This is a genomic window from Christiangramia sabulilitoris (genome assembly GCF_007050985.1).
Taxonomy (GTDB): Bacteria; Bacteroidota; Bacteroidia; order Flavobacteriales; family Flavobacteriaceae; genus Christiangramia; species Christiangramia sabulilitoris.
In genome coordinates this window covers 115,343-171,717 of record NZ_VHSF01000003.1, presented here as the reverse complement: position 1 = coordinate 171,717, position 56,375 = coordinate 115,343, and the positions used below count along the sequence as shown (strand labels likewise).

Annotated in this window: 59 protein-coding genes and 2 tRNA genes (2 of these 61 running past the window's edge); 33 read left to right on the top strand and 28 right to left on the bottom strand. The window is 39.2% G+C overall.

Annotated features, from left to right (window positions below; genetic code table 11):
* The 5 genes in view from FGM01_RS11040 to FGM01_RS11020 are tightly spaced (at most 43 nt apart) and all read left to right on the top strand, a layout consistent with a single transcriptional unit that may run on beyond the window.
* Positions 1-168, top strand: partial view of an NADH:ubiquinone reductase (Na(+)-transporting) subunit D gene (locus FGM01_RS11040; RefSeq protein WP_143411232.1) — the final stretch only. The gene continues 579 nt to the left of window position 1, outside the view; the window shows 168 of its 747 coding nt (coding positions 580-747); its start codon lies beyond the left edge, outside the window; the stop codon is at positions 166-168.
* 27 nt (positions 169-195) lie between these two features.
* Complete coding sequence (gene nqrE / locus FGM01_RS11035) at positions 196-810, top strand: NADH:ubiquinone reductase (Na(+)-transporting) subunit E (protein ID WP_143411231.1); 615 nt, start codon at positions 196-198, stop codon at positions 808-810.
* Positions 811-825: 15 nt separating this feature from the next.
* A complete protein-coding gene (gene nqrF, locus FGM01_RS11030) occupies positions 826-2,112 on the top strand; it encodes an NADH:ubiquinone reductase (Na(+)-transporting) subunit F (RefSeq protein WP_143411230.1) in 1,287 nt (428 codons plus the stop codon).
* Between the two features lie 43 nt (positions 2,113-2,155).
* Positions 2,156-2,512, top strand: a complete 357-nt coding sequence (locus FGM01_RS11025) for a Na(+)-translocating NADH-quinone reductase subunit F (RefSeq protein WP_143411229.1) — start codon at positions 2,156-2,158, stop codon at positions 2,510-2,512.
* Between the two features lie 2 nt (positions 2,513-2,514).
* A complete protein-coding gene (locus FGM01_RS11020) occupies positions 2,515-3,528 on the top strand; it encodes an FAD:protein FMN transferase (protein WP_143411228.1) in 1,014 nt (337 codons plus the stop codon).
* Here FGM01_RS11020 and FGM01_RS11015 read toward each other — a convergent pair whose 3' ends face one another.
* From FGM01_RS11015 to gpmI, 6 genes are read right to left on the bottom strand one after another with little or no spacing between them, the layout of a single operon-like run.
* Positions 3,529-4,293 carry a class I SAM-dependent methyltransferase gene (locus FGM01_RS11015; protein ID WP_143411227.1) on the bottom strand — a complete coding sequence of 255 codons (765 nt, stop codon included), beginning with the start codon at positions 4,291-4,293 and terminating at the stop codon, positions 3,529-3,531. It lies immediately after the preceding gene.
* Positions 4,294-4,296: 3 nt separating this feature from the next.
* Entirely contained in the window at positions 4,297-4,860 is a 564-nt protein-coding gene (locus FGM01_RS11010) for an HNH endonuclease (RefSeq protein WP_143411226.1), read from the bottom strand.
* The gene (map, locus tag FGM01_RS11005) at positions 4,853-5,668 is read right to left on the bottom strand and encodes a type I methionyl aminopeptidase (RefSeq protein WP_143411225.1); all 816 of its coding nucleotides are present in this window, start codon (positions 5,666-5,668) and stop codon (positions 4,853-4,855) included. The genes FGM01_RS11010 and map overlap by 8 nt, the downstream gene beginning before the upstream one ends.
* Before the next feature lie 8 nt (positions 5,669-5,676).
* Positions 5,677-6,081: a BT0820 family HAD-type phosphatase gene (locus FGM01_RS11000; RefSeq protein ID WP_143411224.1), complete on the bottom strand. Its 405-nt coding sequence runs from the start codon at positions 6,079-6,081 to the stop codon at positions 5,677-5,679.
* Between the two features lie 52 nt (positions 6,082-6,133).
* Positions 6,134-6,691 (bottom strand): thioredoxin family protein, encoded by a 558-nt coding sequence (locus tag FGM01_RS10995; RefSeq protein WP_143411223.1) that lies wholly within the window; start codon positions 6,689-6,691, stop codon positions 6,134-6,136.
* Positions 6,692-6,697: 6 nt separating this feature from the next.
* Positions 6,698-8,215: a 2,3-bisphosphoglycerate-independent phosphoglycerate mutase gene (gene gpmI, locus FGM01_RS10990; protein ID WP_143411222.1), complete on the bottom strand. Its 1,518-nt coding sequence runs from the start codon at positions 8,213-8,215 to the stop codon at positions 6,698-6,700.
* A 414-nt stretch (positions 8,216-8,629) separates the two neighbouring features.
* Between gpmI and FGM01_RS10985 the strand changes: the two genes are divergently transcribed.
* Positions 8,630-9,367 (top strand): murein L,D-transpeptidase catalytic domain family protein, encoded by a 738-nt coding sequence (locus FGM01_RS10985; RefSeq protein ID WP_143411221.1) that lies wholly within the window; start codon positions 8,630-8,632, stop codon positions 9,365-9,367.
* A 1-nt stretch (position 9,368) separates the two neighbouring features.
* Here FGM01_RS10985 and FGM01_RS10980 read toward each other — a convergent pair whose 3' ends face one another.
* The 3 genes from FGM01_RS10980 to FGM01_RS10970 are packed head-to-tail and all read right to left on the bottom strand — an operon-like array spanning position 9,369 to position 11,886.
* The gene (locus FGM01_RS10980) at positions 9,369-11,018 is read right to left on the bottom strand and encodes a L,D-transpeptidase family protein (protein ID WP_143411220.1); all 1,650 of its coding nucleotides are present in this window, start codon (positions 11,016-11,018) and stop codon (positions 9,369-9,371) included.
* Positions 11,019-11,050: 32 nt separating this feature from the next.
* The gene (locus FGM01_RS10975) at positions 11,051-11,332 is read right to left on the bottom strand and encodes a GNAT family N-acetyltransferase (protein ID WP_143411219.1); all 282 of its coding nucleotides are present in this window, start codon (positions 11,330-11,332) and stop codon (positions 11,051-11,053) included.
* A 2-nt stretch (positions 11,333-11,334) separates the two neighbouring features.
* Positions 11,335-11,886, bottom strand: a complete 552-nt coding sequence (locus FGM01_RS10970; protein WP_143411218.1) for a ClpP family protease — start codon at positions 11,884-11,886, stop codon at positions 11,335-11,337.
* A 47-nt stretch (positions 11,887-11,933) separates the two neighbouring features.
* On the opposite strand from FGM01_RS10970, the gene FGM01_RS10965 reads away from it, so the two are divergent.
* Together FGM01_RS10965 and FGM01_RS10960 are read left to right on the top strand one after the other, a co-directional pair.
* The gene (locus FGM01_RS10965; protein ID WP_243735793.1) at positions 11,934-12,386 is read left to right on the top strand and encodes a GNAT family N-acetyltransferase; all 453 of its coding nucleotides are present in this window, start codon (positions 11,934-11,936) and stop codon (positions 12,384-12,386) included.
* 47 nt (positions 12,387-12,433) lie between these two features.
* A tRNA-Gly gene (locus FGM01_RS10960) sits at positions 12,434-12,506 on the top strand.
* Between the two features lie 148 nt (positions 12,507-12,654).
* Here the strand turns inward: FGM01_RS10960 and FGM01_RS10955 are convergent.
* Both FGM01_RS10955 and rho read right to left on the bottom strand, forming a co-directional pair.
* Positions 12,655-13,011, bottom strand: a complete 357-nt coding sequence (locus FGM01_RS10955; RefSeq protein WP_143411216.1) for a hypothetical protein — start codon at positions 13,009-13,011, stop codon at positions 12,655-12,657.
* A gap of 242 nt (positions 13,012-13,253) precedes the next feature.
* Entirely contained in the window at positions 13,254-14,969 is a 1,716-nt protein-coding gene (gene rho / locus FGM01_RS10950) for a transcription termination factor Rho (protein WP_143411215.1), read from the bottom strand.
* A gap of 192 nt (positions 14,970-15,161) precedes the next feature.
* Between rho and FGM01_RS10945 the strand changes: the two genes are divergently transcribed.
* A complete protein-coding gene (locus tag FGM01_RS10945; RefSeq protein ID WP_143411214.1) occupies positions 15,162-15,572 on the top strand; it encodes a DUF4293 domain-containing protein in 411 nt (136 codons plus the stop codon).
* Positions 15,573-15,662: 90 nt separating this feature from the next.
* Here FGM01_RS10945 and FGM01_RS10940 read toward each other — a convergent pair whose 3' ends face one another.
* On the bottom strand, positions 15,663-16,151 hold the full coding sequence (locus FGM01_RS10940) for a metallophosphoesterase family protein (RefSeq protein ID WP_143411213.1): 489 nt from the start codon (positions 16,149-16,151) through the stop codon (positions 15,663-15,665).
* A 110-nt stretch (positions 16,152-16,261) separates the two neighbouring features.
* Here FGM01_RS10940 and truA point away from each other — a divergent pair, with 110 nt between their 5' ends.
* Both truA and FGM01_RS10930 read left to right on the top strand, forming a co-directional pair.
* Positions 16,262-17,008, top strand: a complete 747-nt coding sequence (gene truA, locus FGM01_RS10935; protein WP_143411212.1) for a tRNA pseudouridine(38-40) synthase TruA — start codon at positions 16,262-16,264, stop codon at positions 17,006-17,008.
* Positions 17,009-18,775 (top strand): ABC transporter ATP-binding protein, encoded by a 1,767-nt coding sequence (locus tag FGM01_RS10930; protein ID WP_143411211.1) that lies wholly within the window; start codon positions 17,009-17,011, stop codon positions 18,773-18,775.
* A gap of 30 nt (positions 18,776-18,805) precedes the next feature.
* Here FGM01_RS10930 and cdaA read toward each other — a convergent pair whose 3' ends face one another.
* Together cdaA and folP are read right to left on the bottom strand one after the other, a co-directional pair.
* A complete protein-coding gene (gene cdaA, locus FGM01_RS10925; protein ID WP_143411210.1) occupies positions 18,806-19,579 on the bottom strand; it encodes a diadenylate cyclase CdaA in 774 nt (257 codons plus the stop codon).
* 37 nt (positions 19,580-19,616) lie between these two features.
* Positions 19,617-20,441 carry a dihydropteroate synthase gene (gene folP / locus FGM01_RS10920; RefSeq protein WP_143411209.1) on the bottom strand — a complete coding sequence of 275 codons (825 nt, stop codon included), beginning with the start codon at positions 20,439-20,441 and terminating at the stop codon, positions 19,617-19,619.
* An 86-nt stretch (positions 20,442-20,527) separates the two neighbouring features.
* Between folP and FGM01_RS10915 the strand changes: the two genes are divergently transcribed.
* The 7 genes from FGM01_RS10915 (at position 20,528) to FGM01_RS10885 (ending at position 25,407) form a co-directional block, all read left to right on the top strand.
* Positions 20,528-21,088, top strand: a complete 561-nt coding sequence (locus tag FGM01_RS10915; protein ID WP_143411208.1) for a DUF1599 domain-containing protein — start codon at positions 20,528-20,530, stop codon at positions 21,086-21,088.
* Between the two features lie 6 nt (positions 21,089-21,094).
* Positions 21,095-22,189, top strand: coding sequence for a BT_3928 family protein (locus FGM01_RS10910; protein ID WP_143411207.1), 1,095 nt, complete (start codon positions 21,095-21,097; stop codon positions 22,187-22,189).
* A 144-nt stretch (positions 22,190-22,333) separates the two neighbouring features.
* On the top strand, positions 22,334-23,086 hold the full coding sequence (gene tpiA / locus FGM01_RS10905) for a triose-phosphate isomerase (protein ID WP_143411206.1): 753 nt from the start codon (positions 22,334-22,336) through the stop codon (positions 23,084-23,086).
* Entirely contained in the window at positions 23,087-23,920 is an 834-nt protein-coding gene (gene prmA / locus FGM01_RS10900; RefSeq protein WP_143411205.1) for a 50S ribosomal protein L11 methyltransferase, read from the top strand.
* A gap of 54 nt (positions 23,921-23,974) precedes the next feature.
* Positions 23,975-24,250, top strand: coding sequence for an ATP-dependent Clp protease adaptor ClpS (locus FGM01_RS10895; RefSeq protein WP_143411204.1), 276 nt, complete (start codon positions 23,975-23,977; stop codon positions 24,248-24,250).
* Positions 24,251-24,358: 108 nt separating this feature from the next.
* On the top strand, positions 24,359-25,192 hold the full coding sequence (locus FGM01_RS10890) for a M57 family metalloprotease (RefSeq protein WP_143411203.1): 834 nt from the start codon (positions 24,359-24,361) through the stop codon (positions 25,190-25,192).
* Between the two features lie 141 nt (positions 25,193-25,333).
* Positions 25,334-25,407, top strand: a tRNA-Arg gene (locus FGM01_RS10885).
* A 290-nt stretch (positions 25,408-25,697) separates the two neighbouring features.
* Here FGM01_RS10885 and FGM01_RS10880 read toward each other — a convergent pair.
* The 3 genes from FGM01_RS10880 to FGM01_RS10870 form a co-directional block, all read right to left on the bottom strand.
* Positions 25,698-26,201, bottom strand: coding sequence for a RidA family protein (locus FGM01_RS10880; protein ID WP_143411202.1), 504 nt, complete (start codon positions 26,199-26,201; stop codon positions 25,698-25,700).
* Positions 26,202-26,235: 34 nt separating this feature from the next.
* Entirely contained in the window at positions 26,236-26,805 is a 570-nt protein-coding gene (locus FGM01_RS10875; RefSeq protein ID WP_143411201.1) for a DinB family protein, read from the bottom strand.
* Positions 26,806-26,923: 118 nt separating this feature from the next.
* Positions 26,924-30,124 (bottom strand): TonB-dependent receptor, encoded by a 3,201-nt coding sequence (locus FGM01_RS10870; protein ID WP_143411200.1) that lies wholly within the window; start codon positions 30,122-30,124, stop codon positions 26,924-26,926.
* A 742-nt stretch (positions 30,125-30,866) separates the two neighbouring features.
* Between FGM01_RS10870 and FGM01_RS10865 the strand changes: the two genes are divergently transcribed.
* On the top strand, positions 30,867-31,520 hold the full coding sequence (locus FGM01_RS10865) for a DUF2461 domain-containing protein (RefSeq protein WP_143411199.1): 654 nt from the start codon (positions 30,867-30,869) through the stop codon (positions 31,518-31,520).
* Between the two features lie 9 nt (positions 31,521-31,529).
* Complete coding sequence (locus tag FGM01_RS10860; RefSeq protein WP_143411198.1) at positions 31,530-32,045, top strand: adenine phosphoribosyltransferase; 516 nt, start codon at positions 31,530-31,532, stop codon at positions 32,043-32,045.
* On the opposite strand, the gene FGM01_RS10855 is transcribed toward FGM01_RS10860, so the two are convergent.
* The 4 genes from FGM01_RS10855 to FGM01_RS10845 form a co-directional block, all read right to left on the bottom strand.
* Positions 32,042-32,194: an SsrA-binding protein gene (locus tag FGM01_RS10855; RefSeq protein ID WP_143411197.1), complete on the bottom strand. Its 153-nt coding sequence runs from the start codon at positions 32,192-32,194 to the stop codon at positions 32,042-32,044. The two genes, FGM01_RS10860 and FGM01_RS10855, sit on opposite strands and share 4 nt — an antisense overlap.
* 95 nt (positions 32,195-32,289) lie before the next feature.
* Entirely contained in the window at positions 32,290-34,215 is a 1,926-nt protein-coding gene (locus tag FGM01_RS10850) for a M56 family metallopeptidase (protein ID WP_166435220.1), read from the bottom strand.
* Between the two features lie 129 nt (positions 34,216-34,344).
* Positions 34,345-34,521 carry a hypothetical protein gene (locus tag FGM01_RS14550; protein WP_166435219.1) on the bottom strand — a complete coding sequence of 59 codons (177 nt, stop codon included), beginning with the start codon at positions 34,519-34,521 and terminating at the stop codon, positions 34,345-34,347.
* Positions 34,521-34,883 carry a BlaI/MecI/CopY family transcriptional regulator gene (locus FGM01_RS10845; RefSeq protein WP_143411195.1) on the bottom strand — a complete coding sequence of 121 codons (363 nt, stop codon included), beginning with the start codon at positions 34,881-34,883 and terminating at the stop codon, positions 34,521-34,523. The genes FGM01_RS14550 and FGM01_RS10845 overlap by 1 nt, the downstream gene beginning before the upstream one ends.
* Positions 34,884-35,012: 129 nt before the next feature.
* On the opposite strand from FGM01_RS10845, the gene FGM01_RS10840 reads away from it, so the two are divergent.
* Positions 35,013-35,957, top strand: coding sequence for a calcium/sodium antiporter (locus tag FGM01_RS10840; RefSeq protein ID WP_143411194.1), 945 nt, complete (start codon positions 35,013-35,015; stop codon positions 35,955-35,957).
* A 51-nt stretch (positions 35,958-36,008) separates the two neighbouring features.
* On the opposite strand, the gene FGM01_RS10835 is transcribed toward FGM01_RS10840, so the two are convergent.
* Positions 36,009-37,034, bottom strand: a complete 1,026-nt coding sequence (locus FGM01_RS10835; RefSeq protein WP_143411193.1) for a glutamine synthetase beta-grasp domain-containing protein — start codon at positions 37,032-37,034, stop codon at positions 36,009-36,011.
* A gap of 288 nt (positions 37,035-37,322) precedes the next feature.
* Between FGM01_RS10835 and FGM01_RS10830 the strand changes: the two genes are divergently transcribed.
* From FGM01_RS10830 to FGM01_RS10800, 7 genes are all read left to right on the top strand, one after another.
* Positions 37,323-39,509 carry a glutamine synthetase III family protein gene (locus FGM01_RS10830; protein ID WP_143411192.1) on the top strand — a complete coding sequence of 729 codons (2,187 nt, stop codon included), beginning with the start codon at positions 37,323-37,325 and terminating at the stop codon, positions 39,507-39,509.
* Between the two features lie 127 nt (positions 39,510-39,636).
* Complete coding sequence (locus tag FGM01_RS10825) at positions 39,637-40,818, top strand: AIR synthase related protein (RefSeq protein WP_143411191.1); 1,182 nt, start codon at positions 39,637-39,639, stop codon at positions 40,816-40,818.
* 82 nt (positions 40,819-40,900) lie between these two features.
* Positions 40,901-41,599: a hypothetical protein gene (locus FGM01_RS10820; RefSeq protein ID WP_143411190.1), complete on the top strand. Its 699-nt coding sequence runs from the start codon at positions 40,901-40,903 to the stop codon at positions 41,597-41,599.
* 78 nt (positions 41,600-41,677) lie between these two features.
* A complete protein-coding gene (locus tag FGM01_RS10815) occupies positions 41,678-42,376 on the top strand; it encodes a lysoplasmalogenase family protein (RefSeq protein WP_341478034.1) in 699 nt (232 codons plus the stop codon).
* 63 nt (positions 42,377-42,439) lie between these two features.
* Positions 42,440-43,516, top strand: a complete 1,077-nt coding sequence (gene prfA, locus FGM01_RS10810; protein WP_143411188.1) for a peptide chain release factor 1 — start codon at positions 42,440-42,442, stop codon at positions 43,514-43,516.
* 106 nt (positions 43,517-43,622) lie between these two features.
* Positions 43,623-44,441, top strand: coding sequence for an orotidine-5'-phosphate decarboxylase (gene pyrF, locus FGM01_RS10805; RefSeq protein WP_143411187.1), 819 nt, complete (start codon positions 43,623-43,625; stop codon positions 44,439-44,441).
* A gap of 9 nt (positions 44,442-44,450) precedes the next feature.
* On the top strand, positions 44,451-45,224 hold the full coding sequence (locus FGM01_RS10800) for an ABC transporter substrate-binding protein (protein ID WP_143411186.1): 774 nt from the start codon (positions 44,451-44,453) through the stop codon (positions 45,222-45,224).
* Here the strand turns inward: FGM01_RS10800 and FGM01_RS10795 are convergent.
* From FGM01_RS10795 to purU, 3 genes are all read right to left on the bottom strand, one after another.
* Positions 45,205-45,402, bottom strand: a complete 198-nt coding sequence (locus FGM01_RS10795) for a Lacal_2735 family protein (RefSeq protein WP_143411185.1) — start codon at positions 45,400-45,402, stop codon at positions 45,205-45,207. The genes FGM01_RS10800 and FGM01_RS10795 overlap by 20 nt on opposite strands.
* Positions 45,403-45,558: 156 nt before the next feature.
* Positions 45,559-46,263, bottom strand: coding sequence for a DUF4197 domain-containing protein (locus FGM01_RS10790; protein WP_143411184.1), 705 nt, complete (start codon positions 46,261-46,263; stop codon positions 45,559-45,561).
* A 101-nt stretch (positions 46,264-46,364) separates the two neighbouring features.
* Positions 46,365-47,216 carry a formyltetrahydrofolate deformylase gene (gene purU / locus FGM01_RS10785; protein WP_143411183.1) on the bottom strand — a complete coding sequence of 284 codons (852 nt, stop codon included), beginning with the start codon at positions 47,214-47,216 and terminating at the stop codon, positions 46,365-46,367.
* A 143-nt stretch (positions 47,217-47,359) separates the two neighbouring features.
* Here purU and FGM01_RS10780 point away from each other — a divergent pair, with 143 nt between their 5' ends.
* The gene (locus tag FGM01_RS10780) at positions 47,360-50,812 is read left to right on the top strand and encodes a methylmalonyl-CoA mutase family protein (protein WP_143411182.1); all 3,453 of its coding nucleotides are present in this window, start codon (positions 47,360-47,362) and stop codon (positions 50,810-50,812) included.
* A gap of 240 nt (positions 50,813-51,052) precedes the next feature.
* Here FGM01_RS10780 and FGM01_RS10775 read toward each other — a convergent pair whose 3' ends face one another.
* Both FGM01_RS10775 and FGM01_RS10770 read right to left on the bottom strand, forming a co-directional pair.
* Entirely contained in the window at positions 51,053-51,532 is a 480-nt protein-coding gene (locus tag FGM01_RS10775; RefSeq protein WP_143411181.1) for a helix-turn-helix domain-containing protein, read from the bottom strand.
* 153 nt (positions 51,533-51,685) lie between these two features.
* Complete coding sequence (locus FGM01_RS10770) at positions 51,686-52,084, bottom strand: hypothetical protein (protein WP_143411180.1); 399 nt, start codon at positions 52,082-52,084, stop codon at positions 51,686-51,688.
* Positions 52,085-52,199: 115 nt separating this feature from the next.
* On the opposite strand from FGM01_RS10770, the gene FGM01_RS10765 reads away from it, so the two are divergent.
* The 3 genes from FGM01_RS10765 (at position 52,200) to FGM01_RS10755 (ending at position 54,556) form a co-directional block, all read left to right on the top strand.
* On the top strand, positions 52,200-52,640 hold the full coding sequence (locus tag FGM01_RS10765; RefSeq protein WP_143411179.1) for an Lrp/AsnC family transcriptional regulator: 441 nt from the start codon (positions 52,200-52,202) through the stop codon (positions 52,638-52,640).
* Positions 52,641-52,847: 207 nt separating this feature from the next.
* The gene (locus FGM01_RS10760; protein ID WP_143411178.1) at positions 52,848-53,045 is read left to right on the top strand and encodes a DUF1328 domain-containing protein; all 198 of its coding nucleotides are present in this window, start codon (positions 52,848-52,850) and stop codon (positions 53,043-53,045) included.
* A gap of 101 nt (positions 53,046-53,146) precedes the next feature.
* Positions 53,147-54,556, top strand: coding sequence for an alpha/beta hydrolase family protein (locus FGM01_RS10755; protein WP_143411177.1), 1,410 nt, complete (start codon positions 53,147-53,149; stop codon positions 54,554-54,556).
* Here FGM01_RS10755 and FGM01_RS10750 read toward each other — a convergent pair.
* Positions 54,546-55,766 (bottom strand): MFS transporter, encoded by a 1,221-nt coding sequence (locus FGM01_RS10750; protein ID WP_143411176.1) that lies wholly within the window; start codon positions 55,764-55,766, stop codon positions 54,546-54,548. The genes FGM01_RS10755 and FGM01_RS10750 overlap by 11 nt on opposite strands.
* Positions 55,767-55,844: 78 nt before the next feature.
* Here FGM01_RS10750 and FGM01_RS10745 point away from each other — a divergent pair, with 78 nt between their 5' ends.
* Positions 55,845-56,375, top strand: partial view of a DUF1684 domain-containing protein gene (locus tag FGM01_RS10745; RefSeq protein WP_143411175.1) — the 5' portion only. Its footprint extends 87 nt past the window's final position; the window shows 531 of its 618 coding nt (coding positions 1-531); the start codon lies at positions 55,845-55,847; its stop codon lies beyond the right edge, outside the window.

The following is a 56,375-nucleotide window of genomic DNA, read 5'->3' as shown; positions in this document are numbered from 1 at the left end:
GAAGTATTAGGTCATCAGGCCGCTACACTTTCTGAATCTACCGGTCTTTACGCCCTGGGCTATGAGAACAACGGTTTAATGTTATTATCCCCGATGGCTCTTATTGTAGTAGGGCTTATTATCTGGGTACAACGTGCCAGAAACCGTAAACTAATCGAAGAAAACTAATAGCTGAACAGCAAAAAAGTATAAGAAATGGACTTAGTTAATCTATTTGTAAGAAGTATTTTCATTGAAAATATGATATTCGCCTATTTCCTGGGAATGTGTTCCTACCTGGCGGTATCAAAAACTGTAAAAACAGCTGTTGGTTTAGGTGCTGCCGTAATCTTTGTATTACTGGTTACAGTACCAATTAACTTTTTGTTGGACAATTACCTGCTTAAACCTGGTGCTTTAACTTGGTTGGGTGCAGAATATGCTGAGGTAGATCTTAGTTTCCTGAGTTTTATCATGTTCATTGCGGTAATCGCATCTATGGTACAGCTGGTGGAAATGATCGTGGAAAAATTTGCTCCTGCACTTTATGGTGCTCTGGGGATTTTCCTTCCACTTATTGCAGTAAACTGTGCTATCCTTGGTGGGTCGCTTTTTATGCAACAAAAAGACTTTAGTGGGATTTCTGAAGCTGTTACCTACGGTTTAGGTAGTGGGATTGGATGGTTTCTTGCTATTCTGGCTATTGCCGCCATCAGAGAAAAAATTGCATACTCGAATGTTCCTGCACCATTAAAAGGCCTTGGTATCACCTTTATCATTACCGGCTTAATGGCACTTGGATTTATGAGTTTTATGGGAATTAAACTATAATCGTAAAGAAAGATTATGACAGTAATTATAGCAAGTATAGTAGTATTTTTAGTTCTGATTTTGTTGCTGGTTTCTATTTTATTGGGTGCCAAGGCAAAACTGACCCCTTCAGGTCCCGTAACTATCAATGTTAATAATGAAAAAGATATCGAGGTAGGTTCCGGAGGGACCTTACTTTCTACCCTTGGTGATAATAAACTTTTCCTTCCTTCGGCCTGTGGTGGAGGTGGAACCTGTATCCAGTGTAAATGTATAGTGGAAGAAGGTGGTGGAGCTATCCTTCCTACCGAAGAACCTCACTTTACCCGTAAAGAGATCGCAGATGGATGGAGACTTGGTTGCCAGGTGAAGGTGAAGCAGGATATGAAAATTACCATTCCTGAGGAAGTCTTCGGAATTAAGAAATGGGATGCGACCGTGGTTAGAAACTATAACGTGGCCTCATTTATTAAAGAGTTCGTGGTAGAGATTCCAGAGCCAATGGATTACAAAGCCGGTGGTTATATTCAAATTGAAATTCCTAAAACGGAAGTTAAGTTTGAAGATATGGATATCACCGCTCACCCTGAAGAGCATGAAACTCCAGACAAATTTAAAGCTGAGTGGGATAAGTTTAACTTATGGCCTTTAGTGATGAAAAACCCGGAGACTGTGGAAAGAGCTTATTCTATGGCTTCTTATCCGGCAGAAGGGCGTGAGATCATGCTTAACGTTCGTATTGCGACGCCACCATGGGACAGAGCAAAGGACGGATGGATGGATGTCAACCCAGGGGTTGCCTCATCTTATATCTTTAGTCTGAAAAAAGGAGATAAAGTAGTGATTTCAGGACCTTATGGTGAATTCTTTATCAACGAAAGTGATGCTGAAATGCTTTACGTTGGTGGTGGAGCCGGAATGGCGCCAATGAGATCTCACCTGTATCACCTGTTCAGAACATTGAAGACCGGTAGAAAAGTAACCTACTGGTATGGTGGTAGATCTAAACGTGAACTTTTCTATACTGAACACTTTAGAGCACTGGAAAGAGATTTCCCTAATTTCAAATTCTACCTGGCCCTTTCTGAGCCTATGGAAGAAGATAACTGGAAAGTTAAATCCAGTCTTGATGATGAAGGTGATGGTTTTGTAGGATTCATACACCAGGTGGTAATAGATAATTATTTATCTCATCACGAAGAGCCGGAAGAAATAGAATTATACTTCTGTGGACCGCCATTAATGAACAAAGCCGTTCAAAAAATGGGAGAGGACTTCGGAATTCCACCAGAGAATATCAGATTTGATGACTTTGGAGGATAATAAATACAATCCCGCTTCGGCGGGATTTTTTTATATTTAAGCTATGCCTAAATTAACCGAACAGGAACTGCATAACCTCGCGATGAATATCGTGGGAAAAGATCTTGAAGATAATGGATATGAATTTCTTGGCGTAAATAGTAAGCTGAAAAGAAACCCTCAATTCGTTGCTTTAAAAGAATCTAAACTTCATTTCGTCATTGTCAGGGCCATTGAGTATCCAGATGATCCCGCCGCCTTTGATCCTGCCTTTATGAAAGACATTAAGGAACATGCTGAAAAATTCAATGCCCGTACTTTTTACGCCGGTGTAGGATTGGCAAATTCCACCGATTATGAGAAACCAATAACCAGCGATGAGGATTATATTGTAAACTATTCGGGCTGGAAAGAATTTTAATTATGAAGAAAATTTCTCTTTTCCTTATTTCTTTTTTATTCCTTATCTCCTGTAAATCTGAGAAAACGACCGAAAGCCATCGTTATAACGGTGAAGCTTTGGGTACAACCTATAATATCAGGTATTTTTCAGACAGGGACCTTGATTTTGAAAAGTCCCTGGATAGCATAATTGAGGAGATCAATTCTTCTATGAGCACCTATCTTGTCAAATCTGATATTTCACGAATAAACCGCGGGGATACCACGGTAACAGTGGATAAGAATTTCGAGAAGGTATTCAACGCTTCCAATAAGATTTTTAAGGAGAGTGATGGCTTTTTTGATCCAACTGTTGGGGTCTTGGTCAATGCTTATGGATTTGGTCCCGCGAAACCTCTTAAATCAATTAGCGCTGATTCACTGGATTCTCTAAGAAATCTGGTTGGTTTTAATAAAGTGACGTTAACAGATAAGCTTACCATAAAGAAAGAGCATCCGGCAATTTACCTAGATTTTAATGCGATCGCCAAAGGATATGCTATAGATGTGATCGCGGAATATCTGGAATCTAAGGATGTGGAGAATTATCTTATAGAACTTGGCGGAGAACTGAGGGCTAAAGGAGAGAACCTGGGGAATAATGCTAATTGGGTAGTTGGTATCGACGATCCTGAACAGGTGGATGGAGAGCGAAGGTTACAGGCACGGGTAAAATTGCTTAATTCAGCGATGGCGACTTCTGGTAACTATAGAAAATACAGGGTAGATTCAATTACTGGTCAAAAATATGTACATACCATCAATCCAAAGACCGGTAAAGCTGAAAAGAGTAATGTACTAAGTGCATCTGTATTGGCAGAGAATTGCATGCTTGCCGATGGTTATGCTACGGCATTTATGGCGTTAGGTATTGAGAGGAGTACACAGCTTTTAAAAGAACTTGATGACGTGGAGGTGTATATTTTGTATTCTACACCAGCTGGTGATATGGACATATTCAGTACGCCCGGATTTAAGGAAAATATCCTGGATTAACTATTTGGTACAAACCGGGATGATCTCTCCCTGGGCAAGCCGGTATTTGTCCATCTCTTCCGGTGACAAGCTGGAGGTAAGATCTACCTCTTCCACCTTAAAACCGATATCTCTTAACTTATCAAAATAATCTCTGCCATAGACCCTCACATGATCATATTGCCCAAAAATCTTCGCTCTTTCTTTTGGGTCTGTGATGGAATCATCCTGAAATGTTTCTGCCCTTTCCATTTCCTGTGGAATTTGTAAAATAGCGGTTCCGCCCGGTTTCAGGATCCGGTAAAGCTCCTGCATGGCTTTGCGGTCATCTGGTATATGCTCCAGCACGTGGTTGCATAAAATAAAATCGAAACTATTATTATCAAATGGAAGATCGCAGATATCTGCTTTCACATCGGCCAGGGGTGATTCAAGATCTGTAGTGGTATAATCCAGATTTGGCAATTTTCTGAATCGCTTATAAAAAGCCTGTTCAGGAGCGAAATGCAGAACTTTATGCCGTCCGGTAAAAAAAGTGGTCTGTTCCTTTAAATAAAGCCATAAAAGCCTATGCCTCTCTAGGGAGAGGGTAGAGGGGGAAAGTACATTTTCCCGCTGGTTCTCGTAACCATAAGGTAAAAACTTCCTGAAACTGTTCCCGTCAATAGGGTCTGTATATCTCGTACCTTTAAGGTAAATCTTTAAAAACGGCCTTACCAGGTAACTAATTCTAATAAGAACAGGCCTGGGAATTGAATTTAAGGCCAGTTTAAAAAGATTACTCATTCTCTATACTTCGATATCTCCCCAGTTCTCACCCGATTTGATGCGGTATAATTGCATCTCGGAAACACCAAACTGCTTTGCCAGCACTCTGATACGGGTTTTTCTTTCAGGATCTAAAAGTTTTTTCTTCAGGATAACTGCCTGTGCATAGGTTAATTTAGAATAGGAGGTAACCTTTCTAAGTTTCCTCTTCTTTTTGTTTTCCTGCACCTTAGGACTGTTATATTGATGTTGGACCCATTCGTCTTTGGTGGCCCATGCCAAGTTAGAAACACGATTATCGTTCTTCACAAAATTCTTGTGGATCACATATTGATCGCCTTCTTTTTTCTCTAAAAACGTTTCTGCAATAATGCGATGAATGTAATACGTTTTATGTTTTCCATTCTTCAATTTTACCGCGAAGTTTAAATATCCACCTACTTTTCCGCCTTTCATTAGGTCTCCATCGGGATTTTTCAGATAACTGATCATTCTTCCGAAATTTGAGACTTTATAGATAAAGCGGTCTTCCCAGGAATCTTTGTGTAGGGTTTTCCAGATTTCCTGTCTGTAACTTTTAATCATAAACTTTTGCTCTAAATTCGTCTTCTTCTGTTGAATTGATTTTTAAGGATTCATAAATATATTTAAATGTTGATAGTAATTCTGGTTTGCCGTCCACCAGTGCAACATCGTGTTCAAAATGCGCACTAGGCTTATTATCTGCAGTTAGTATGGTCCAGCCATCGGGCAGCTGTTTGATTCTTTTAGTTCCCATGTTAATCATAGGTTCTATAGCAACCACCATTCCCTCGACAAATTTTTTACCTCTTCCTCTTTTTCCGTAGTTTGGCATCTCAGGATCCTCGTGCATGGTTCGGCCGAGACCGTGACCTACAAGCTCTCTTACTACGCCATAACCATGATCTTCAGTGTACTTCTGGATCGCATAACCTACATCACCAACACGGTTACCTGCTTTAAATTCTCTGATTCCAACGTAAAGCGACTCTTTGGTTACTTCAAGAAGCTTTTTTACTTCAGGAGCCACTTCACCTACTTCAAAGGTATAAGCGTGATCACCATAAAAACCATTTTTAATGGCGCCACAATCAATCGAAATAATATCTCCCTCACGAAGGGGTGTATCATTGGGAATTCCGTGTACCACCTGGGCATTAGGACTCATACATAAAGAATTAGGGAAATCATATAAACCCAGGAAGCCTGGTATTGCGTCATGATCTCTTATAAATTCTTCTGCCAGTTTATCCAGGTGTAACGTGGTTACTCCCGGTTTGATCTCTGGTGCGAGCATTCCTAATGTCTTTGAAACTACCAAAGCGCTCTCACGCATTAATTCTATCTCTTCTCTGGTCTTAGGTATTATCATATTCTATCTTACAATCTTCCGAATAAACCGGATCTTCTCTTTTTCTTTACGTTTTTCGGTAATCTTTCATTGCTTAACATCTGAAAGATCTCTCCCCAGCCTTTCATTCCTCCGAGGTTACGGTCATCAATATAAATATCGGCAAGAATTTTTCTGCTAATGGTGTTATCAAATTCTTCTTCCGGATAACTCTTATTGACGGCATAAAATTTTAATCCATTTTTTTCACAGAACTCAACAGCCTCCTCAAGCTTCTCACCGTGGCGATAGGTCCATAGGATGAGCCGGTGTCCTTCTTCCTGTAGTTTTCTCAGGGATTCGAAAGCAAAAAGTATAGGTTTTCCTATTTCAGGAAATCTGTTCTCTACTATAGTCCCGTCAAAATCAACTGCTAACGTAAGAGAATTGGGCATAATGCGAAATTAGTTAATATTTTCTACTTTAAAGGTTTAGGTGGGCATTAAGTTAATCTGCGTAGGAATTTTTGTACTCTTTGCCACTAACGATCTTAGCAATATCTTCCTCAATACTTTGTCCTTGGGGATATTCCACAAACCTGTTTACTTCCTTTCCATCCTTATAAAAGATGATCGTGGGAACCCGGTGAACTTCCAGTTCTTCTTCAACTTTATTGGGGGTGGTTTTATTGCGGTCTACCGCAACTAATTCCAACTTTTGATAATCATAATTTGCCTCGTCCAGTAATTTCAAAAATTTTGGAACCTCTCTTTTGCTGTCTCCACACCAGGTTCCCATCAAAACTTTGATCTCATAGTCATCAATGTTTTCCCTGATGGTTGCCATGGCTTCAGAATTTGGAGAGAAATCCTCGTACGCGGGCTGAAACCAGTTTGAAAAAGGTTTCTGCTGAAGTTCTTCCTTTGAAAAATCACCAAGCAACATATCTTTCTGCACTGTTTCTGTTTTAAGATCTTTCTTATTCTCGCTCAGATCTTTCGATTTATTTACATTGTTCCCGCAACTAAGTGCAATTGCGACAAAAAATATTAAAAACTTATTCATGATAAATTAAATTAAAGGGTCTTCTGTCATTAGATCTGGCTGGGTAATTCCCATCAGCTTTAATATGGTTGGGGCAATATTTCCAAGCTTGCCGTCTTTGATGCTTTTTACATCCTTGTCCATTAGTATTAAGGGTACAGGATTGGTGGTATGGGCTGTATTTGGACTTCCGTCAGGATTTTTCATCACTTCGCTGTTACCATGGTCGGCAATGATGATCACAGAATAATCGTGATCAAAAGCAGCTTCAGCAACTTCTTTAGCGCAAATATCAACGGTTTCGCAGGCCTTTACCGCTGCGTCAAAATCTCCAGTATGACCTACCATATCTGGATTGGCAAAGTTCAAACATATAAAATCTGCTGATTCCTTATCTATTTCGTGCAATATCTTCTCTTTGATCTCATATGCACTCATTTCCGGCTGAAGGTCATAAGTGGCGACCTTCGGGGAATTACACATGATCCTTTTCTCTCCTTCAAAAGGTTTTTCCCTGCCTCCGGAAAAGAAAAAAGTAACGTGGGGATATTTTTCAGTTTCGGCGATCCTTATTTGCTTTCTGCCTTCATATTCCAATACTTCCCCAAGAGTAGCTTTAATATTAGACTTTTGAAAAATGATATATATATTTTCAAAGGTGTCGTCATATTTGGTCATGGTAACATAATAAAGAGGCAGTTTTTTCATGTCATACTCAGGGAAATTATCCTGTGACAATGCCTGCGTAAGCTGTCTTCCACGATCTGTTCTGAAATTGAAATAGATAACCACATCTTTCTCATTCAGAGTAGCTATTGGTTCGCCAGCATCGTCTGTAAGAACAATTGGCTGAATGAACTCATCGCTTATTCCGTTATCATAACTTTCCTGAATAGCTGCAATAGCATCCCGGGTTTTCTTTCCTTCACCTTTTACGATCAGGTCGTAGGCCTGCTTTACTCTTTCCCAGCGTTTATCCCTGTCCATGGCATAATACCTGCCTATGACCGAAGCCAGTTTGGAATTGGTTTCTTCCAGGTGCTTATTAAGATACTCAATAAATCCTTTTCCGGAATGAGGGTCCACATCACGACCATCGGTAAAAGCATGGACATATTTGTCTTTAACTCCAAGGCTTTCTGCAGCAGATAACAAACCTTTTAAATGATTTATATGAGAATGTACGCCACCGTCACTAACAAGTCCCATAAAATGGACCGGTTTATTGTTTTTAACGGCATACTTTAGTGCAGTTTCAAGAACAGGTTCATCCTTTAATGTATCCTTTTCCACAGCCATATTGATCTTGACTAGGTCCTGGTAGACAATCCTGCCGGCACCAAGATTCATATGACCAACTTCAGAATTTCCCATTTGTCCTTCCGGCAGACCTACATTCATCCCGTCGGTTCGCAAAGAAGCATGAGGGAATTTTGAAGGCAGAGAATCCATAAAGGGTGTATTCGCTTTGGCTATGGCTGAAACTTCCTCATTTTGAGTAATTCCCCAGCCGTCAAGAATCATTAAGAGGACCTTTTTATGCATTGAATCTGAAATTTGAGGTTAAAGATAAAAACAATTGCCTGTAATGCCAGACCAACACCCTATAATGTTTTACTAAAACGAAACTCAGAATCGAGGCTGGATCTGGGGTTAGCATTCACGGAAATCAAATTCTAAAATATTTTAAAACCTGAATTCTGATGTTGGTTAACAAAATATTTAAAAATCCTGAGTTTTAAGCCCTTAAAAATTTAACAGTGATAATTTATATTCTTTAAAATATAGGCCATTGCTTTACGTTATCTATAGACCTTTAAAACCTTATTATATATACTATTATCAGCAAAATAAGGGCTCGAATTGTTAAAATTGGGCATTTTTTAAAATTGCCTTTTAAATTTTGTATGTTGGCAAGGCTTTTGGTTTTAATTAACAGAAATTAAAAAAAGAAATTATATGAAATATAGGATCCTTTCGGTTTTTGGAATGTTGCTTTTCTCATTCGCTTTCAGTAGTACCGCCGGGGTAGGTAAAACTATCGAGGCCAGGATAACTGAAAAACTTCCAGTAACCCCCGAGGCGATGGAATCTTCTGATGATAAGGTTGCAGAGCTTTATGAATCATTTTCCCTTAAAAATTCGACCATGCCTCAAATTGAAGTTTTCGAAAAGGCAATACTAGGCTACACCAAACTGGACGAAGCGGGAAAAGTTTCTAATCCATTATTAACGGTAATAGATTTTAATCTTTCTTCAACTAAAAAAAGAATGTGGATCCTAAATATGGACACCCGGGAAGTCGTTTTTAACACCTTCGTAGCTCACGGTAAGAATACGGGTGGGGAATTCGCGAAGAACTTTTCGAATAAGCAAAATTCTCATCAGAGTTCACTGGGCTTCTATGTTACCGGTGAGACTTATTATGGCAAAAACGGACTTTCACTTTTTATAGATGGAATGGAGAAGGAATTCAATTCTAATGCCCGTGCCAGATATGTGGTTATACACGGTGCAGATTATGCAGAACCATCGTTCATAAAGAGAATAGGGAGATTAGGCAGAAGTTATGGTTGTCCCGCGGTTCCTAATAAAATAGCCAAAGATTTGATCCATAAAATAAAAGGAAAATCGGTAGTTTACATTCATAAAAATGATGAAAATTATCTTTCGAAATCAGATTTTCTGAATGTATAGATCAGGCTGCGGGTTTTAATAAACTCCAGAGTTTTTGGTCCAGATCATAGATATCATTAATGAATTTAATGGTATCTTTTTTTTGATAGGCGGTCCAGTAAAAATGGTGAACTTTCACTTTCTGCTTTAATGCAATTTGGGTAGTTTTTCCAGACTTTAAAATTTCATCGATCTTTTTATCGGAATATTGTTCCTGGTCACTTAGAAGATAACCAGCTAATCCCAGCGCATCCTGCACCCTTACACAGCCAGAACTTTCTGCCCGGGCATTGTTTTCAAATAATTTTTTTGATGGTGTATCGTGCAAATAGATCATATATTCATTTGGGTATATGATCTTGACAATCCCTAGTGGATTTGAAGGGCCTGCCGGTTGCCGGAAGGTATAGGATAGTGCCTTGGAAGACGACCAGTTAATACTGGATGGATCTACAAGTTTTCCGTCGCTATCTAAAACCTGCAAATTCTTTTTCTTTAAATAGTCGGGATTCCTGGATGCTCCCGGAATTACATCATTCTTTTTAATGGTAGGCGGGATGGTCCAGGTGGGATTGTAGATAACATAACGTACTTCATCAGAAAATACAGGAGTTTTTCTCACCTGGGTACCAACCATGGTTTTGTGAGAACGAACGGTGTCTCCATCTTTAACCACGCTTAATTCATAGTTGGGAATATTTACAATGATATAATGCTCACCTAAATCTCTTGGATACCAGCGCCATCTTTCGAGGTTAATCAATAGCTGGTGCAATCTGTCTTCTTTGGTATAATTCAGGTTTTTGATAGTAGCATTTCCTAATAAAGCATCAATTTGAAGGTCATGTTCCTTTTGAAATTCTTTTAATGCATTTTGGATACTATCATTGAACTTAGTATTGGTGGAATCAATGCTTCCTTTATAGTAACCAAGTTCAGCAAGTCTTTTTGTAATCGAGAAAATTCGGTCATCAGATTCTCCTGGTTTTATCAGTTTTCCTGCCTCAATTTTAGTAGCAGGAGCATTCCGCCAGTTGGTTTTTTTGAATTCTTTTAAAGCATTTTTTAACCCGCGGTACACAATATGGTCTGGTTTTACCGAATTTAAAGTTCGATCTATATCAGCTTCAGACAAAGCGGTATTTAAAAGCGCTACCGCATCAATCTCATTTAGTGGGGTTCCCCAGATCTCATAGATATCTTTAGGATTTAATTTGCCGTTACCCAGATCTTTTGCAAGCCTTAAGAACGAATCTGTTAGCAGGATTTCCAGCAGGGAGTTTTCTTCTTCTGAATTCGTTACTATAGAGGCCAGTAACTTTTGAAGCTTTTCTCCATGGTAATCTTCAAAGAACAATCCTTCTTCTTCAATATTCTCTATGTTTCTGAATAGCGCCTTTCTAAGTTCATTTTTAGACCAGACTGGCTCAAACTCGTTTCCCTGATAAAATTTCGTTACTAACTCAGGGTCATAAATGATTTCAGAACCTTCAGGACTATCTTCCAGGAAATCTTCAATTTCTCCACTGTCTGTTAATTCAGTGACCTCTGCTGCACTGGCAGATTCTACAGTCCCGTTCTCCCCATCGTAAGAAGAGGTTTTAGGGTCATTTTTACAACTGCTCATTAAGAACAGGCAGGTCACTACGAATATATAGGGAGAAAATCGCATAGTTTAAGTAGGATATGTAGTTCGGGCCATTTTTAAGCCCGAACGTCTGAGTAGGATTCGTTTCTGTCAAATTGAACCTCGGCAAAAGGGCACAGCGGTTCTATTTTGAAATTATTTTCCCGGGCGTATTCAACGCTTTTTTTAACCAGGCTGGAGGCTATTCCCTGGTTTTCCATTTGGCGTTTAACCTCAGTATGATCTATGGTCAGGATATTATTTTCATCTTTATGATAAGTCAATTCGCCTATTAATCCCTTATCATTTTCGATATAGAACATTCCCCGGCTGTGACTTTCCTTATGTTTGATCTCCATGATTACTTTTGAAAAATTCCATCTACGATACCATATTCCATAGATTCATTGGCATCCATCCAATAATCACGGTTAAAGTCTTTAAGTACTTTTTCAACAGTTTGCCCGCAGTTTTCTGCAAGGATCTCTGCACTTAAATGTTTTGTTTTAAGGATCTCATTAGCCGCTATCTCAATATTAGAAGCCTGTCCTCTTGCACCGCCGCTAGGTTGGTGGATCATCACTTTAGCATGAGGTTGAATGAATCTTCTGCCTTTTTTTCCGGCAGAAAGCAGGATAGATCCCATAGATGCAGCCAGGCCGGTGCAAATCGTAGATACCGGGGAATTAAGGCTCATTATGGTATCATACATAGCGAAACCATCGGTTACATAACCTCCCGGACTATTAATAAATAATTGAATTTCATCATCACCTTCAAGATCAAGATATTCCAGCCTGTCTATGACATGTTTAGCAGATTTATCATTGACTTCACCCCACAAATAAATTTTTCTTTTTTCTAATAATTTACCTTCGATTAAATCCTGAATCTTACCGTTTTTGCTTTTCATGAAATTCATTTATGTGTATTTGTCTTATTAAAGTCGAAGCTAAAAATATGACTATTTTAGCAGAAAACAGAATCATGGAAGTGGCATTTAACAAGATTTTAAAAGAAGGTTCAGGCAAGGTTATACCCTACCTTAAAAAATTATATAGAGAGCCACCTTCTGATGAAATTTTGCATAAAAGATTGCTGGAAATGTTCGATCAGAATTACGAATGTTTTGGAATTTATATGGAAAAACGCCTGATTGGAGTCTTTGGTTTATGGTTTATGACCAGGCATTATGCCGGTAGATCCTGTGAGGTAGATCATATTTATATAGACGATGCTTTTCAAAGAAAGGGAATAGGCCAGAGCCTTTTTGAATTTATTCATGAATATGTAGCTGCAAAAGGTTGTGAAACAGTTGAGTTGAATAGCTATGTGGAAAATTTTCCCTCGCACAAATTCTATATGAATTTAGGTTATATTATTAGGGGGTATCATTTTTTAAAAAAGCTGTGATATTGTTTGGATTTTGGAATTGTTTCAGATTATATTTGCAGCGATAGGCGGGAGTAGCTCAGTTGGTAGAGCGTCAGCCTTCCAAGCTGAATGTCGCCGGTTCGAACCCGGTCTCCCGCTCTAAAAGCTTCATCGAAAAGATGAGGCTTTTTTTTATGCATGAAATTTTGTGAAAAAGATAATAGAGGGTGAGAAGCCTGTCCTGAGCAAGGTCGAAGGGAACCCGGTCTCCCGCTCTAAAAGCTTCATCGAAAAGATGAGGCTTTTTTTATGTATGAAATTTTGTGAAAAAGATAATCCAGGGTGAGAAGCCTGTCCTGTGCAAGGTCGAAGGGAACCCGGTCTCCCGCTCTAAAAGCTTCGTCGAAAAGATGAGGCTTTTTTTTATGCATGAAATTTTGTGAAAAAGATAATAGAGGGTGAGAAGCCTGTCCTGAGCAGGGTCGAAGGGAACCCGGTCTCCCGCTCTAAAAGCTTCATCGAAAAGATGAGGCTTTTTTTTTATGTATGAAATTTTGTGAAAAAGATAATCCAGGGTGAGAAGCCTGTCCTGAGCAAGGTCGAAGGGAACCCGGTCTCCCGCTCTAAAAGCTTCATCGAAAAGATGAGGCTTTTTTTTATGCATGAAATTTTGTGAAAAAGATAATCCAGGGTGAGAAGCCTGTCCTGAGCAGAGTCGAAGGGAACCCTGTCTCCCGCTCTAAAAGCTTCATCGAAAGATGAGTCTGTTTGTAGTTCTTAAATTGTTCAACAGTCCAGATAGGAGTTGATAATGGGTAAATATACACCGGGAAGTGAGATGTCTGAACATAAAAAAGCCGGAAGAAGATATCTTCCGGCTTTTCAAGTAGGGTCTAACAGTTATAATTAACCGTTCATAGAGATTAAAAACTCTTCGTTATTTCGGGTGTTTCTAATTTTATCGTTGATAAATTCCATGGCTTCCACGGGATTCATGTCTGCAAGATATTTTCTTAGAACCCACATACGCTGTATTGTATTCTCGTCCAGTAAAAGATCATCTCTACGAGTACTTGAAGAAACAAGGTCTATGGCAGGGAAGATTCTTCTATTGGAAATTCTTCTGTCTAACTGAAGCTCCATGTTACCTGTACCTTTAAATTCTTCAAAGATAACTTCATCCATCTTGGAACCGGTCTCTGTAAGTGCCGTAGCAATGATAGATAATGAACCGCCATTTTCAATATTACGGGCCGCACCAAAGAATCTCTTAGGTTTATGCAGAGCATTGGCGTCCACACCACCACTTAATACCTTACCGCTGGCAGGTTGTACTGTGTTGTATGCCCTGGCCAGCCTGGTGATAGAATCAAGCAGGATCACTACATCGTGACCACACTCTACCAAACGCTTGGCTTTTTCCAGAACAATATTTGCTACTCTAACATGTTCGTGAGCTTCTTTATCGAAAGTTGAAGCAACAACTTCTCCTTTCACATTACGCTGCATATCGGTAACTTCCTCTGGTCTTTCATCGATCAAAAGTACGATCTGGTAAACTTCAGGATGGTTTGCAGCGATTGCATTGGCGATGTCTTTCAACAACATGGTCTTACCTGTCTTAGGCTGCGAAACGATCATTCCACGCTGACCTTTTCCTATAGGAGCAAAAAGATCCATTACCCTTGTAGAGATCGAACTCTGCTTTTCGGCAAGGTTGAATTTATCTTTAGGAAATAAAGGAGTAAGGTGTTCAAAAGAAACACGGTCTCTTACCACTTGTGGGTCGAGTCCGTTAATTTTATTGATCTTGATTAGCGGGAAATATTTCTCTCCTTCTTTAGGAGGTCGTATTTGTCCCTGTACTGTATCTCCGGTTTTCAAACCGAATAGTCTTATCTGAGACTGGGAAACGTAGATGTCATCTGGAGACGTAAGATAATTATAGTCAGATGATCTTAAGAAACCATAGTTGTCCTGCATAATATCAAGAACTCCTTCGCTTTCTATGATCGCGTCGAATTCGTAATCAGGCTCACGATAGCGGTTTCTGTTATCGCGGTTTCCATTATTTTTTTTGTTATCGCTACGATTGTCATTACGGTTATCATTACGATTATCGTTTCTATTATCGTTGCGCTTATCATTCCTGTTGTCGCTGCGACTGTCGTTCCTGTTATCGCTGCGATTTTCGTTCCTGTTATCGTTGCGATTGTCATTCCTGTTATCATTTCGGCTTCCGCGGTTGTCTTTGCCACCAGACTGATTTCTGTCTCTATTGCTGCTTTTTGCCGGCTGGTTTTTTCTGGTGTCGTCCTTTTGAGTATTTGAAGAATCGCCAGAAGTTGGTTTGGAATGTGCAGGTTTAGAAGCTTCTTTAGACCTTGATGGTCTTTTTTCACTATCTGGTTTTGCTGTTTTCTTTGGGGTAGGTTTAGCCTGTTCCTGGTTATCGTCGGTAAGCACTTCCTTTACTTTATTGGGATTTGATGCCTGGTAGTCCAGAATCTGATATACCAAATCCAGTTTTTTTAATGTCTTGTACTTAGGAACGTTGAGGGTCTCAGCGATTTCCTTAAGTTCAGGAAGCTTTTTAGCTTTTAATTCTGAAATTTCAAACATGAATGCGTTAAAATAATTTTCGTTTGGATTGATTTTAAAAACTTCTCGAAGAAGAACAAAAAGTTTGGAGACTTAAGTAACCAACATTGAATGGGTTACGAAATGTTATTGCAATAATACAACTTTATTTTAAACTTTGAGGAGGGAATTTTAAAAAGAATCTTTTATTTTTGTGCCGCAACTGCAAGAATTATGCTTCAAAGAATACAAACTATTTACCTGCTATTAGCAGCTATAACAAGTGCGGGACTCATTTTCGTTTTTGATTTATGGAAGAATTCGGCAGGCGAAGAGGTATATGCTCAGGATCAATTAATCGCCTTTGGAATGTTTCTGGCATCTGCGGCAATTTCTTTAGTGAGTATCTTTATGTTTAAGAATAGAAAACTCCAGTTTGTGCTGGGTCGTTTGAATATAATATTAAATCTTTTTTTACTAGGAGTGTTTGTTTATTGGTCTCTAACTTTACCTGGAGAAATGGATATTTCAGAGAAGGGTATTGGGATGTTTCTTCCTATTATTTCTATCGTTTTTATTGTTTTGGCTAATAAAGCCATCAAAAAGGACGAAGATCTCGTAAAATCTGTTGACCGATTACGATAAGCCTATCATCTTAGTAGTATTAGTGCGTGAAAAACCCGAAGTGAAAGCTTCGGGTTTTTTAATGGCATTTGTTCTTTGTTTGCTATATTTTTATTCCAGTTCGATTACTTCCAGATCACTGATGTTCTTGCCTTCAATTTTGAATCTCAGCATGGTCCTTTTCTTGTGAAATCCCTGTTTCCCTGCAGCTCCGGGATTCATGTGTAAAAGGTTCAGATTTTTATCATTCATAACTTTAAGGATATGGGAATGCCCCGAAATAAAGATCTTGGGAGGATTTTTTTTGATTTCTTCCTTTACTGCCGGAGAATATCTCCCGGGATAGCCACCAATATGGGTGATCCAAACATCCACTTCTTCACACATAAACCTATTGTTCAGCGGGAATTCTTTTCTGATCGTGGCATTGTCAATATTGCCATAAACGGCTTTTAAAGGATTGACTTTCATAAGTTGATCGGTCACTGCGAGACTGCCTATATCTCCAGCATGCCATATTTCATCTGCATTTTCTGCATAATGTAAAATGCGGTTATCCATATGTCCATGAGTGTCACTGAGCAATAAAATTTTCTTCAAATCTAATTTTTCTTTAAAATTCGTTTAACAGAGGATGATTCTGCAAAGGCTTTTTCCTCGGTATAATTGCATTATCTTTGCATTTCGCTAATATAAAAAGAAAGCGGAGCTTGAGGTATTTTATAAAACTTTCATATTTTGGAAAGGCCTATCATGGTTGGCAAAATCAACCTGATTCAATAAGTGTACAGGAAGTTCTTGAGGAAAAGCTCAGCTTGGTGCTTCGGTCAAAGACAGACGTAGTGGGAGCAGGAAGGACAGACGCCGGGGTACATGCCACGCAAATGTTCGCTCATTTTAATCATGATCTGGAAATTGACGTTGCAGAGTTAAAGTATAAGCTCAATTCAATGCTTCCGAAGGATATCGCGATAGCGGAAATTTTCGAGGTTGTAGAAGATGCTCATGCCAGGTTTGATGCGGTTTCACGTAGTTATGAATATCACATCGTTAAAGAGAAGAACGCATTTTTAAAGGATCATGCCTGGTACTTAAAGCCTGCTCTTGATCTGGAAAAAATGAATGAAGCGGCGGCGATACTGCAAGAGTATACCAATTTCAAATGTTTTTCCAAGACAAGGACAGATGTGAGAACCTATAATTGCAGGATAGATCATGCTGAATGGAAAATGAAGGACGATAAATTGATATTTCATATTACTGCCGACAGATTTTTGAGGAATATGGTGAGAGCTGTGGTTGGTACGCTTGTGGAAATAGGACAGGGCAAATACCCGGTTTCTCATATGCACCAGGTCATCAAGAGTGAAGACAGGGGTAAAGCAGGAACCTCGGTACCTGCACATGGATTATACTTAACAAGGATTGAATATCCAGACAATATTAGAATAAGATAAATGGCGACAAAAACGGGGAATGCATTTGATATGGATCTGTTTAAGCGATTGCTTAGATATACCAACCCTTATAAGCGAATTTTTTATTTCGTAGGGGTTGCTGCAATTCTGGTTTCACTATTCGCGGTATTAAGGCCTATTCTACTACAGGAAACTATCGATGAGGCTTTGATCAAAACAGATTTTGACAGTCTCGTTTATTATGTAAGCCTAATGCTGGGTGTACTGGTTTTTGAGGTCATATTTCAGTTCTGTTTTATTTACTATGCAAACTGGCTGGGGTTAGGAGTCGTAAGGGATATCAGGGTGAAGTTATTCGGGCATATGCTTGGCTTCAAAATGAAATATTATGATAAATCTGCTGTTGGCAGACTGGTCACCCGGGCCGTAAGCGATATTGAGACCATATCGAGTATTTTTAGCCAGGGATTGTTCATGATCATAAGTGATCTCCTTAAAATGCTGGTGGTGCTGGGTGTAATGTTCTATAAAAGCTGGGAATTGACCTTACTGGTCTTAACAGTACTTCCTTTTATACTATACGCGACTAGGGTCTTTCAAAAGAAAATGAAACTGGCGTTTGAAGAGGTGAGAACACAGGTAGCCAATCTTAATACCTTCGTGCAGGAAAGAATTACCGGCATGAAGATCGTTCAATTATTTACCCGGGAAAAAACAGAATACGCCAATTTTAAAGAGATAAATGATAAACATCGAAAGGCATGGGTGAAAACGGTGTGGTACAACTCTATTTTCTTTCCTATTGCAGAAATGTCCACGTCCATAACCATAGGTCTCATTGTGTGGTTTGGTGGTCTTCGCGTGGTAGCTGGTGATGATATGTCTTTAGGTATTATTGTAGCTTTTATTGAGCTTTCACAAATGCTTTTCAGACCTCTAAGGCAGATCGCAGACAAATTCAATACCCTGCAAATGGGAATGGTGGCTGCAAACCGCGTTTTTGGGATTCTCGATACTAACTCCAGTATAGAAGACACCGGGACGATCGAAATCGACAATTTAAAAGGCGAGATCGAGTTTAAAGATGTACGCTTTAGTTATATTGAAGAAGAGGAAGTACTAAAAGGTGTTTCATTTAAAGTTCAGGAAGGAGAGACAATCGCGATCGTAGGTGCAACGGGTGCCGGAAAATCCACGATCATTAATCTCCTTAACCGTTTCTACGAAATTGACAGTGGTAGTATTTTAGTTGATGGAACCGATGTTAAAGATATCAGCCTGAAATCGCTAAGAGCTCAAATCGCGGTGGTACTGCAGAATGTCTTTCTTTTTGCTGATACCATCATGAACAATATTAACCTCGATAACCCTGAAATTACAGACGAGGATGTGATCGAGGCGGCAAAGCAAATAGGAATTCATGAATTCATAAGTTCTCTTCCAAATGGCTATTACTATAATGTGAAAGAACGCGGGGCGATGCTATCTTCCGGCCAGCGGCAATTAATATCTTTTTTAAGGGCTTATGTGAGTAACCCAAGTATACTGGTGCTTGATGAAGCAACTTCCTCGGTAGACTCCTATAGCGAGCAATTAATACAGGATGCCACAGATAAGATCACAGAAAACAGAACGTCTATTGTGATCGCCCACAGGCTTGCTACCATTAAAAAAGCAGATAAGATCATTGTTATGGATCAGGGGGAGATCGTGGAGATTGGAAATCACCGGGAATTGCTCCAAAAAACTGATGGTTACTACAAAAAGCTTTATGAAGTCCAATTCAAGGCTGAAGAAGCTATTTAGTTCCAAGTGAAACTTTATGCCCGGATAAGTTTAATTAAGGTCTTCTTTTAACTTCTCTTTTAATTCCTGCAGGGTTTCGAACATTACGAATTGTCCATCACGTACATAGGAAGTTTGACCTGTTTCTTCACTCACAATTAAAGCCAGTGCATCTGTTTTTTCAGTAATTCCCACAGCGGCCCGGTGTCTTAATCCAAATCTTAAAGGAATAGAGCGGTCATTTGAAACCGGTAGAATCACTCTGGTGGCTGTGATCTTATTTTCCTCGATAATCATCGCGCCATCATGCAAAGGGCTGTTTTTAAAAAAGATAGATTCAATTATGGGTTGGTTTAGCTCTATCTTCATTTTATCACCTGTATTTTTTACAAAATCCAGCTTATTACTTTTTTCTATCACCATCAGCGCCCCTGTATAACTCTTACCCATGGCCTCACAGGCATCTATAATCGCATCTACATTCGTTTTGGAATCCATATCATCCCGGCTAAACTTCAGACTCCGGAAAAATCTGCCTTTCTGTGTAAAATTGGTAGAACCAATCATTAAAAGGAATTTCCTGATCTCCTGCTGAAAAACCACTATGAGCGCAAATACTCCTACACCTATAAATTCGCCAAGTACACTGCTTAGCAACTCCATTTGCAGCAATTGAGTGAGCAGCCAAACCAGGTAGATCACGACGATCCCTATGAAAATATTAACGGCCGCGGTACCGCGAACAAGTTTGTATATATAGTAGAGTAGCAGGGCTACAAAAACAATATCGAGGATATCGAGAATTCGAAGATCTATGATGTCCAAATTGCGGGGGTTTTATGTAAAAATAGAAAAACTAAAATTAGTTTATCAATTCAGCGGTTAATTTGATAGTTTGCATGGCTTCCTTAACATCGTGTACCCTCAAAATGCCGGCCCCTTTCAGTATTGCCGCAGTATTTAGAACACTTGTGCCGTTAAGGGCTTCATTTGCAGAAATGTCCAGTTTTTTCCAGATCATGCTTTTCCTGGAAACTCCAACCAGGACAGGAAGTTCGAGGCTTTGAAATAGTTCAAGTTTAGATAACAGCTCAAAATTCTGAGCTGTATTTTTTGCGAAACCAAATCCCGGATCCACTATAAGATCATTGATTCCCAGGTCTCTCGCCGCCCTGATCCTCTCAGAAAAATAAAAGAGAATATCGGCGGTTAGATCATCATACTGGTTCAGTTCTTTCATGGTTTGCGGGGTACCTTTCATATGCATCATAATATAAGGAATCTGATATTCTGCAATTAAAGGAAGCATTTCCCTGTCCAGTTTACCTGCAGAAATATCATTAATAATCGCTGCACCGGCTTCCAAAGTTTCTCTGGCTACCTCTGCCCTGAAAGTATCAATTGATAAAATCGCCTGCGGAAATTCTTTCAGGATCAATTCAATGGCTGGCAGTATCCGCTTTAATTCTTCGGCCACAGGAATATCAACTGCTCCCGGCCTGGAACTATAAGCGCCAAGATCCAGGAAGGTAGCTCCCTCATTCAGCATTTTTTCAGCATTGGAAAGAATATCCCTGTCTGAACTGGCACGACTTCCGCTATAAAATGAGTCTGGAGTAATATTAATGATGCCCATAACTTTAGGCATAGAGAGATCGATAAGATTTCCTTTACAGTTGATGAACATTATATTCTAGGTTTTCCGAAAGCCCGGAAATTAACTTTGACTATCTGAAATATTTGCCCGAAATTTACGCAAATTACATCTACTTCATGCAGGATACATCAAAACAATACGACGCGGTAATTGAAGCTTGTCGTAGTTTGTTTCTTAATAAAATGAAAGATTATGGCTGTGCCTGGAGAATTCTCAGGTTGCCTTCACTTACAGACCAGATATTTATAAAAGCTCAGCGCATACGTCAACTTCAGGAGAGCGAGGTGCGTAAAGTAGAGGAGGATGAGCAATCAGAATTTATCGGGATTATCAATTACTCTGTAATGGCCCTTATTCAGCTGGAAAAAGGCATTGCAGACCAGCCAGATCTGGACCCGGAAGATGCCATAAAATTGTATGACGAAAAGATTTTTGAGACCAAAGAGTTAATGCTGAACAAGAATCACGATTACGGGGAGGCCTGGCGTGATATGCGTATTAGTTCGCTTACAGATCTTATCATTCAGAAATTATTACGTGTAAAACAGATCGAGGATAATAAAGGGAAAACGCTGGTGAGTGAAGGTATAGATGCCAATTACCAGGATATGATCAATTATTCGGTATTTGCAATGATACATTTCAATGAAGCCGCAGAAAAATCTGGATCAAAATAAACATTTATGAAAGCAATTGTAAGCATCGCCAGGATCCTGGTGGGAGTTCTTTTTATTTTTTCAGGATTTATCAAACTGAACGATCCGGTTGGCTTTTCTTATAAATTGCAGGAATACTTTAGTGAACCGGTACTGGATATACCATTCCTTATTCCTTTCGCGCTGTTGATCGCTATTTTCATCGTGATCTTTGAATTGGTACTCGGGATCATGCTGCTAATAGGCTATGCTCCAAAATTTACCAGCTGGAGTATGCTGGTGATGATCATTTTCTTCACTTTTCTTACTTTCTACTCGGCCTATTATAATAAGGTAACAGATTGCGGATGTTTTGGAGATGCTATTCCACTTACGCCCTGGGAATCATTTTATAAGGATGTGATTCTTCTGGTGCTTATACTCATCATATTCTTTAACCAGAAAGTTATCAATCCTATTTTTCCCAGGACCTATCATAAATGGGTTGTTTTTGCTTCGTTTATGGCAAGTTTCGCTTTTTGCTATTATGTACTGATGCATCTTCCTTTATTCGATTTCAGGCCTTATAAAATAGGGAATAACATTCCGGAAAAAATGCGGCTTCCTGATGGAGCAGATAAAGCTGAGGTGACCTATCGCTGGAAATTTAAGGTAAATGGTGAGGAAAAGGTAATTGAGAATAAAGGGGCTTACCCGCAAATTGAGGGAGAATTCATTGGAGTTGAAACCTCTCAGTCTGGTGAAAATGCGATCCCGCCCATTCATGATTTTGTTATAGAAGGGGAAGAGGGCGATATTACCGAAGATATACTGAATGCCGAGAAGGTATTGCTTATAGTAACCTATAATCTAAGATCTACTGAAAAAGACGGTTATCCAGCAGTAAAAACCTTAAGTGAAGAGGCAGAACAAAAAGGGTACAGGGTGATAGCGCTTACGGCCTCTGGAGAAGATTTGCAAAACGAAATTAAAGATCGGTTGAACTTGAACTTCAATTTTTATCAGACTGATGAAACTGCATTAAAAACCATTATCCGTTCTAATCCGGGATTTCTCGTTTTGAGAAAGGGTACTATAACCCAGAAAAAGCATTGGTTCGACGCTTCAAATATCGAATTGTAATAAAATCTACACATTCTTTAAATTATTTCTAAAATATCAAGGTTTGGCATCGGTTTAAGAGTAGGTCCAACCTTCATTACTTATATTTGTAATTGAGGTGAAACTGCATTTTTACCTTAAAACTGAACGAAAAAACATATCATCATGAGAGAAAATATAGTTGCCGGAAACTGGAAAATGAATAATGATCTCGCCGAAACGCAGGAGCTTTTAGGTCAGCTTAAACTACAAATGGTTAAAGAGCCGGAAGCAACCGTAATGGTGGCACCATCATTCACTAATCTTTACCCAACTTTCCAGGCCTTAAAAGGTACTCCGGTAATTGTTGCTGCTCAAAATATGCATGAAAGTAAAAATGGCGCTTACACCGGTGAAGTTTCGGCAGATATGCTTAAAAGTGTGGGGGTGAGTACCGTCATCCTGGGGCACAGCGAACGCCGTGCCTATTTTAATGAAACCGGGGAGTTGTTGTCAAAAAAAGTAAAAACAGCGATAGAAAATGATATGAAGGTCATTTTTTGTTTTGGAGAAGAACTGGAGGACAGGAAAAATGACCGGCATTTTGACCTGGTCGAAAAACAGTTAAAAGAAGGACTTTTTGATCTGCCACAGAGTTCGTGGAAAAATATTATCCTCGCTTATGAGCCGGTCTGGGCTATAGGAACCGGGGAGACAGCCAGCCCTGAACAAGCTCAGGAAATGCATAAACATATTAGAACCCTGCTACATAAAAACGTAGGAAAAGAAGTGGCAGAAAATACTTCGATTCTTTACGGGGGAAGTGTAAAGCCTGCGAATGCAAAAGAGATTTTTGCAAAGGAGGATGTGGATGGCGGATTGATTGGCGGTGCCAGTCTTAATGCGGTAGACTTTATAGCGATCGTAAATTCATTTTAAATGGCAGGAAATTATCTGGAATTTCATTTTACCATAGAACCCGTACAACCGGCTTCTGAAATTCTCATTGCCGAATTGGGGTACCTGGGTTTTGAAAGTTTTGTTGAAAATAACGATGGTATCACGGCATATATACCTGAAGAGGAATATGAGGAGGATATCCTTGCCGGGGTTCATATTCTGCAATCTGAAGATTTTAAGATCACCTATGATCAAAAAGAGATCGAGCGTGTAAACTGGAATGAAGAATGGGAAAAGAATTTCACCCCGATCATTGTAGATGATATATGCAGTGTAAGGGCGCCATTTCATGAAAAACCCGACACCAGATACGACATAGTCATCGAACCCAAAATGTCTTTTGGGACCGGGCATCATGCTACTACCCATATGATGATCCAGCATATTTTAAAGAATGACTGGGATGGCAAATCTGTCCTTGATATGGGGTCTGGAACGGGGGTTCTGGCGATACTTGCGGCCATGAAGGGAGCAAATACTATAGATGCAATAGATATAGATAATTGGTGTTACCTAAATACCCTGGAGAATATTGCCCGGAATGATTGTGAACATATCAATGTTGAAGAAGGAGGAGCAGAATTACTTAATGGACGGGAATATGATGTGATCCTGGCGAATATTAACCTTAACATTCTGCTTAGGGATCTGCCAATTTATAACGAATGTCTTAAAAAGGATGGTAGTATCTATTTTAGCGGATTTTATGAAAAAGATCTGCCTACCCTTACTAAAGCCTGTAAGAAATATGATTTAAAATATGTAGAAAATTTTGAACGTGAAGATTGGGTGGCAGCAAAGTTTTCACGCTGAGGTTTTTAGCATAATTTGTATCTTTGGCAATTGTTGAAAGAGAAATTTTTGAAGATGAGCACGAAAGAAGAATTACTGGAAAAGGTTGAAATAAAGACCAAAAAGAAAAAACAAAATGAGATCATATTGTATAATGATGATTACAATACATTTGATCATGTTATAGAAACCCTGATCTACGCTTGTGACCATACCCCGGAACAGGCAGAACAATGTTCTATTCTGGTGCATTATAAAGGAAAATGTACAGTTAAGACAGGACCTTTTGAAGATTTAAAACCGCGTTGCTCGATGTTGCTCGATGCAGGATTAAGCGCTGAAATCTTATAATTATCTTAAAATTTTCAGAAAATTCTTACTATTAACATATTTAATTATCGATAATCGGTACGGTTTTATAGATTAGCGGCATTAGTGCCCTAAAACTATAACCTACTTATGAAGAAAATTAAACTATTCAGCCTATTACTGGCTATTAGCATTTTATCCTCCTGTGAAAAGGAACAGGTGTCTGAGCAAGCTACGATGGAAGTCGTTGAGCAAACACCAGAAATTTCTAAAGAGATCAGAAAAAAAGTTGCTGATCTAAATTTCAATTCTAAACATGTTGAGAAGAATAACATGTTATTGCCCGATGGAAGTTTTACCCAGAACTATCTTATTGAAGGTGATATTGTAATGAGTGAAGACCAGATGCATACTATGTCTTCTGCATCGGTTACAGATAAGCAATACCGAACCTATAACCTGGTGAGTACACCACGAACAGTAAATGTTATTGGTTACACCGGTGGATCTCAGGCGTTGACTACTAAGCAGAGAACTGCATTACGGTGGTCTGTAGACAATTATAACGCCTTGAACCTGGGTATTACCTTTACTTTGACCTTCGGAACAAATTATTCTCCTTACGACATCGTGGTTTATCAGAACCCTAACGGTCAGGCTGGGGGTGTTGCCGGATTCCCAAGCAACGGAAATCCATACAAATACGTTCAGATCTATTCAGGAATGGAAGCTTACAGCACTAATACCAATGAGCATGTAATTACTCATGAAATTGGACATGCGGTAGGATTGCGTCATACAGACTGGTTTAGCCGTCAAAGCTGTGGACAGTCTGGGGAGAGTGCAGATCCAGATGGAGCAGTGCATATTCCAGGAACACCAACCGGCTACGATTCTACATCAGTAATGCTGGCATGTTTTGGTGCTGACGAAGATGGAGAATTTGGACCTAATGATGTAACCGCTTTAAATTATTTGTACTAAATCAACCAAATGAGGGCATTAGAATAAAAGGCGGCTGGTCCGCCTTTTTTTTATTCATTTTTTTGAGAAAATGGTTTTTACTTTTATTAGAAAGATATATATTTGCACCCGCTTTGCAGGATAGCAGGGTGGATTTTAAAAGGCCTCGTGGCGCAACTGAATAGCGCATCTGATTACGGCTCAGAAGGTTCCAGGTTTGAATCCTGGCGAGGTCACGAATAAATCGAAAAGCGAGCAAAATAAAATAGCTCGCTTTTTTTATTTTGTGGCATTTCGATTTTCATAGCGGAGCTTTGCAGGATGCGCATAGCGAATCCAGGGTTATATCAAGGCTTGCCTTAGCCTTCTTTGTTTTACTTTTTTCTAAACATAGTTTTAAATAGTATATCTTCCCTGCTAAGGTATATTAAAATGACTTCCGGGGTTTATGGGATCCTTATATACAGTTAAAGCTAAGGTCCTTCAATACTCTGCTGTTATCCTGAAACTTTATTTGAAATTGTCCCTATTCTTCAAGTTCTACAATAACTTCTATTTCCAGCGCGATATTAGAAGGTAAGGAACAATGGCCAACAGCGGCCCGGGTATGTTTGCCTTTTTCACCAAACACTTCCACCATAAGATCTGAAAAACCGTTGATCACTTTTGGCTGGTCATAAAAATCTGGTGCTGAATTTACCATACCACGCACCTTGACAAATTGTTTAATACGGTTAAGATCACCATCACAGGCAGCTTTGAGCGTCGCCAGGATCTCTATGCCTGTTTCTCTGGCTGCAGCATAACCTTCTTCGGTACTTAGATCATCACCTAACTTGCCTTTTAAGCTGCTGCCATCTCCTGATAGAAATAGCAGGTTACCGGCTTTTTTCCACTTTACGAAATTTGCAGAAGGCGCGGTTACTTCAGGCAGGATTATACCCAGGGCAGCAATTTTTTCCTCTGGATTTTGGGATAATGTGCTTATGCTTACTAGGAAAAAAATTATTCCACAAAACACCTTTTTCATGATATATGGTTTTATGATTTATAGCCGGAATTGATCAATTGTTCAGTCCTTGGCTGGTTCCTGGGCTTTTTTCTATTAACTTTAGAACTTCCCTGGCTTGTTCATAATGGCGAAATTCATGCGCCACAATTATATCAAAGGCAGTCCCTAATCTATAAACTATATTCTTATTAGCGGGAGAGGAGATGACGGCATTTTCCCTGGTCTTATCCAAAACCTGGGCTATCTCTTTTTTTAATGCCGACTGATGATCTGAAAATCGTTCTAAGATATTCTGATACGATGATCCTTCTGCTGGTTTCCACATAGGAAAAGTTTTCATCTTATTTTTTCTGTCCGGTTGGACAGATTTCAGGATCATATTGCCGAAAAAATTGACCACAAAACCAAACCTGGCGATAAATGGAAGTTTATAATTGCCCCGGGACAGGGCGTTGAACCCGGCGAAATATGAACTGTTCACCTCTATAAGGTGGGTAATGTTTTCAGCAATGCTCCACGTCTCGGGCGAAGGTTTCCAGTTGAGTTCATTTTCTGAAAGATGACTGAATGATTTTTGAAATTTTTCGGTTACTTCCTCGATCTGTGTCGTCCACTTATCCATTTTACCACGATTAGGTTTTACCTAAAGATAGGAAAACTAGCTATGTCTGCTGAATTCCGAATATAAAAAAAGCAGCCTTATTGCTAAGACTGCTTTGATTTTATAGGAGGTTAACCTTTTAGAATATATAACGTAAACCTACCTGGGCCTGCCATCTTGATTCAAGACTGAAATCATTGGCAAAGGTTCTGGTTTGATTACCAAAAGTATAAACAGGTGTATTATCGTCACCTACACTTACCCCGATTGGCTGGTCGTTTACAGGTATCTCGATCACACCCCAGTCTGAACTCAACAGGTTACCGAAGTTAAGAATATCAAGACTTAACTGGATAGTATTGGTTTTTTCACCAACCTTAATGTTATAATCCTGAAGGAATTTCACATCCCATCTTCCTCTCCATGGACTTAGAATACCATACTTTTCAGCATAATCACCACGGTTTTCGTTCAGATATTCATCCTGCTGGATATACTGCTCGAAGGCTTGTCTCTGTGTTTCCTGCTCGGCAGGAGAACCACTGAAAGTATATTGCTGTAATTCAGCTTGGGTAGGTATATAAATAAGGTCATTCAATACAGAACCGTCATTATTGATATCTCCTGAATAGGTATAAGAGAATCTTCCACCCTGGGCATACTCATAGAATGCTCCAATAGATGTTCTCCAACGATCATTTTTACCATAGTTGAATTCTTTGTTCAACTGTCCTACGATCCTGTGCTTGTCACCATATCTTGAAGGTGTACTAACTGCTGCATTTACATTTCCTAAAGCAGGGTTTCTGTCATAAGCATCACTTGAGATCTCTGCATCCAGTGAACTGGCATCTTCTGCTTTCAAATAATTATAGGCAATACTTGCGTAGAAATCTTTTTCAAAACTCTTGGCAAGTTTAACAGACCAGTTAAACGAATATCCTACATCTGTATTGGTGAATACATAAGCATTGGTAACTCCACCAAATTCGTTTACAGCTCTGTCACTGGTTTGGTAAACAGGACGGTTATCCACACCGTTCAATGTACCTGTAGGTCTGGAAAGACCATAGTTTCTTACCATTTGAGCATTGATGTCCTTGGTATAAATGAAATCTGTAGTAGCCACAAGGCCATTTTCAAACCTGTAATCTGCGCCTAAACTATTTCTCCATACCTGCGGGAATTTGAAATCTGGGGCAGTAGTCTGGTAGAAATAGAAAGCCGGGTTGGCCACCTGGTTACCTATCCATACGAATGGAAGTCTACCGGTAAAGATCCCTGTACCACCACGAAGCTGTAGTTGGTTATCACCAAAAACATCCCAGTTGAATCCAAGTCTTGGAGACCATAAAAGGTCATTAGAAGGAAGTTCCAAACTGTTTAATTTAACCGGGTCACCGTTTTCATCAAAATAAGTGATCTCTGGCTGGTAATCTCCGTCAGGGAAAGTTCCGCCGGCAAGTCGATCTATATTCTCACGAATTTTATCTTCAGTATCAAAATATAATGGCTTGTCTACCCTTAGACCATAAGTGAAGGTGAAATCATCTGTGATCTTCCATCTGTCCTGTGCATAGAAAGCAAGCTGTCCTACATTCGTCTCAGCTAAAGCCCAGTTTCCACTAGCATTTCTTGAGTCAAATACATTCTGTGCATTGTTCAAAGAAGCAGCGATCAAACCGTTCTCTACAGCCTCCTGGAAACTTCCTCCGGGATTAGCCGGGTTAGTTCTTACGCTGGTAAAATCTGGCGCAAATACACCAACTCCACCATTTTCATTAAAGAAAGTATAAGCTCCCAGGTTAAAGGAGTTGTCAAAATCAAATCTTTCAAAACTTCCACCAAAGGTGAAGGTATGGTTCCCAGCAATCAGATTCAAGTTGTTTGTGATCTGGTATACATTCTGCTCAAGCCTGTTATTGATAGAGAATGGCTCATGACCTGCCACGATATAACGTACTCCGTCTTTCTGGATACTAATGGCCGGAGCCGGTGCAGAAAAAGGATCACGGCTATCATCAAAGAAAGTATAACCGGCCTGGAACTTATTTGAAATATTCCCGAAATTCGAGTTTAATTCTACCAACCAGGAATCGATCTTATTATTAATTCTGTATCCTGAATTTCTAAATTGAAGGGTGGTAAGATCTGGTCCTCTTCTTCCAATTGCTTCCGGGTTTGCCGGAAGATCTCTTGAGGCATCAAGGAAGTTATAGATGAAAGCCAGCCTGTGATTCTGGTTGATGTTCCAGTCTAGTTTCAAAATACCTTTGGTAGACTCGGTCTCATGAGTATAGTTTTCATAAGCTCCGGTCTCATATCCTAGAGATGATAGTTGATTGGATACATAGTCAAGATCTTCTGCAGTTACTCTGGAAATGTTAGAGCCGGTAAGACCGGGTCTGCTGGCAAGGAAATTAGATCCTAGATCTTCCCTGTCATCTTTTTCAAAGTTTGCGAAAACAAAAAGTTTGTCTTTAATAATTGGAGCTCCAATGCTAAAGCCATATTGAGCCTGCTTAAGGTCTGGAACGATGATATCATCACCGCCAACCTTGTCACCGGTCATATCTTCATTACGGTAAAACCCGTAAACGGTTCCTTTTACTTCGTTAGTTCCACTTTTAGTAACGGCATTTACAGAAGCACCCGTAAATCCAGCCTGGGTAACATCATAGGGAGCAGTAGAAACCTGGATCTGGTCTATTGCATCCAGAGAAATAGGCTGAGCATTAGTTTGACCACCTGGTGTAGCTGCATCAAGTCCAAAAGGGTTGTTGAAAATAGAACCATCAAGACTAAAGTTGTTGAACTGGTCATTTCTACCACCAAATGAACCATTACTCGAAGCGGTAGGTTCCAAACGATAGAAATCTGAAGCAGACCTCGAAATAGTAGGAAGTGACTTCAATTCTCTGCTACCTATGTTCGTTTCAGCACCAGTACGGTCACTATTAATGACCTGATTCCTGGTAGCAGTAATTACAACTGCATCAAGCTGGGTGGCGTCAGACACCATCTCGATCTCTACATTATAGGTCTGTCCCAGGTTAAGGTTAATTCCTTCCAGAACAGATGTTTTGAATCCAACATAACTTACAGAGATCTTGTAAGGTCCTCCAACTCTAAGGTTGAGCAGGTTGAATCCACCATCAAAATTAGTAACTGCACCATAAGTGGTACCAGTAGGGGTGTGTACCGCGGTGATATTAGCACCTGGTAGTGGCGTGTTCTCTTCATAAAAAACTTCTCCGCTAATCTCGGCTGTGGTAACCTGAGCAGAAGCATTTAAATTTGAGAACAATGCCATTGTAAACAGCAGTAATAATCTTTTCATTTTGCTTGTGTTGTGTTTTTGTTAATTTGGCGCAAAAGTAAGCTTTCTAAAATCTTTGGGGAATTAATTTTTTAAGTTATTTTAATAGGGATGAAATTGTTATAATTGAATGGCCGTCAGTGTATTAAATAATTATTCGGTAAATTTTATAAAACGGATAGCGTTAAAAAAAAGAAAACCTCATCTTAAAATGAGGTTTTCTTCTAGAGGAAAAATATAATTGGTCAGGCTGAACTTTTAAAATCCCTGGTTTGTTCAGAAATATTGAAATTTTTTAAGGTTTTGGGGATCATCTCTTTTTTTATGCCCAGTTGCAGCATATGGTTTTTAATGTGTGATTTTACACAATCTTCAATCTCCCCCAGTTTTAAGCGATAAGTAGACCTCTTGACGAAGGTTTCGTGTTGATGAAACAGTTTTGAAGTAATTTCTGTTATAATAAATTCCCCCTTTATTTCACTATTTATGTGATAGCTAAATTTAATTTCATTAATTGATTTTAGAGGAGATCTGTCTGATTTTGGGGAATATAAATCTTCCCCTATTTTTTCATAATTCATGATGACCTTTAAATTAATTAATACTCTAATTTAATTAAAAAATTATGATTCGTTTAACGGTATCAGGTTTTGAACAGACTGAATAAGTTTAAAGTCTGAATAATTGAAAATGAAGAGGTTTTTCAAACAGGTTAAATATGATATACCATTTTCTTTAAGGTTTTAATACCTTTAAAATAAAAATGAGCTTTTATAAGTTATTTGATTTTTTACGAGATCTGAACGCTAATAATAATAAGGAGTGGATGGATGAGCATAGAAAAAGATACCATGAAATAAGAGATTTCTATATTGACTGGTTAAATCAAATGGATATAATATTTTCTAAAGCAGATCCAGACTATTCCCCAACTACAGGGAAACAGGCGATTAACCGTATCAATAATAATCTACTTTTCCATCCCAATAAACCGGTTTATAAGGATCATTTTGGCGCTGGCCTTGATCAGGAAAAAGGTAAAGGTGATTTTTATATCCTTATTGGTATTAACGGAAGTTTTGTTGCCGGAGGTTTTTATAAGCCAAAGAAGGAAATTCTTGATAATATAAGAGCTGCCATTGATTACAATGGAGAAGAATTCGTTAAGATCTTGAACAAAAAATCTTTCAAAGAAACTTTTGGAGGTCTTATGGACGAAGAAAAATTAAAGACATCGCCAAAAGGTTATGATAAAGACCATAAGTATATCGACGTGCTTAGAAATAAGAGTTTTGCCGTAATGCATGAATTTACTCAAAAGGAGATTCTGGATGATAAATTTCAGGATGATTTAGTACAGGTATATAAGGAAATGCTCCCTTTCAGGAACTATCTGAATAATGCAGTCACCGTTTAAATAGAAAAAATGCAATTAGAAAAATACGTTCGTAATATTACAGATTTTCCAAAAAAAGGAGTTAGTTATAAAGATATAACCCCGCTGCTTCTTGATCCCCAGGCGATGAATCAAGCAGTAGAACTTTTTTTAAAAAATCTTCCTCACCGTAATTTAGATAAAGTTGTAGGAATTGAATCCAGGGGCTTTTTCTTTGCAACCCTTCTTGCTGATAAACTGAAGGCAGGATTTATTCCAGTTAGAAAACCCGGCAAATTACCTCATCGTACACATTCAGAGAATTACGACCTCGAATATGGTAGTGACACCCTCGAGATCCATGAAGATGCAATTAAAAAAGGGGAGAAAATTCTTCTACATGATGATGTACTGGCTACCGGTGGTACGGCTGCGGCCACCTGTAAATTAATAGAGAGGTGCGGGGGTGAGATCGTGCAATGTAATTTCCTGGTAGAACTGGAATTTTTGAACGGTCGTGCCAGGCTTGAAAAATATAATGTTTCGTCTTTAATTCAATACAGCTAATCAAGGGCATTTTTAGTAACCCATAATTTCCATCCAATAATGGCCATTTGGGCTTTAGTCGCTTTCTGAAGCTCAAGACCCTTTTTGGTATAACTGGGCAGAAGTTTTTTATTAAGCTTTGATAAGGTTTTAAAAAACTGTTTTTTCATTTTCACCAGGTTAGATACTAAAGATACGAATATTTGGTATTTAGACATTTAAAAGCCGCTAAGGTAGCGGCTCATTAAGAAATTCTATTTCAGATTTAGTCCTCATCGGTAGCATAATTACTGGAAATGATAAGCCGGTCTTTCTTATCCAGTCCAATGAGGATCATAGGTATGCCATCTGAATTACTAAAGCTTGCGCTGGCTTTTTTACCCGCTGCCGTTTCTGCATTTATCGATATGCCAGTTATGACTCCTGCTGCATTTCTTTTAATATTTGAAAACTCAGCATCGATATTTGCATCATCCCTGATCATCTTTTTCAAATTTTCCAGACTCTTATCATTTTGATCTTTATGGACCACATGCATATGTACATTCTTTGATCTGGTTGTATTCCCCGCATGGTCTTTGGTAGTGATTTCAATAACCCCGGCATTAGCTTTTTTTCCATATTTCTCAATAGCTCCAGTCCCTTTAATAACTTTCACATTGGCAATATGTTCTGGATCAAGAACTTCTGGGTCGTAATCCTGGTCTTTAATTTGCCCGTTTACCACAATTATTGGTTTGGCCTGCTTAATATATACTTCACCGGGCACCTCATCCTTTTGATGATTTTGAATAGATTTGCTATCTATTGGTTCTTCTACATGTTGGTAACCAATTACAGAGTCCCCAATAATATCCTCAGAGGAAAGTGTTTCTATTATTTCAGCTTTATCATCGGTTGAAAATTCAATGCCGGTAACATGAACATCAGGTTCTACAGTCCATGATTTTTTGTTTGTGGCAGATTTGGACTTCAGTTTTGAATTTTTATTGGAATGGATACGGGTTTCTAATTTTATCGGAAAAGGCTTCCCGTCCTTGTCTACCATAATATACTCCTGGCTAAAATCCAGATTGTCTTTGAAGGAGCTGTCATCTGTAAATTCGTTCAGTATTTCAGCTTCACTAATTATAACCACACCATCCTTCCCGCGTGAACCGTATAAAGCTGTAGAATTAACACCTGTTTTCACCTCTACATTTCCATTTACCTTAATATATTTACCTTTTAGATCACTAGATTTTACCGGCTTTCCATTGATAACATATAAAGGTTTTTCACCCAGATCCCTCAATAATTGCTGGTTACTTATATTATAATTATCTGCATCTTCCATTGTCTCAAACCCCATGTCATTATCTTCATTCAAATAGATCCTTACAGGTTTTATCCCCAGGCTATTGGACTGGTTATAATTTTTGATGAGCCCTTTTACAGGATCGGTTAATGTAGAACTTATGCTTATGATTTTTCCCGACTTAATTTTTACATCATTGAACTCAAGTACAAGTCCATCGGGTTCAAAGAATTTCTCGACTTTTTTAAGGGCTATTTCAGAGGTCTGAGCGCTTATGGTTATGGACTTTCCGTTTTTAATGATTTCAGAGGTATTCTCATTTTCTGAATTTATCACCTGGGCTTCGGTCCTTACATTATAAAAGAACATAAATCCCAGGAGTACAGGGATAAGTAGGTTTAGTTTCCATGCGGGACTTTTTGAGGATGAATTTGTGTTTAACATAATTATTCGTTTTTTGATCAATGATTGATAGAATTGGTTAGTAAGTGCCGGGTTCAGATCGGCTACTGAAACTTTTAAAAGTGTTTGTTGATATTCTTTAATTCTGGAGGTGTTTTTTATCGTCTCACGGTCGGCAATAAATTCCAGATTCTCTACAACAGCTTTCCTGTATAGCCAGGCAAAAGGATTAAACCACAGTATACTGGTTAAAATGTTTACTAAAAGTATATCTGCAGAATGCGCCTGTTTAGCATGTACTTTTTCATGGGTAAGTATAAGGTCAAGCTCTTTTTCTGAATGTTTCGCAGGATTATAAACGATATACCTGAAGAAGGAGAAAGGAAGTTGATCTTCACAGATCTCAACATACTTTAAATCTGACCTTTTCTGAAACTTATTCCTGTTAATGATCCTGAAAACGGAACCTAACTGAATAGAAAATCTTAGCAAGAAAATAAAGGTTATTACCAGATATAATATCCCGGCGATTTGCCACCAGTCTAAGGCTGGATCATTTGGTAATATGGCGGCCTTATTTGTGGTCGTTGTGAAATCGAACCTGGTCTGGTTTGCTGTGATTTAAACTTTTTTAGTGAAATAAATGGAAGGAAGTACCATGGAAGTTAAAATGCCCGCGGCCAGAAATTTCCTGTTGAGCAGGAAAGAGGTTTCTTTTTTGAGCAGGGTAAAATAGCTTAAAAAGAAGATCGCGATAAGGGCCGAGGCTTTGATTAGGTAGATCAATAAACTTTCCATCACTTTTTCTTTTTTTCTATAATATCCAGAATTTCCCTTAGCTCATCGGCGCTTATTTTTTCTTCTTTAGCGAAAAAGGATACCACATTTTTGAACGAGTTGTCAAAAAATCGTTTGGTAGCCATGTTCATAAATTGCTTGCGGTACATTTCTTTTGAAATTTTCGGAAAATACTGGTGGGTTTTACCATAGGCTTTATGCGAGACATATCCCTTTTCCTCAAGCTTTCGAATAATAGTAGAAACGGTATTGTAATGGAGTTTCTGATCTTTTAGATTTGGCAGAACATCTTTTACAAAAGCGGTTTCAAGCTCCCAGAGAACCCTCATGATCTCTTCTTCCTTGTTGGTTAACTTTTCCATTTCAATAGTCTTTCAGTGATGACAATTTCAAATATAACTAAAAAAATAGTTTATAAACTATAAAAGTAGTTATAATTTATTCCGGCTCCTTTCTGAGGCAATTCTTTATCTTCGCCAAAAATAGTTTAGATGAGCATCGTATTTCTACTTGTTGGCTTTGTATTGCTGGTTATAGGAGGTGAGTTTCTGGTAAGGTCCTCTGTGGCACTTTCACTCAAACTGAATATATCCCGGATGGTGATAGGTCTTACGGTAGTTTCATTCGCTACTTCTGCTCCCGAATTACTGGTGAGTCTGCAGGCGGCGATCGATGGTTTCTCTGATATATCCCTAGGAAATGTAATTGGATCGAATATTGCCAATATTGGATTAGTGCTCGGGCTAACCGCCATGGTTTCCCCGCTGATGGTAGACCGGGATTTTTACCGTTTTAACTGGCCGGTAATGATGATTTTTTCTATCGTACTATATTTCTTTTTGAAAAGTAATTATGAACTGTCAAGAATAGAAGGGGCAATCTTATTATTTGGTCTTGCAGCATATCTTTTCTTTTTGATTAAACGCTCCAGGAGAAAGGACAATATTATTATCGAGGAGGTAGACGAGTCCCTTAAGAAGGTGAGAGGTTTTAAAATGACCATCTGGCTTTTAATAGGTATCCTGGCCCTTTGGGGTGGATCAGAACTATTAGTGAAAGGTGCAGTAGACCTGGCTACCCAGTTAGGGATTAGTGAAAGGGTAGTTTCAGTGACCATTATTGCCGTGGGAACAAGCGTCCCGGAACTGGCGGCTTCGCTTATCGCTGCGATAAAAAAGGAGAAAGCCATTTCATTGGGGAACCTTATAGGGTCTAATATTTTCAATATAGGATCTGTACTTGGATTGACTGCGATCATTCAGCCAATAGCCGTGCAATCTGCAGAGGTACTTACTACAGATATTTTCTGGATGCTGGGGGTTGCCTTTGTTTTACTACCTATGCTGCTTATACCCAAAATTTCTGAAATTGGCAGAAAAGAAGGTTTTGCACTTCTCATAGCTTATTCAGTCTTTATTGTTATGGCTTTTGTATAAAAAAGCCACCCCGCGAAGGATGGCTCTTAATTCTCTTTTTCATATTATTTTCTAGGCTTCAACAGCAACCTCTGCAGATTCCACCGTCTTAATGATCCTTGCGGCTACTTTATATGGATCTGCATTAGATGCCGGCCTGCGATCTTCCAGCCAACCTTTATAGCCTTTTTCAACCGTAATTATAGGAATACGTATCGAAGCGCCACGGTCTGAAACTCCGTAACTAAAATCGTGAATGGAAGCTGTTTCGTGGTTTCCGGTTAATCTCTGGTCGTTATATTCACCATATACTTCTATATGCTCTGAGGTTACCGGCCTGAATGCTTCACAAACCTGGTCATAAACCTCTTTAGAACCGGCAGTTCTTAATAAGGTATTAGAAAAATTACAGTGCATACCTGAGCCATTCCAGTCTCCTTTTACAGGTTTAGGATGATATTCTATATAGTAACCATATTCTTCGGTAAGTCTGTCCAGCAGGTATCGGGCAATCCAGACTTCATCACCTGCTTTTTTCCCGCCTTTTGCAAACACCTGGAATTCCCACTGTCCGGCTGCAACTTCCTGGTTGATTCCTTCAAAATTTATCCCTGCCTCCAGGCAAAGATCTGCATGTCTTTCAACTAATTTTCTGCCATGGGTGTTCCTGCCGCCAACAGAGCAGTAATACATACCCTGCGGTCCCGGGTAACCTCCAACAGGAAAGCCTAGTGGCAGCTGGGTTTTGGTGTCCATTATAAAATATTCCTGTTCAAAGCCGAACCAAAAATCCTCATCTTCATCGTCGATCGTCGCTCTGGAGTTGGTTTCATGCGGAGTTCCATCGGGATTTAAAACTTCAGACATGACCAGGTACCCGTTCTTGCGTGCCGGGTCTGGATAGATCGCTACTGGTTTTAACAGGCAATCTGAATTTCTGCCTTCAGCCTGTTTGGTGGAGGAACCATCGAAAGACCAGATAGGACAATCTTCCAGTTTGCCGCTAAAATTATCTTCGATCTTAGTTTTACTCCTCATGTTCTGGGTAGGGTAATACCCATCAAGCCAGATGTACTCAAGTTTAGCCTTACTGCTCATATTTCTGAAATTTAAAATGACTAATTAAAGCATCAAAAATATTAATTAAATCTTAAACCCCTTTTAAGAAGGGGTCTCAAAATATAAAATGAAGTTAATTTTTATTTGAACCCTAAAAATTAAGGGGTGAAATTAAAAATTTAGCATTTTTTAAGGTTAATATCTTTAATTGTTCAAAGCATAAACCCTATATTCGCGACTTGAAATAAAAATTTTTTACAATTACAGGTCTTTGCAATATGCTGAAGGCCAGTTTTCTGAAAATAAAACACAACTCAAAATTTATATATGTCAACTTTAAGATTTCAAGCTTTAAAAGAAACTTTAAACCGAAAGCCTGTAAAGGTGGAAGAACCTAAGAGAAGGTCAGAAATTTTTTCAATGAATGTCTTCAACGAAACTGTGATGAGACAGTTTCTTACTAAGGAAGCATACGAAAATGTGACCGAAGCCATGCGTACAGGAAAGAAAATAGACCGTAACGTTGCCGATCATATCTCTACCGGGATGAAAGAATGGGCGATCTCTAAGGGAGTTACGCATTATACTCACTGGTTCCAGCCGTTGACCGGGGCTACTGCAGAAAAGCATGACTCTTTCTTTGAACCTTTAACAGAAGGGCTTGCGATCGAAAAATTTGGCGGTGGACAATTAGTGCAGCAGGAACCTGATGCATCAAGTTTTCCTAATGGAGGTATTAGAAATACTTTTGAAGCAAGAGGTTATACTGCCTGGGATCCAACTTCTCCAGCATTTATCTGGGGTACAACTCTATGTATTCCCACCGTATTTGTTTCGTATACCGGGGAAGCACTGGATAATAAAACTCCGTTACTTAGAGCTTTACAGGCTGTAGACAATGCAGCGACGAATGTTGCAAAATATTTTGATAAGAATGTTAAGAAAGTAAATGCCACCCTTGGATGGGAACAGGAGTACTTTCTTATCGACTCAGCATTGGTTGCTTCAAGACCAGATATTACTCTTACCGGAAGAACTCTTCTTGGACATTCCCCGGCTAAGGGACAGCAATTGGATGATCACTATTTTGGATCGATCCCGTCAAGAGCCATCTCGTTTATGATGGATCTTGAAATCGAATGCATGAAATTGGGTATTCCGGTAAAGACACGTCATAATGAGGTTGCACCGAACCAATTTGAGCTGGCTCCGATCTTTGAGGAAGCTAACCTTGCCGTAGATCATAATTCATTGATCATGGATGTGATGAAAAAAGTAGGGGAGAGACATAATCTTGCAGTATTGATGCATGAAAAACCATTTGCCGGTATTAACGGTAGTGGAAAACATAATAACTGGTCGCTGGCTACAGATACAGGTACAAACCTGTTATCCCCGGGATCAACCCCAATGAAGAATTTACAGTTCCTTACTTTCTTTGTTAATACCATAAAAGCGGTTTATGATAATGAGGAGCTTTTAAGAGCGGCAATTGCCAGTGCTTCTAATGATCACCGTCTGGGTGCCAACGAAGCCCCACCGGCAATTATATCTGTTTTTATCGGTTCTCAGCTAACCAAGGTATTGGATGAACTTGAAAAGGTGACTGATGGTAAACTTTCTCCACAGGAGAAGACAGATCTTAAACTGAACGTAGTAGGTAAGATCCCTGAGATCCTTCTTGATAATACCGATAGAAACCGTACTTCTCCATTCGCTTTCACCGGAAACAAATTTGAGTTCCGTGCGGTAGGTTCTCTGGCTAACTGTGCCGGGGCTATGACTGTGCTTAATAGTATAGTGGCGAAGCAATTAAAAGAATTCAAAGTTGAGGTAGATAAGCTTATCAAGAACGATAAGATGAAGAAAGATGATGCTATCTTCAACGTACTTAGAGAATACATCAAGAAATCTAAAAAGATCCGTTTTGAGGGTGATGGTTATGGAGAAGCCTGGGAAAAAGAAGCTAAAAAACGAGGTCTGAGCAACAACAGGACTACGCCTTTAGCACTTAAAGCTCAGGTAAGCAAAAAGACCAAGGCCTTATATAAAGAGCTTGAAGTAATGAACGAGGTGGAGATCGATGCCCGTCATGAGATAGAGCTTGAAGAGTATGCCATGAGGATACAGATAGAAGGACGTATCCTGGGGGATATTGCCAGGAACCATATCATTCCTACCGCCATACGTTACCAAAATGTTTTGATCAAGAACGTAACCGGACTAAAGTCTATTTATGGTGAAGAATATACCAGGCACGCAAAAGAACAATTAGAGATCATTGAAAGTATTTCTGCTCATATCGCGAGTATTAACTCTAATGTAAATGCAATGATCGAAGCCAGAAAAGTAGCTAATAAGATCGAGGATGCTGAGGAAAAAGCCTTTGCATACTGTGATGATGTGAAGCCGTACTTTGAAGAAATAAGATACCATTGTGATAAACTGGAATTATTGGTAGATGATGAAATTTGGCCTTTGGCTAAATACAGAGAATTGTTATTTACAAGATAACATTCTGTTAAACGAAGTCATCTGCAAAAAGCCACGCTCCCTACGCGTGGCTTTTTTTATTTAATTCTTTTATTATTTATTAGAAGTGTTTAAACTATTTATCTTTGAAAACTCTAAGTAAAACCTCATGAGTAAAGAAGTAAGTAAGCGATATTCAGGACGTGGTGTTTCCGCGGGAAAAGAAGATGTGCATAACGCGATCAAAAATGTGGATAAAGGCCTTTTTCCGAAGGCATTCTGCAAGATCGTGCCAGATCATCTAACCGGAAGCGACGATCACTGTTTGATCATGCATGCCGATGGTGCAGGTACTAAATCTTCCCTGGCCTATATGTACTGGAAGGAAACGGGGGATATTTCTGTCTGGAAAGGAATAGCCCAGGATGCCTTGATCATGAATATAGATGACCTGCTTTGTGTAGGCGCTACAGATAATATCCTGCTTTCATCTACTATAGGACGGAATAAAAATCTTATTCCCGGAGAAGTTATTTCGGCTATTATAAACGGTACCGAAGAACTGATTTCAGAATTGAAGGATTTTGGGGTTGAAATTCATTCAACCGGTGGCGAAACGGCAGATGTGGGTGACCTGGTTAGAACGATCATTGTTGATTCTACGGTAACCGCGAGAATGAAGAAAGCGGAGGTCATTAATAACGCAAATATCAAACCCGGAAATGTGATCGTTGGTCTGGCGTCTTTTGGCCAGGCTACTTATGAAAGGGAATACAACGGGGGAATGGGCAGTAATGGCCTGACCTCGGCTCGGCATGACGTTTTTTCCAAAGTCCTTGCAAAGAACTATCCTGAAAGTTTTGATAGCTCAATTCCTGAAGATCTTATTTATTCAGGAACTAAAAAGCTTACTGATGAGGTTGAGAACTCGCCGATCGATGCCGGGAAACTGGTGCTGTCACCAACCAGGACGTATGCCCCGGTCATCAAAAAGATCCTGAATGAAATTGGTGCAGATAAGATCCATGGGATGGTGCATTGTAGCGGTGGTGCTCAGACTAAAATTTTGCATTTTATAGGTGACCTGCATGTTATCAAAGATGATTTATTTGAGACTCCGCCACTTTTTAAACTCATCCAGAAGGAAAGTAAAACAGACTGGAAAGAGATGTACCAGGTTTTTAATATGGGGCATAGAATGGAGCTTTATGTAGATGAAGACCTGGCTGAAAAGATCATAGAGATATCTGAATCTTTTAATGTGGCCGCGAAAATAGTGGGTCGGGTGGAAGCTTCTGAAACTAAAAAATTAACGATCAAGAGCGATCACGGAATATTTAATTACGATTAATTGATATCCGGCAATAATTGACCTATAATCGTTAAAACCGGCAAATTAATTGCGATACTTTTAGTACTTAAGCATACAAGGAATGAGATTTTGGTTTACCCTACTGATGAGTTTACTTATCATGACCAACTTTCTGGCTATTTATAATCTGGACCATCAATCAGACCGGTGGTTCAGATTTGGAGCGACGTTAATTCTGGCTGGGCTTTTTCTGCGCAATTATTTATCTAATTACAGGTTATTACTTGTTTTTCTATTGTTGGTCCTTTGCGATGGACTCCTCGTTTATTACGAAATTCCAATTTTAAAAAAAATAGTATACGTCTCACGTATCCTGGCGTATTTGTTTCTCATTCTTTTAGTTTCGCAATATCTTCAAAAATTAAAATTGAATGTAGTGACCATCGTTATAGCTACTGCTACGATAGCCTTGGATCTTTATTTACTAAATGATATGGCAGGGTCTTTGCCAGAGGCAGACCGTGACCCCTGGTTCCTTATCTTATTTTATACCCTGGGAATGATTTCACTGGCGGTGGTTGCAGTGTCGATCTCCTTTCTAAACCGGTATGCCAATAAACAAAGCCTCTACCTGGTTTTAGTTACTATTGGTTTTGTCTTGTCTGATATTTTTTATTACAATGCCTATTACCTGGAATTTGATGTTTTTTATTATTTCGATAGGTTCTGTAATATATGTGCCCTGGGAGCTTTGGTTCTATTGGCCAGGGAAATAAAGTTCGCTAAAAATAAGTTTCAGTTAAAGCCCGGCGAATTTTAGGTGATTTCAGGAATTTGAAAATTTATCAATCCAATCGAGGTTGTTTTTCGTAAATATCGGCCAACCAACCAAAATAGGATGTTATCAAAAAATTTAATTCCAGCAATTACGCTGGTGCTAATCCTCGTTAATTGCATCGTCACCTACTTGTTTGATCTTGACGCGGGCAGATGGGCCCGTCTAATTACCACCTTGATATTTTTCACTCTGTCGATTGGCCGGGGTAGGAGAAACATGAAGATCTTAGTTGCTTTTTCTTTCCTGCTATTTTCAGATATCCTGCTTTTCTTTTATGAAAATTCCCTCGCTAGCTCAGTTACTTTTATCTTGAGGATCGTGGCTTATCTTCTGCTGGTTTCAACTGTTTTTCCTCAAATACGGAATCTTAAAAGCAGCCTTTTCCAAAGGTTTGTTTTTTTACTTGTTTTTGGTGTTAACCTGGTAATGCTGGTGTTCCTGGTAGATATGATACCGGCGAAATTTGACTATCCTTATATGAATGTACTTTTCTATGCATATGGTATCACCATGCTGGCCTTATTGATCGCTGCCATCTCATATAACAACCGGTATTCAGATGAGCCGTCATTTTTCTTTGCTGCTGCAGCACTTTTTCTCGTATTTTCAGATATAACTTCTTTTATAGCTTATTACCTTGAGTTTTATGAATTTTATTATCCAGACAGGATTTTCTATATTCTGGGTTTAGCGGGGCTAATTAAATTTAGCAGATTTGCGGGTCGCCGGAGGGCAGTTCCCCAATTAGAAAGCCTTTAAAGCTTTCTCTGAAATTTCAGGCAAAATATCGTAAATTTGCTTTCCTAAATTCAGTAGTAATATATGATTGAGAGACTTAATATCGTAAAACAGCGGTTTGATGAGGTGAACGATTTGATTATTCAGCCGGATGTAATTTCAGACCAGAAGCGATATATTGAATTAAATAAAGAGTACAAGGACCTAAGAGCCCTGATGGATGAGCGTGAGAAATACATCAGCTTGACCGATAATATCCAGGAAGCCGAAGAGATCATTGCAGACGGGAGTGATCCTGAAATGACCGATATGGCCAAACTGCAACTGGAAGAAGCAAAAGCACAATTGCCTGAACTTGAGGATAAGATAAGGATGATGCTTATTCCTAAAGATCCTGAGGACGGGAAGAATGTTGTGATGGAAATTCGTGCCGGTACCGGTGGTGATGAAGCCAGTATTTTTGCAGGAGATCTGTACCGCATGTATACCAAATATGTGGAAAGCAGAGGCTGGAGCCATAACATCGTTGATTTTAGCGAAGGAACCAGTGGTGGATTTAAAGAGATGATCTTCGAAATCTCTGGAGAGGATGTATATGGAACTATGAAATTTGAGGCCGGTGTTCACCGTGTACAAAGAGTTCCTCAAACTGAAACCCAGGGTAGAGTACATACCTCGGCCGCTACGGTTATGGTACTTCCTGAGGCTGAAGAATTTGACGTGCAGATAGATCCAAAGGATGTAAGAATAGATTATTTCTGTTCTTCCGGTCCCGGTGGACAGTCGGTAAACACGACCTATTCTGCAGTAAGGCTTACTCACGAACCTACAGGTTTGGTGGCGCAGTGTCAGGATCAGAAATCTCAGCATAAGAACAAGGAGAAAGCATTCCGCGTATTACGTTCGAGATTGTACGAAATGGAACTGGCCAAAAAGATGGAGGCCGATGCCGCAAAGCGAAATTCAATGGTTTCCAGTGGGGACCGTAGTGCCAAGATTAGAACCTATAACTATGCGCAGAGCAGGGTGACAGATCACAGGATCAATCTCACCTTATACGATCTTTCAAATATCATCAATGGTGATATCCAGAAGATCATCGACGAGTTACAATTAGCTGAGAATACAGAGAAGCTGAAAGAAAACTCAGATATACTTTAAACAGAATATTTTAATCCCCTGGTTGTGGCCAGGGGATTTTTTTATGTAACATCAGAAGCATTATTTAATTCCTGGTGGTTACAAATGACAATCGAAATATTATAATATGACTTCACAGGAACTTACGGAGCAGATTTTTAAAAAGCGATCTTTCTTATGCGTAGGTCTGGATACAGACCTGGAAAAGATCCCTACCTATTTACTATCAGAAAAAGATCCTGTATTCAGTTTTAATAAGGCGATTATCGATGCCACACATAAATATTGTGTGGCTTATAAACCCAACATTGCCTTTTATGAAGCTATAGGCGCTGATGGCTGGAAAGCCCTGAAAAAAACGATCGACTACCTGCATTCTGAATATCCCGAAATCTATACAATCGCCGACGCGAAAAGGGGTGATATTGGCAATACTTCACGTATGTATGCCAAAGCTTTTTTCGAAGATCTCGGCTTCGATTCGATTACAGTTGCTCCATATATGGGTAAAGATTCAGTAGAACCATTCCTGGAATTCACTAATAAGCATACGATCTTACTGGCCCTTACTTCAAATGAAGGTGCTTTCGATTTTCAAACCTTAAAGAACGGGGAAGATGAATTGTATAAGAAAGTGATCGAGACCTCGAAAGGCTGGCAGAATTCTGAAAATCTGATGTATGTGGTAGGTGCCACCAAGGCCGAATACCTGGCAGATATACGTAGGATCATTCCTGAGAATTTCCTGTTAGTTCCCGGTGTCGGCGCACAGGGAGGAAGCCTAGAAGAGGTGTGCAAATATGGGATAACTAAGAATGTTGGTTTACTTGTAAATTCTTCCCGAAAGATCATTTATGCTTCAGATTCCTCCAATTTTGCCGAGATCGCCGGGGCCAAAGCTGAAGCCATGCAAAACCAGATGGCCGAAGAGCTGGATAAACTATAATTCGTTACGATGGAAATTCAGGATCAGTTAGGCCGAACAATTGAACTGAAGAAAACTCCTTCCAGGATTATTTCGCTGGTCCCCAGTCAAACCGAATTAATCGTAGACCTGGGATTGGAAAGTTCGCTGGTTGGTATTACGCACTATTGTGTTCATCCCGCCAACCTGAAAAATACAAAAAATAGGGTTGGGGGAACCAAAAAAGTAAACCTTCGCAAAGTCAAGGAGCTTAAACCAGATATCATTCTCTGTAATAAAGAAGAAAACACGAAATCCATGGTCGAGGAACTGGAGAAAATAGCGCCGGTGCACGTATCCAATGTTGCTACGCTTGCAGATGCCTACGATCTGATGCTGGATTACGGGATGATTTTCGAATGTGAGGAATTAGCCAAGACCATGGTGCAGGCAATTCAGAAAAAAGAGAAGACGCTTAGAGAATTGGTTAAAAATTCTGAAAATAAGAAGGTGGCTTACTTTATCTGGAAGGATCCATTTATGGTTGCCGGAAAAGGAACTTTTATCGATGACATGCTTAAACTGAATAATTTCAGCAATATATTTTCTGACGAAAGATATCCTGAAACAAGTCTTAAGCAGTTATCTGGTAAGGATATAGATTTATGCCTACTTTCTTCTGAACCTTTTCCCTTTGAAGAAAAACATAAAGTAGATTTTGAAAAATATGGTTTTAAAACCAAGATCGTAAATGGGGAATATTTTAGCTGGTATGGCAGCCGGCTTTTAAAAGCGATGAAATATTTCACGCAATTTCACGCCTAGCTTCTACCAGGCTGCAATTCATACGCTTTAGTTCGGCCAATATCTTTCGGGCTCTTAAATTTAACTGGTCACTCTTTTTTTTATCTATTAATGCTATCTTATAAGATCTCTGCATTAATCTGGAGTACTTTTCACAAAGCAACTCTTCACGGGTTTTATTCTCGAATATTCTAAACATAAAAATTATAATCTATCCATCAACACCTATCAGTCTTACTAAGCAAAGCTAAGGAGCACTAACTATATAGATTAATAACGGGTAGTTAAGTTTTTTTTAAAATAGTATTGATATCAGGAAAGAATTGTTAAAATTTTAGGCGATGTAAGAATAATCTTAATTGTCCTGTAATGCAAAAACCTTTCTTAGGAGGTCGGTGGTTCTCGCTGAAATACTGTTTCTAATGTCCCTTTCTTCCTGTGCGATCATAACATACACTCCATCCAGTGCCTGATTTGTAACGTAATCTGGTAGATCTGGATTTACATTGGAGGTAATAGGAAGCGAATTATATTTTTGAATTATACTTTTCCAGACCTGGGTAGCGCCAACCTTATCTAACGAATTTGTAATAATAGGATTGAACCTGGCATAAAGCTCTTTTTCTGTTCTGGAGGAAAGATATACCGTGGCGGCATTATCTGCTCCTAAAAGGATATTACGCGCATCTGTGAAGCTAATACCTTTCACTGCGTCCACGAACACCGGAATCGCTTCGCTTACAGCATCTTCCGCTGCACGATTCAAAACCTTTATTCCTTTATCGGCAAGGGCATCAAGGCCAACATCTCTCAGGGTTTTATCCACCTTTTGCAATTCTGGCGGAAGCCCAATACGTACCAGTTCATTTTTAAAGAAACCATCTTCTCTGGCTAAGCTGCTAACCTCCTTGTCTATCCCAAACTGCAATGCCTGTTTCAGGCCAGAGCCTATTTCACTATCAGATACACCGTATCCATTAGGTAATTGCGTGGCAATTTGTTGTAATTCAGCGCAGGAAGAGAATAGCAGGATCGCAAAAAGGACGGTAAGCTTTTTCATGAATAGTAGTTTCTTCAAATATAAAAGCAAAAAGTAAATTCCCGGTTTGATAAAAGTTATAATAAACCTAAAACCGAGGAATTTAATGGTGTTGACACAATTCAGGTAAAAACTATAACCCGGTTATCATAAACCATGGTTTTTCTTTCAAGATGTAGTTTAATTCCGCGGGCAAGAACTATTTTTTCAAGGTCCCTTCCTTTCAAAATAAGATCCCTTACCGCATGGCTATGTGAAATTCGCGCAATATCCTGTTCGATGATCGGTCCGGCATCTAACTCATCTGTAACATAATGACAGGTTGCCCCGATGATCTTTACCCCGCGTTTATAAGCGAAATGATATGGTTTGGCCCCGGCAAAGGCGGGTAGAAATGAATGATGAATATTAATAATCCTGTTCGGATACTTATCGATCATTCTGGTCGAAACAATTTGCATATACCTGGCCAGAACTATAAAGTCTATTTTCTCCTGTTCCAGTAATTCAAGCTGTTCACGTTCGGCTATGTTCTTCTCTCCATTCTGGACGGGTATATGGTAAAACGGAATATCAAAATTCTCGGCTACATGCTTAAGATCTTCATGATTGCTAATAATCATAGGGATATCCAGGCTTAATTCACCGGATTTGTACCTGCTTAAAATATCATAAAGACAATGATCATATTTAGAAACGAAAATTGCCATTCTCAACCTGGTATCACTACTAAACAACTGCCAGACCATATTATATGGAGTGCCAATTTCGTATTCAAATTTATTCTTCAATTCATTCAACTTAATTTCATATTGAAATTCGCATTCCAGACGCATAAAGAAGGTTTTGTTCTCGTTATCTACATATTGATCGATATAGATTATATTACCTTTATGGGAATGAAAAAATGAAGTGACAGAGGCTATGATCCCGGAGGTGTCCGCGCAATGAATTAGCAGAGTGATTTTAGCCATGCTATGCTTTTTGTTCTTTTAAAATTAAACAAATGACCTCACTTCATATCATGCTTCATAGAAATTTATACTATTGTGAAGAAAGCCTTGAAAAATTTACAATTTTCGTAAATTGCGGCTCTTAAAATCCCTAAGAATTAGAAATGGAACAACAAACCCCTTATAAACCTGAAAATAAAATAAGAATTGTAACCGCAGCTTCCCTTTTTGACGGCCACGATGCAGCTATAAATATTATGCGCCGTATCATCCAGGCTACCGGAGTTGAAGTGATCCACCTTGGGCATGACCGTAGTGTGGAAGAAGTGGTGAATTGTGCGATCCAGGAGGATGCCCAGGCCATCGCCATGACCTCTTATCAGGGAGGGCACACCGAATATTTTAAATATATGTTTGACCTTTTGAATGAAAAAGGAGCCGGGCATATTAAGATCTTCGGTGGTGGAGGTGGAGTGATCCTTCCAGATGAGATCAAAGAATTGATGGATTATGGAATAGATCGTATCTATTCTCCAGATGATGGCAGGGAAATGGGACTTCAGGGGATGATCAATGATATGATCAAAAGAGTAGATAATGAAGTTCCTTGCTTGAAAGATTCTGATAAAGTTGCAGAAAACCTGCAGAATAAAAATGTTAACACCATTTCCCGGCTTATCTCATTGGCTGAAAACAGGCATGAGGAATTCGAAAGATTTTTTGATAAGAATTCTTATAAAACTAAGAACACTCCGGTTCTGGGTATTACCGGTACCGGTGGATCAGGGAAATCTAGTCTGGTAGATGAGCTGGTAAGAAGATTCTTAATGGACTTTCCAGATAAGCATATAGGGATCGTATCTGTAGATCCTTCAAAAAAGAAAACTGGTGGAGCCTTACTCGGGGATAGAATTCGTATGAATTCAATTAATCACGAGCGTGTTTACATGCGCTCATTGGCTACAAGGCAGGCAAACCTTGCATTATCCAGGCATGTGGCAGAAGCGGTAGATGTGCTTAAAGCTTCAGGTTTTGACCTGATCATTCTTGAAACTTCGGGAATAGGCCAAAGTGATACTGAGATTTTAGATCATTCTGATGTTTCCTTATATGTGATGACACCAGAATTTGGAGCTGCCACTCAGCTGGAAAAGATAGATATGCTGGATTTCGCAGACCTCGTTGCGATCAACAAATTCGATAAAAGAGGAGCACAGGATGCACTTAGAGATGTTAAAAAGCAATATCAGCGTAATCATCAGTTATGGCATACAGATGCAGATACGCTTCCGGTATTTGGAACTATAGCGTCTCAGTTCAACGATCCCGGGATGAACACACTTTACAAAAGCATCATGGATGTTGTAGAGGAGAAAACGAAATCGGGTTTAACTTCTACTTTCGAAATTTCTAAGGAAATGAGTGAGAAGATCTTCGTGATCCCGCCAAAGCGTACCCGCTACCTTTCAGAAATTGCTGAAAATAACAGAGGTTACGATGAAAAAGCCAGTGCCCAGGTAGAGGTTGCGCAGAGGCTTTACGGAATATATAAAACAATACTTTCTGTAGCTAATTTCTCATCGGCCGGTAATGAGACAGCTTACCTTACAAAAAACGGACTGGATGCAGATGAGATCCTGAACCAGGTTCAGAATGACGGGAATGATGATTTTCTAAAATTGCTTATTGCTGAATTTGATAAAACCAAAATGGATCTGGACCCATATAACTGGGAAATGATCCTTGGATGGAACGAAAAGGTAACTAAATACAGGGAGCCGGTTTACAGTTTTAAAGTTCGCGATAAAGAGATAAAGATCGATACACATACAGAATCACTTTCACATACCCAGATCCCGAAAGTAGCACTTCCAAAGTATAAAGCCTGGGGAGATATTCTAGGCTGGATCTTGCAGGAAAATGTACCGGGAGAGTTTCCATACACCGCAGGATTGTATCCGTTCAAAAGAACAGGAGAAGATCCTACCAGGATGTTTGCCGGTGAAGGTGGACCAGAAAGAACTAACAGGCGTTTTCATTATGTTAGTGCGGGACTACCTGCAAAACGTTTATCTACGGCTTTTGACTCGGTAACTCTCTATGGAAACGATCCGGATCACCGTCCGGATATCTATGGAAAGATTGGAAATTCAGGAGTATCTATTTGCTGTCTTGATGATGCCAAGAAATTGTATTCTGGTTTCGACCTGGCAGACGCGATGACTTCAGTGAGTATGACCATCAACGGACCTGCCCCCATGTTACTTGGATTTTTCATGAATGCGGCCATAGATCAGAATTGTGAAAAGTACATCAAGGAAAATGGCCTGGAAGAGAAAGTTGAAGCTAAGCTGAAAGAATTATATGATGACAATGGTATAGCGAGACCTGTATATCGTGGAGAACTGCCGGAAGGTAATGACGGTTTAGGTTTGATGCTTCTGGGATTAACAGGAGATCAGGTATTGCCTAAGGATGTTTATGAAAAGATCAAGGCTGAAACCATCAGTGTGGTTCGTGGAACTGTCCAGGCAGATATACTAAAAGAAGATCAGGCACAAAATACCTGTATTTTCTCAACGGAATTCGCTCTTAGGCTAATGGGTGACGTCCAGGAATATTTCATCGAGGAAAAAGTAAGGAACTTTTATTCGGTTTCAATTTCTGGATACCATATTGCAGAAGCAGGAGCCAATCCTATAACACAGCTTGCTTTTACTTTGGCGAACGGTTTCACTTATGTGGAATATTATCTAAGCCGAGGCATGGATATTAATAAGTTCGGGCCAAATTTATCTTTCTTTTTCTCGAATGGAGTAGATCCGGAATATGCTGTTATTGGTCGTGTAGCGAGAAGGATCTGGTCTAAAGCATTAAAGCATAAATATGGTGCTAATTCCAGGGCACAGATGCTGAAATACCATATACAGACCTCAGGTAGATCTTTGCATGCCCAGGAGATCGATTTTAATGATATAAGAACAACGCTTCAGGCACTTTATGCGATCTATGACAACTGTAATTCGTTGCATACAAATGCTTATGATGAAGCGATCACCACGCCTACAGAAGCTTCGGTTAGAAGAGCCATGGCGATACAGTTGATCATAAATAAGGAATTAGGTCTTACCAAGAATGAAAACCCTATCCAGGGATCTTTTATAATTGAAGAATTGACAGACCTGGTTGAAGAAGCTGTGCTGACAGAATTTGACAGAATCACTGAAAGAGGAGGAGTTCTTGGTGCGATGGAAACCATGTATCAACGTGGTAAGATCCAGGAAGAAAGTCTTTACTATGAGACATTGAAACATAATGGGGATTACCCAATAATTGGCGTAAATACATTTTTAAGCTCAACAGGATCTCCAACGGTTACCCCGGGAGAGGTAATTAGAGCTACTGAAGAAGAGAAAGAACACCAGATCACCACTTTAGAAACATTGCATAAAGCTAAAGAGTCTAAGGCTGAAGCAACCCTGGAGAGAATTAAAAAGGCGGCTGTAAACAATGAGAACCTTTTTGAAGAGCTTATGGAAGCAACCAAAGTTTGTTCATTAGGGCAGATCACCCATGCCTTGTTTGAAGTTGGAGGACAATACAGAAGAAATATGTAAGCAGGCTCTCGCCCTCGCTCTTGCGAGGGCGTAGAGATCGCTTATCCCGATGAGCCTTAGCGATTTCAGGATCTCTGGCGAGTTTCGATCTTACTGAAAATTCCGGGATGCAGCCTTCCCTGCAACTGTTGATGAGTTTTTTACCATTAATAAGATGATGTTTCTATGTAGATTCAGATAAAATCTGATTCAAAATGGTGCGAATCACTGGTTGAAGTCAGTTCCAGTGACCAAGGAAGATCACTCTTTATCCCTGATTTTTCTTTTAAGCCGCTGGATCGCCCGATAAACCGTCATATCTGAAACATTATAGTTCTTAGCGATTTTCGAAATGGGGATGCCTTTAGAGTTGCTAACCAGGGCAGAATAGGTTTGATCTTTAGTAAGCTTACTTAACTTGAGATCATTCTCAAATTTTCTTTCTTTACTGATCTTATGAGTTTTACTCCAGTAAAGATTATCAGGGTGCAGGTTCTCAATATTACCGTCTTTATAAGTAGCATAATATCTGCCTTCAGGACTAAGACCTTTGTAAGTTTCCAGAATTAACTTTGGAACCGAATATTGAGAACGGTTAAAGTATACGATTTTCAGGGTTTTTCCGGTTTTACCACGGTGATCCCTTATGTTAAGTGATTTGCCATCGAATTTTAATTCAGAACCATCTTCTTTGATCTGTAACTTTTCAAACCTGGGGTGTGATTTCCATTGATTACTCATCTTACATCAGTTAAAATAAAAAATCAATTTTTGAGATTAGAATAATTACAGGTGAAGATAAGTAATTATAAAACAGGAAGTAAATTAGTAAAAACTAGCAGATATTCTATAAGTTCCTGCTTAATGGAAAATCTTGTTTAGCAATACCGGAAATCATAAGTTAAGTTTCCAGTTCCTTTGAAGTTTTCTGAATTTTTGTAGTTCCTTTTGCAATATGATCAGGAAATCTCTCCCGTTACTGCTAACATATTCCAGTCGCTCACAACTTTTATACAACCTGTCGGTCAGGTTTCCAACACTGGCCACATACTGCATCCTGGTATCCTGGAAAAATTCTGTTTCAGCTCTTTGAATATTGAAGATCAGGGAATGAGAATTTCTAATTATATCTCCGGTAAAATAGATGCGATTATCTTCGTTACCCTGATCGTTCAGCGACGCCAGATCTGGAACAAGATAATCTGAAATGCGGCGTGAAATCTGCATGATCTCGCAGGCTTTATAATATAAAGCTGAATACTTTCTATCCCTGTAACCTGAAAAATATTTCACCGCTGATTTTTACTCTAAAGTACTAAGCAAACTTAATACTGTGATTTATAAATTAAGGTAAAATGATATAAAATATTTAAAAATTAAATAAATTAGACACTGTAACTTTAATATTATGGATAAACTAAATTGGGCAATTCTTGAGGAATTACAAAAAAATGCCAGGGTAGGATTTGCAGAAATTGGAAGAAAGGTAGGTCTAACTTCGCCAGCGGTTGCAGAGCGTGTTCGTAAAATGGAGGATAGTGGAATAATTGATTCATATCACGTTCATCTATCGCATCAAAAAGCCGGATATCAATTACGGGCCATAATTACCTTGCGGGCTTTTACGGGAAGGCTTAAAGCGTTTCTGGAAACGGTAAAAGAATATCCAGAGGTGATCAACTGTTATCGTATTACCGGGAACGAAAATATAATAATGGAAGTTGTGCTTCGTGACCAGGTACATCTGGAAAAACTAATTGATAAATTGATTACTTACGGCGAAACCAGGACCCATATTGTTTTATCGAATGTGATAAAAGATGCTCCTATTGTGCAACGTATTGGCTGATTTTAGACCTCCCGGGATTTCTTAATATAATGCAAGAATCTGTTCGGGCATAAATGTTAAAATTTACGATTTTAAAGGTTTCTGTTAACAGCTTTCTCCCTGCAAATATTTCTTTTAGTTAAAATGGAATTAATTGTATTTTCCTTATGACTAGTACGCCTTATATGTACCTAAATTTGATGCAAAATTGAAAGTAAAAATCAAGTTATGAAGAAGAAGGCGTTATTATTTTTAGTGTTAGCACTAATTACCGGATTGGTAGGATTTACCGGTTTGTCGTTTTCGGGAATTGAAGTGATCAGAGTGTTATTCCTGATTTTTGCAGACCTGCTTATCATATCACTAATGGCAAAGTTATTTTTTCCAGATAAGCCAAGAATGAAATACCAACCGGTTAAGAAATAAAAGAATAATTCAAGAGATTAAAAACCCACAAATTTTGTTTGTGGGTTTTTTTATGGAATAAATACTGAGACAATCCTTATATTTAAATCTATTCTGTTTTTATGAAAGGACTATTATTTGCATTTTTTACAATTTTTATATTATCAGGTCTAGGTGCTCAGGAATATAGGATCACCAAAGGTGGAGTTACAAATTCATTGGCAATTCCCGGAGCTCCGGGGGAAACCTATGCATTATATATCCCCAGGGATTATTCTCCCGAAATGAACTGGCCGGTGATTTTTACCTTTGATCCGCAGGGCAGAGGAGCGAAATCTGCCAGCCTGTTCCGGCTGGCCGCTGAAAATCAACAATATATTATCGCTGCTTCAAATTTTAATCTGCAAAACCGGCCCGTAGACAGCATAGTTAGAAAAGCAGCGGCAATGATGGACAATGTTTTGAGGAGTTTTCCAGTAGATCCACTGTTGGTCTATACTGCAGGTATGGAAGAAGGCGCCCAGGTAGCATCAGCATTACCTTTGATTTATAAAAAAATGGCTGGTGTGATGGCCATTGGAAACTCTTTTGTAAATGCTAACTATCTCGATAAGGAGAATCCATATATGTTTATTGGGATAGCCGGGAAAAAAGACTATATGGTCTATGAGATGGAAGATTATTTGAGATTTTATGATGATCTGGATTTCCCTACAGATGTTTATTACTTTGATGGAAAGCAAAATGAATGGCCTTCAGCACAGGTAATATCAAATGCAGTTACAGGATTTACCCTGGAAGCCATCCGGAAAGGAAAACGGCCTGATGATCCTGAATTTATAAAAAAACTTTTTGAAGATGAACTGGCCTTTTCTGAATCTTTGCGTAGAACCCGTCAGTATCATGCTGCTTTTGAAAAATTAGACAGGATGAAAGTGAAGTATGAGGATTATGGATTTGAAGAGGTGATTGAAGAAAAGAAGAAGGAGATAAAGCGGATTAAGAACTACCGCTCACAAAAAAACAAATTCCGTCAGGCTGTGGCTTTCGAGAAAGAACAGCAAAGAGAATATGAATATCTATTAAAAACAGATATCATGACCGCTAATTTTCAAAATATAGGTTGGTGGGCCTACCAGATAGATGAGTTGAATAAGCTTAAAGACAAAGATGAGGTCGCACAGTCTAATATGGCGCACAGGCTATTGGGGTATCTTGATTTTGTTTCGAAAAGGGAGTTTGATGAAATTATGAGATCGCAGGCAAACATAGACATAAAGATCTTTATTAGCGTTTTGCGTACGGCAATTAATAAAGAAGATCCGGAGGCTTATTTTAAGATCATTTCATTAGCTGCCCTGGATGGAGATGAAGAAACAGCCTTGTTATATCTCGAAGATCTACTCAAAACAGGTTACAATGACCTGGAATCCCTGTACAATATTGAGGGGGCGCTGGATCTTCAGTTCAATCCGGAGTATAATGCGATCATTAAAAGATATCTGGGAGAGTCTAAGTTTTTTAATGAATAGGTGCCCCGTCAGATTCTTTCTTAAGTAATCCCTTTAGGACAAATAGAAGCACACAGGTAAGGATAGCGAGGGCGAACATGGTATACCAGGTGAATTTAAAACCAAAGTTATCAATTAGCTGCATCCCTGTATTGTGACCAAAAATGTGACTTACGGAAAATGCAATACTGTAAAGCGCCATATAGGATCCTCTTTTTTTACCATCAGACCTGTTCAAGGCAAAACTGTTAGAGAAGGGGAACCCGATCATCTCGCCAATAGTCACCAGAAGCATTCCAACCACGAGTATTCCCACCCAGCCAGTTAAATTGATTACCAGAAAACTTATACCCGTTAATAGGGTTCCAAGAATTACATAAGCCGTCGCCGAAAAATTTTTGTTTTCCAGGAATTTAATAAGTGGCATTTCAAACAGGAAAATAAAAAGTCCGTTTAGGCCTAGTAATAATCCTATTTCGAATTCATTTAAATCGTGAACTTCAGCATAATAAAGAGGCATAGTGGAGAAGTACTGGATAAAAATGAAGCCAAAGATCATCATTGCAACAATGAATACCATATAGATCCCGTCGGTCATAGCAGATTTAGCTTGAACCACAATATCTTCCGGTTCAGGGGCAGATCTTTTGGGGTGCAGCAGGCGCAGTAAAAGCAGCCCTGCAGCCAGGCAGGTAATTCCGTCTATCCAAAACAGACCACTGTAGCCACTTGTGGCGATAATTAATCCTCCCACAGCGGGTCCTGCTGAAAACCCGAGGTTGATCGCTAATCTTATCAGGGTAACAGACCTGGTCCTGTTTTCAGGTTTACTATAGGCGCTAATTGCCACAAATACGGCAGGTCTGAATATATCTGCAACGGTCATCACCAGGTAAATACCCAGGCAAATGGGCCAGAACGATTCTGGAAATTGTAACAATACAAACAAGACCGATGACACGATAAGGCTTATGGCCATAGTTTTATAATGCCCTATCAGGTCTGTAAGTCTGCCTCCCAGCCACGAACCGGTTACCGATCCCAGGCCGAAAAATGTAAGGATCCAGCCTACCTCTTCTAGCGTAAAGCCGCGGCTTTTGGTAAGATAAAGGGATAAGAAAGGAATGACCATGGTGCCGGCCCGGTTAATAAGGGTAATAACTGCCAGCAACCAGATCTCTTTTCGTAAACCCTGAAAAGATCCATAATAAGATTTAAATAAATTCTTCATGCTCTCTGATGAAGGTTCAAAATTAAATTAATTACTCCTGTAATTATCATTAATTTTAAAACCATAATTAGATTTTCCATGCAGAGATATTTATATGTTCTAAGCTTAATTCTGGTAATTTCGGTTTCTGGTTCTTTAACTGCTCAGGAATCCAGGCTAATAGAAGATGCAGAAGACTTTCAGTCACATCTGGATCTGGAATTTGCAGATCCCGAAAAATCTCCTTTGGAAGATGAAGATCTGATGGATTTTCAGGGACTGGATTTTTTTGAAATCGATCCGCAATTCATTGTAGCAGCAGAATTTGTGCGAACTCCGGCAGAGCCTCCATTTGCCATGAAAACAAGTACAGAAAGAATGCCTGTCTATGTGAAGTATGGGGAGCTCTATTTTACTTTAAAGGGAGAAGATTTTAAGCTTAATGTGTATCAGAACCAGGAATTAGTACAGGATCCGGATTATTTTGATTATCTCTTCTTACCCTTTACAGATAGGACCAATGGGAAATCTACCTATGGCGGTGGCAGATATTTAGACCTGCGAATACCAGAGACTAATGAGGTGATCATTGATTTCAACCAGGCTTATAACCCTTATTGTGCTTATAGC

What these genes read in the sequence shown, in the direction of transcription:
- FGM01_RS14550 (WP_166435219.1), bottom strand. Translation starts at nt 34,521, where the DNA reads ATGGAAAGTTTATTGATCTACCTAATCAAAGCCTCGGCCCTTATCGCG.
- FGM01_RS10915 (WP_143411208.1), top strand. Translation starts at nt 20,528, where the DNA reads ATGCAGGATACATCAAAACAATACGACGCGGTAATTGAAGCTTGTCGT.
- FGM01_RS10840 (WP_143411194.1), top strand. Translation starts at nt 35,013, where the DNA reads ATGAGCATCGTATTTCTACTTGTTGGCTTTGTATTGCTGGTTATAGGA.
- FGM01_RS10870 (WP_143411200.1), bottom strand. Translation starts at nt 30,124, where the DNA reads ATGAAAAGATTATTACTGCTGTTTACAATGGCATTGTTCTCAAATTTA.
- FGM01_RS10980 (WP_143411220.1), bottom strand. Translation starts at nt 11,018, where the DNA reads ATGCGATTTTCTCCCTATATATTCGTAGTGACCTGCCTGTTCTTAATG.
- nqrE (WP_143411231.1), top strand. Translation starts at nt 196, where the DNA reads ATGGACTTAGTTAATCTATTTGTAAGAAGTATTTTCATTGAAAATATG.
- FGM01_RS10755 (WP_143411177.1), top strand. Translation starts at nt 53,147, where the DNA reads ATGAAAGGACTATTATTTGCATTTTTTACAATTTTTATATTATCAGGT.
- FGM01_RS11010 (WP_143411226.1), bottom strand. Translation starts at nt 4,860, where the DNA reads ATGATTAAAAGTTACAGACAGGAAATCTGGAAAACCCTACACAAAGAT.
- FGM01_RS10835 (WP_143411193.1), bottom strand. Translation starts at nt 37,034, where the DNA reads ATGAGCAGTAAGGCTAAACTTGAGTACATCTGGCTTGATGGGTATTAC.
- nqrF (WP_143411230.1), top strand. Translation starts at nt 826, where the DNA reads ATGACAGTAATTATAGCAAGTATAGTAGTATTTTTAGTTCTGATTTTG.
- purU (WP_143411183.1), bottom strand. Translation starts at nt 47,216, where the DNA reads ATGGCTAAAATCACTCTGCTAATTCATTGCGCGGACACCTCCGGGATC.
- FGM01_RS10875 (WP_143411201.1), bottom strand. Translation starts at nt 26,805, where the DNA reads ATGGATAAGTGGACGACACAGATCGAGGAAGTAACCGAAAAATTTCAA.
- FGM01_RS10890 (WP_143411203.1), top strand. Translation starts at nt 24,359, where the DNA reads ATGAAGAAAATTAAACTATTCAGCCTATTACTGGCTATTAGCATTTTA.
- FGM01_RS10955 (WP_143411216.1), bottom strand. Translation starts at nt 13,011, where the DNA reads ATGCATAAAAAAAAGCCTCATCTTTTCGATGAAGCTTTTAGAGCGGGA.
- FGM01_RS10975 (WP_143411219.1), bottom strand. Translation starts at nt 11,332, where the DNA reads ATGGAGATCAAACATAAGGAAAGTCACAGCCGGGGAATGTTCTATATC.
- FGM01_RS10845 (WP_143411195.1), bottom strand. Translation starts at nt 34,883, where the DNA reads ATGGAAAAGTTAACCAACAAGGAAGAAGAGATCATGAGGGTTCTCTGG.
- FGM01_RS10750 (WP_143411176.1), bottom strand. Translation starts at nt 55,766, where the DNA reads ATGAAGAATTTATTTAAATCTTATTATGGATCTTTTCAGGGTTTACGA.
- FGM01_RS11020 (WP_143411228.1), top strand. Translation starts at nt 2,515, where the DNA reads ATGAAGAAAATTTCTCTTTTCCTTATTTCTTTTTTATTCCTTATCTCC.
- FGM01_RS10760 (WP_143411178.1), top strand. Translation starts at nt 52,848, where the DNA reads ATGAAGAAGAAGGCGTTATTATTTTTAGTGTTAGCACTAATTACCGGA.
- gpmI (WP_143411222.1), bottom strand. Translation starts at nt 8,215, where the DNA reads ATGCATAAAAAGGTCCTCTTAATGATTCTTGACGGCTGGGGAATTACT.
- folP (WP_143411209.1), bottom strand. Translation starts at nt 20,441, where the DNA reads ATGTTCATCAACTGTAAAGGAAATCTTATCGATCTCTCTATGCCTAAA.
- FGM01_RS10765 (WP_143411179.1), top strand. Translation starts at nt 52,200, where the DNA reads ATGGATAAACTAAATTGGGCAATTCTTGAGGAATTACAAAAAAATGCC.
- FGM01_RS10860 (WP_143411198.1), top strand. Translation starts at nt 31,530, where the DNA reads ATGCAATTAGAAAAATACGTTCGTAATATTACAGATTTTCCAAAAAAA.
- prfA (WP_143411188.1), top strand. Translation starts at nt 42,440, where the DNA reads ATGATTGAGAGACTTAATATCGTAAAACAGCGGTTTGATGAGGTGAAC.
- FGM01_RS10895 (WP_143411204.1), top strand. Translation starts at nt 23,975, where the DNA reads ATGAGCACGAAAGAAGAATTACTGGAAAAGGTTGAAATAAAGACCAAA.
- FGM01_RS10945 (WP_143411214.1), top strand. Translation starts at nt 15,162, where the DNA reads ATGCTTCAAAGAATACAAACTATTTACCTGCTATTAGCAGCTATAACA.
- map (WP_143411225.1), bottom strand. Translation starts at nt 5,668, where the DNA reads ATGATAATACCTAAGACCAGAGAAGAGATAGAATTAATGCGTGAGAGC.
- pyrF (WP_143411187.1), top strand. Translation starts at nt 43,623, where the DNA reads ATGACTTCACAGGAACTTACGGAGCAGATTTTTAAAAAGCGATCTTTC.
- FGM01_RS10965 (WP_243735793.1), top strand. Translation starts at nt 11,934, where the DNA reads ATGACTATTTTAGCAGAAAACAGAATCATGGAAGTGGCATTTAACAAG.
- FGM01_RS10795 (WP_143411185.1), bottom strand. Translation starts at nt 45,402, where the DNA reads ATGTTTAGAATATTCGAGAATAAAACCCGTGAAGAGTTGCTTTGTGAA.
- FGM01_RS10970 (WP_143411218.1), bottom strand. Translation starts at nt 11,886, where the DNA reads ATGAAAAGCAAAAACGGTAAGATTCAGGATTTAATCGAAGGTAAATTA.
- FGM01_RS10880 (WP_143411202.1), bottom strand. Translation starts at nt 26,201, where the DNA reads ATGAAAAAGGTGTTTTGTGGAATAATTTTTTTCCTAGTAAGCATAAGC.
- FGM01_RS10820 (WP_143411190.1), top strand. Translation starts at nt 40,901, where the DNA reads ATGAGATTTTGGTTTACCCTACTGATGAGTTTACTTATCATGACCAAC.
- rho (WP_143411215.1), bottom strand. Translation starts at nt 14,969, where the DNA reads ATGTTTGAAATTTCAGAATTAAAAGCTAAAAAGCTTCCTGAACTTAAG.
- FGM01_RS10815 (WP_341478034.1), top strand. Translation starts at nt 41,678, where the DNA reads ATGTTATCAAAAAATTTAATTCCAGCAATTACGCTGGTGCTAATCCTC.
- FGM01_RS11015 (WP_143411227.1), bottom strand. Translation starts at nt 4,293, where the DNA reads ATGAGTAATCTTTTTAAACTGGCCTTAAATTCAATTCCCAGGCCTGTT.
- FGM01_RS10790 (WP_143411184.1), bottom strand. Translation starts at nt 46,263, where the DNA reads ATGAAAAAGCTTACCGTCCTTTTTGCGATCCTGCTATTCTCTTCCTGC.
- FGM01_RS10855 (WP_143411197.1), bottom strand. Translation starts at nt 32,194, where the DNA reads ATGAAAAAACAGTTTTTTAAAACCTTATCAAAGCTTAATAAAAAACTT.
- FGM01_RS10930 (WP_143411211.1), top strand. Translation starts at nt 17,009, where the DNA reads ATGGCGACAAAAACGGGGAATGCATTTGATATGGATCTGTTTAAGCGA.
- FGM01_RS10825 (WP_143411191.1), top strand. Translation starts at nt 39,637, where the DNA reads ATGAGTAAAGAAGTAAGTAAGCGATATTCAGGACGTGGTGTTTCCGCG.
- FGM01_RS10780 (WP_143411182.1), top strand. Translation starts at nt 47,360, where the DNA reads ATGGAACAACAAACCCCTTATAAACCTGAAAATAAAATAAGAATTGTA.
- tpiA (WP_143411206.1), top strand. Translation starts at nt 22,334, where the DNA reads ATGAGAGAAAATATAGTTGCCGGAAACTGGAAAATGAATAATGATCTC.
- FGM01_RS10775 (WP_143411181.1), bottom strand. Translation starts at nt 51,532, where the DNA reads ATGAGTAATCAATGGAAATCACACCCCAGGTTTGAAAAGTTACAGATC.
- prmA (WP_143411205.1), top strand. Translation starts at nt 23,087, where the DNA reads ATGGCAGGAAATTATCTGGAATTTCATTTTACCATAGAACCCGTACAA.
- FGM01_RS10995 (WP_143411223.1), bottom strand. Translation starts at nt 6,691, where the DNA reads ATGAATAAGTTTTTAATATTTTTTGTCGCAATTGCACTTAGTTGCGGG.
- FGM01_RS10910 (WP_143411207.1), top strand. Translation starts at nt 21,095, where the DNA reads ATGAAAGCAATTGTAAGCATCGCCAGGATCCTGGTGGGAGTTCTTTTT.
- FGM01_RS10830 (WP_143411192.1), top strand. Translation starts at nt 37,323, where the DNA reads ATGTCAACTTTAAGATTTCAAGCTTTAAAAGAAACTTTAAACCGAAAG.
- FGM01_RS11025 (WP_143411229.1), top strand. Translation starts at nt 2,156, where the DNA reads ATGCCTAAATTAACCGAACAGGAACTGCATAACCTCGCGATGAATATC.
- FGM01_RS11000 (WP_143411224.1), bottom strand. Translation starts at nt 6,081, where the DNA reads ATGCCCAATTCTCTTACGTTAGCAGTTGATTTTGACGGGACTATAGTA.
- FGM01_RS10985 (WP_143411221.1), top strand. Translation starts at nt 8,630, where the DNA reads ATGAAATATAGGATCCTTTCGGTTTTTGGAATGTTGCTTTTCTCATTC.
- FGM01_RS10800 (WP_143411186.1), top strand. Translation starts at nt 44,451, where the DNA reads ATGGAAATTCAGGATCAGTTAGGCCGAACAATTGAACTGAAGAAAACT.
- FGM01_RS10865 (WP_143411199.1), top strand. Translation starts at nt 30,867, where the DNA reads ATGAGCTTTTATAAGTTATTTGATTTTTTACGAGATCTGAACGCTAAT.